General features: G+C 71.4%; 51 protein-coding genes and 2 tRNA genes (2 of these 53 only partly in view). 19 read left to right on the top strand and 34 right to left on the bottom strand.

The window, feature by feature from the left end:
* The 5 genes from BJY17_RS14860 to BJY17_RS14840 form a co-directional block, all read left to right on the top strand.
* A protein-coding gene (locus tag BJY17_RS14860; protein ID WP_179552046.1) for a sensor histidine kinase crosses the window boundary here: on the top strand, positions 1-1,066 show its 3' portion. Its footprint begins 134 nt before the window's first position; only the last 1,066 of its 1,200 coding nucleotides appear in the window; its start codon lies beyond the left edge, outside the window; the stop codon is at positions 1,064-1,066.
* A complete protein-coding gene (locus BJY17_RS14855) occupies positions 1,063-1,695 on the top strand; it encodes a response regulator (protein ID WP_179552045.1) in 633 nt (210 codons plus the stop codon). Before BJY17_RS14860 ends, BJY17_RS14855 begins: the two co-directional genes overlap by 4 nt.
* Positions 1,696-1,765: 70 nt before the next feature.
* Complete coding sequence (locus tag BJY17_RS14850) at positions 1,766-2,410, top strand: TetR/AcrR family transcriptional regulator (RefSeq protein ID WP_179552044.1); 645 nt, start codon at positions 1,766-1,768, stop codon at positions 2,408-2,410.
* The gene (locus BJY17_RS14845; RefSeq protein ID WP_179552043.1) at positions 2,407-4,065 is read left to right on the top strand and encodes an MDR family MFS transporter; all 1,659 of its coding nucleotides are present in this window, start codon (positions 2,407-2,409) and stop codon (positions 4,063-4,065) included. The genes BJY17_RS14850 and BJY17_RS14845 overlap by 4 nt, the downstream gene beginning before the upstream one ends.
* Positions 4,066-4,205: 140 nt before the next feature.
* Complete coding sequence (locus BJY17_RS14840; protein WP_179552042.1) at positions 4,206-5,900, top strand: long-chain-fatty-acid--CoA ligase; 1,695 nt, start codon at positions 4,206-4,208, stop codon at positions 5,898-5,900.
* 93 nt (positions 5,901-5,993) lie between these two features.
* Here the strand turns inward: BJY17_RS14840 and BJY17_RS14835 are convergent, their stop codons facing one another.
* Genes BJY17_RS14835 through BJY17_RS14820 form a run of 4 tightly spaced genes read right to left on the bottom strand, consistent with a single transcriptional unit; the run spans position 5,994 to position 8,300 of the window.
* Complete coding sequence (locus tag BJY17_RS14835; protein ID WP_179552041.1) at positions 5,994-6,758, bottom strand: ABC transporter permease; 765 nt, start codon at positions 6,756-6,758, stop codon at positions 5,994-5,996.
* The gene (locus tag BJY17_RS14830; RefSeq protein ID WP_179552040.1) at positions 6,755-7,576 is read right to left on the bottom strand and encodes an ABC transporter ATP-binding protein; all 822 of its coding nucleotides are present in this window, start codon (positions 7,574-7,576) and stop codon (positions 6,755-6,757) included. The genes BJY17_RS14835 and BJY17_RS14830 overlap by 4 nt, the downstream gene beginning before the upstream one ends.
* Complete coding sequence (locus tag BJY17_RS14825; protein ID WP_179552039.1) at positions 7,573-7,947, bottom strand: DUF1048 domain-containing protein; 375 nt, start codon at positions 7,945-7,947, stop codon at positions 7,573-7,575. Before BJY17_RS14825 ends, BJY17_RS14830 begins: the two co-directional genes overlap by 4 nt.
* A gap of 2 nt (positions 7,948-7,949) precedes the next feature.
* Positions 7,950-8,300 (bottom strand): PadR family transcriptional regulator, encoded by a 351-nt coding sequence (locus BJY17_RS14820; RefSeq protein WP_179552038.1) that lies wholly within the window; start codon positions 8,298-8,300, stop codon positions 7,950-7,952.
* A 166-nt stretch (positions 8,301-8,466) separates the two neighbouring features.
* On the opposite strand from BJY17_RS14820, the gene BJY17_RS14815 reads away from it, so the two are divergent.
* The gene (locus BJY17_RS14815; RefSeq protein ID WP_322789855.1) at positions 8,467-10,095 is read left to right on the top strand and encodes a phosphatase PAP2 family protein; all 1,629 of its coding nucleotides are present in this window, start codon (positions 8,467-8,469) and stop codon (positions 10,093-10,095) included.
* Here BJY17_RS14815 and BJY17_RS14810 read toward each other — a convergent pair.
* Positions 10,061-10,753 carry a LuxR C-terminal-related transcriptional regulator gene (locus tag BJY17_RS14810; protein ID WP_179552037.1) on the bottom strand — a complete coding sequence of 231 codons (693 nt, stop codon included), beginning with the start codon at positions 10,751-10,753 and terminating at the stop codon, positions 10,061-10,063. The two genes, BJY17_RS14815 and BJY17_RS14810, sit on opposite strands and share 35 nt — an antisense overlap.
* Positions 10,746-11,987 (bottom strand): ATP-binding protein, encoded by a 1,242-nt coding sequence (locus tag BJY17_RS14805; RefSeq protein WP_179552036.1) that lies wholly within the window; start codon positions 11,985-11,987, stop codon positions 10,746-10,748. Before BJY17_RS14805 ends, BJY17_RS14810 begins: the two co-directional genes overlap by 8 nt.
* A gap of 115 nt (positions 11,988-12,102) precedes the next feature.
* On the opposite strand from BJY17_RS14805, the gene BJY17_RS14800 reads away from it, so the two are divergent.
* Both BJY17_RS14800 and BJY17_RS14795 read left to right on the top strand, forming a co-directional pair.
* Positions 12,103-13,767: a PspC domain-containing protein gene (locus tag BJY17_RS14800; protein ID WP_179552035.1), complete on the top strand. Its 1,665-nt coding sequence runs from the start codon at positions 12,103-12,105 to the stop codon at positions 13,765-13,767.
* Between the two features lie 2 nt (positions 13,768-13,769).
* Entirely contained in the window at positions 13,770-14,138 is a 369-nt protein-coding gene (locus BJY17_RS14795; protein WP_179552034.1) for a hypothetical protein, read from the top strand.
* A 240-nt stretch (positions 14,139-14,378) separates the two neighbouring features.
* Here the strand turns inward: BJY17_RS14795 and BJY17_RS14790 are convergent, their stop codons facing one another.
* The 5 genes from BJY17_RS14790 to BJY17_RS18610 form a co-directional block, all read right to left on the bottom strand.
* Entirely contained in the window at positions 14,379-15,605 is a 1,227-nt protein-coding gene (locus BJY17_RS14790) for a UDP-N-acetylmuramate dehydrogenase (protein ID WP_179552033.1), read from the bottom strand.
* 1 nt (position 15,606) lies between these two features.
* Positions 15,607-16,032 carry a MaoC family dehydratase gene (locus tag BJY17_RS14785; protein WP_179552032.1) on the bottom strand — a complete coding sequence of 142 codons (426 nt, stop codon included), beginning with the start codon at positions 16,030-16,032 and terminating at the stop codon, positions 15,607-15,609.
* Positions 16,032-16,478, bottom strand: coding sequence for a MaoC family dehydratase N-terminal domain-containing protein (locus tag BJY17_RS14780; protein WP_084183995.1), 447 nt, complete (start codon positions 16,476-16,478; stop codon positions 16,032-16,034). The genes BJY17_RS14785 and BJY17_RS14780 overlap by 1 nt, the downstream gene beginning before the upstream one ends.
* A 203-nt stretch (positions 16,479-16,681) precedes the next feature.
* Positions 16,682-17,296, bottom strand: coding sequence for a DUF937 domain-containing protein (locus BJY17_RS14775; protein WP_179552031.1), 615 nt, complete (start codon positions 17,294-17,296; stop codon positions 16,682-16,684).
* Between the two features lie 86 nt (positions 17,297-17,382).
* Positions 17,383-17,997: a TetR/AcrR family transcriptional regulator gene (locus BJY17_RS18610; protein WP_179552030.1), complete on the bottom strand. Its 615-nt coding sequence runs from the start codon at positions 17,995-17,997 to the stop codon at positions 17,383-17,385.
* Positions 17,998-18,173: 176 nt separating this feature from the next.
* Between BJY17_RS18610 and BJY17_RS18605 the strand changes: the two genes are divergently transcribed.
* Together BJY17_RS18605 and BJY17_RS18600 are read left to right on the top strand one after the other, a co-directional pair.
* Entirely contained in the window at positions 18,174-19,460 is a 1,287-nt protein-coding gene (locus tag BJY17_RS18605) for an MFS transporter (RefSeq protein WP_246303741.1), read from the top strand.
* Positions 19,457-21,076, top strand: a complete 1,620-nt coding sequence (locus BJY17_RS18600; protein ID WP_322789854.1) for an amidohydrolase — start codon at positions 19,457-19,459, stop codon at positions 21,074-21,076. Before BJY17_RS18605 ends, BJY17_RS18600 begins: the two co-directional genes overlap by 4 nt.
* 246 nt (positions 21,077-21,322) lie before the next feature.
* On the opposite strand, the gene BJY17_RS14760 is transcribed toward BJY17_RS18600, so the two are convergent.
* The 7 genes from BJY17_RS14760 to gabT all read right to left on the bottom strand — a co-directional run bounded on the left by BJY17_RS14760 (position 21,323) and on the right by gabT (position 29,995).
* Entirely contained in the window at positions 21,323-21,700 is a 378-nt protein-coding gene (locus tag BJY17_RS14760; protein WP_179552029.1) for a hypothetical protein, read from the bottom strand.
* A 147-nt stretch (positions 21,701-21,847) separates the two neighbouring features.
* Positions 21,848-23,419 carry an APC family permease gene (locus BJY17_RS14755; protein WP_179552028.1) on the bottom strand — a complete coding sequence of 524 codons (1,572 nt, stop codon included), beginning with the start codon at positions 23,417-23,419 and terminating at the stop codon, positions 21,848-21,850.
* Between the two features lie 11 nt (positions 23,420-23,430).
* Positions 23,431-24,300: a universal stress protein gene (locus BJY17_RS14750; RefSeq protein ID WP_179552027.1), complete on the bottom strand. Its 870-nt coding sequence runs from the start codon at positions 24,298-24,300 to the stop codon at positions 23,431-23,433.
* Positions 24,300-25,664, bottom strand: coding sequence for a flavin monoamine oxidase family protein (locus BJY17_RS14745; RefSeq protein WP_179552026.1), 1,365 nt, complete (start codon positions 25,662-25,664; stop codon positions 24,300-24,302). Before BJY17_RS14745 ends, BJY17_RS14750 begins: the two co-directional genes overlap by 1 nt.
* A 113-nt stretch (positions 25,665-25,777) precedes the next feature.
* Positions 25,778-27,247, bottom strand: coding sequence for an NAD-dependent succinate-semialdehyde dehydrogenase (locus BJY17_RS14740; RefSeq protein ID WP_179552025.1), 1,470 nt, complete (start codon positions 27,245-27,247; stop codon positions 25,778-25,780).
* A gap of 61 nt (positions 27,248-27,308) precedes the next feature.
* The gene (locus BJY17_RS14735) at positions 27,309-28,640 is read right to left on the bottom strand and encodes a Glu/Leu/Phe/Val family dehydrogenase (protein ID WP_179552024.1); all 1,332 of its coding nucleotides are present in this window, start codon (positions 28,638-28,640) and stop codon (positions 27,309-27,311) included.
* Complete coding sequence (gene gabT / locus BJY17_RS14730; RefSeq protein WP_179552023.1) at positions 28,637-29,995, bottom strand: 4-aminobutyrate--2-oxoglutarate transaminase; 1,359 nt, start codon at positions 29,993-29,995, stop codon at positions 28,637-28,639. Before gabT ends, BJY17_RS14735 begins: the two co-directional genes overlap by 4 nt.
* A gap of 199 nt (positions 29,996-30,194) precedes the next feature.
* On the opposite strand from gabT, the gene BJY17_RS14725 reads away from it, so the two are divergent.
* The gene (locus BJY17_RS14725; protein WP_179552022.1) at positions 30,195-31,739 is read left to right on the top strand and encodes a PucR family transcriptional regulator; all 1,545 of its coding nucleotides are present in this window, start codon (positions 30,195-30,197) and stop codon (positions 31,737-31,739) included.
* Here BJY17_RS14725 and BJY17_RS14720 read toward each other — a convergent pair.
* Entirely contained in the window at positions 31,736-33,124 is a 1,389-nt protein-coding gene (locus BJY17_RS14720; RefSeq protein WP_179552021.1) for a GH1 family beta-glucosidase, read from the bottom strand. The two genes, BJY17_RS14725 and BJY17_RS14720, sit on opposite strands and share 4 nt — an antisense overlap.
* Positions 33,125-33,322: 198 nt before the next feature.
* On the opposite strand from BJY17_RS14720, the gene BJY17_RS14715 reads away from it, so the two are divergent.
* Both BJY17_RS14715 and BJY17_RS14710 read left to right on the top strand, forming a co-directional pair.
* Positions 33,323-33,517, top strand: a complete 195-nt coding sequence (locus BJY17_RS14715; protein WP_179552020.1) for a DUF1918 domain-containing protein — start codon at positions 33,323-33,325, stop codon at positions 33,515-33,517.
* A gap of 49 nt (positions 33,518-33,566) precedes the next feature.
* A complete protein-coding gene (locus tag BJY17_RS14710) occupies positions 33,567-34,334 on the top strand; it encodes an SGNH/GDSL hydrolase family protein (protein WP_179552019.1) in 768 nt (255 codons plus the stop codon).
* Between the two features lie 11 nt (positions 34,335-34,345).
* On the opposite strand, the gene BJY17_RS14705 is transcribed toward BJY17_RS14710, so the two are convergent.
* The 7 genes from BJY17_RS14705 to BJY17_RS14675 form a co-directional block, all read right to left on the bottom strand.
* Entirely contained in the window at positions 34,346-34,843 is a 498-nt protein-coding gene (locus BJY17_RS14705) for an FBP domain-containing protein (RefSeq protein WP_179552018.1), read from the bottom strand.
* A gap of 79 nt (positions 34,844-34,922) precedes the next feature.
* Positions 34,923-35,837, bottom strand: coding sequence for a bile acid:sodium symporter family protein (locus BJY17_RS14700; RefSeq protein WP_246303740.1), 915 nt, complete (start codon positions 35,835-35,837; stop codon positions 34,923-34,925).
* Between the two features lie 118 nt (positions 35,838-35,955).
* A complete protein-coding gene (locus BJY17_RS14695) occupies positions 35,956-37,329 on the bottom strand; it encodes an aminotransferase class V-fold PLP-dependent enzyme (protein ID WP_218889924.1) in 1,374 nt (457 codons plus the stop codon).
* Positions 37,330-37,452: 123 nt separating this feature from the next.
* Positions 37,453-38,898 carry an NtaA/DmoA family FMN-dependent monooxygenase gene (locus tag BJY17_RS14690; protein WP_179552015.1) on the bottom strand — a complete coding sequence of 482 codons (1,446 nt, stop codon included), beginning with the start codon at positions 38,896-38,898 and terminating at the stop codon, positions 37,453-37,455.
* A gap of 99 nt (positions 38,899-38,997) precedes the next feature.
* Complete coding sequence (locus BJY17_RS14685; protein WP_179552014.1) at positions 38,998-40,089, bottom strand: fatty acid desaturase family protein; 1,092 nt, start codon at positions 40,087-40,089, stop codon at positions 38,998-39,000.
* A 137-nt stretch (positions 40,090-40,226) separates the two neighbouring features.
* Positions 40,227-40,694, bottom strand: coding sequence for a MarR family winged helix-turn-helix transcriptional regulator (locus tag BJY17_RS14680; protein ID WP_179552013.1), 468 nt, complete (start codon positions 40,692-40,694; stop codon positions 40,227-40,229).
* Positions 40,691-41,311, bottom strand: coding sequence for a DJ-1/PfpI family protein (locus tag BJY17_RS14675; protein ID WP_179552012.1), 621 nt, complete (start codon positions 41,309-41,311; stop codon positions 40,691-40,693). Before BJY17_RS14675 ends, BJY17_RS14680 begins: the two co-directional genes overlap by 4 nt.
* Before the next feature lie 222 nt (positions 41,312-41,533).
* Here BJY17_RS14675 and BJY17_RS14670 point away from each other — a divergent pair, with 222 nt between their 5' ends.
* Positions 41,534-43,156 (top strand): stealth family protein, encoded by a 1,623-nt coding sequence (locus tag BJY17_RS14670; protein ID WP_179552899.1) that lies wholly within the window; start codon positions 41,534-41,536, stop codon positions 43,154-43,156.
* Between the two features lie 15 nt (positions 43,157-43,171).
* Here the strand turns inward: BJY17_RS14670 and cls are convergent, their stop codons facing one another.
* Entirely contained in the window at positions 43,172-44,644 is a 1,473-nt protein-coding gene (cls, locus tag BJY17_RS14665) for a cardiolipin synthase (RefSeq protein WP_179552011.1), read from the bottom strand.
* 161 nt (positions 44,645-44,805) lie between these two features.
* Entirely contained in the window at positions 44,806-45,762 is a 957-nt protein-coding gene (locus BJY17_RS14660; RefSeq protein ID WP_179552010.1) for a phosphodiesterase, read from the bottom strand.
* 200 nt (positions 45,763-45,962) lie between these two features.
* On the opposite strand from BJY17_RS14660, the gene BJY17_RS14655 reads away from it, so the two are divergent.
* The gene (locus BJY17_RS14655) at positions 45,963-47,522 is read left to right on the top strand and encodes a glycosyltransferase (RefSeq protein ID WP_179552009.1); all 1,560 of its coding nucleotides are present in this window, start codon (positions 45,963-45,965) and stop codon (positions 47,520-47,522) included.
* 235 nt (positions 47,523-47,757) lie between these two features.
* Positions 47,758-48,762: a magnesium and cobalt transport protein CorA gene (locus BJY17_RS14650; RefSeq protein WP_179552008.1), complete on the top strand. Its 1,005-nt coding sequence runs from the start codon at positions 47,758-47,760 to the stop codon at positions 48,760-48,762.
* A 21-nt stretch (positions 48,763-48,783) separates the two neighbouring features.
* Here the strand turns inward: BJY17_RS14650 and BJY17_RS14645 are convergent, their stop codons facing one another.
* From BJY17_RS14645 to BJY17_RS14635, 3 genes are all read right to left on the bottom strand, one after another.
* Complete coding sequence (locus BJY17_RS14645) at positions 48,784-49,278, bottom strand: hypothetical protein (protein WP_218889923.1); 495 nt, start codon at positions 49,276-49,278, stop codon at positions 48,784-48,786.
* Positions 49,279-49,353: 75 nt separating this feature from the next.
* Positions 49,354-49,776: a ribosomal maturation YjgA family protein gene (locus BJY17_RS14640; protein WP_179552006.1), complete on the bottom strand. Its 423-nt coding sequence runs from the start codon at positions 49,774-49,776 to the stop codon at positions 49,354-49,356.
* Positions 49,777-49,784: 8 nt separating this feature from the next.
* Complete coding sequence (locus BJY17_RS14635) at positions 49,785-51,617, bottom strand: DEAD/DEAH box helicase (RefSeq protein WP_179552005.1); 1,833 nt, start codon at positions 51,615-51,617, stop codon at positions 49,785-49,787.
* A 134-nt stretch (positions 51,618-51,751) separates the two neighbouring features.
* Here BJY17_RS14635 and BJY17_RS14630 point away from each other — a divergent pair, with 134 nt between their 5' ends.
* The 3 genes from BJY17_RS14630 to BJY17_RS14620 all read left to right on the top strand — a co-directional run bounded on the left by BJY17_RS14630 (position 51,752) and on the right by BJY17_RS14620 (position 54,406).
* The gene (locus tag BJY17_RS14630) at positions 51,752-53,416 is read left to right on the top strand and encodes a DHA2 family efflux MFS transporter permease subunit (RefSeq protein WP_179552004.1); all 1,665 of its coding nucleotides are present in this window, start codon (positions 51,752-51,754) and stop codon (positions 53,414-53,416) included.
* Between the two features lie 41 nt (positions 53,417-53,457).
* Entirely contained in the window at positions 53,458-53,637 is a 180-nt protein-coding gene (locus BJY17_RS14625; protein WP_179552003.1) for a hypothetical protein, read from the top strand.
* A 103-nt stretch (positions 53,638-53,740) separates the two neighbouring features.
* Positions 53,741-54,406, top strand: a complete 666-nt coding sequence (locus tag BJY17_RS14620; RefSeq protein ID WP_179552002.1) for a GAP family protein — start codon at positions 53,741-53,743, stop codon at positions 54,404-54,406.
* A 73-nt stretch (positions 54,407-54,479) separates the two neighbouring features.
* Here BJY17_RS14620 and BJY17_RS14615 read toward each other — a convergent pair.
* From BJY17_RS14615 to BJY17_RS14605, 3 genes are all read right to left on the bottom strand, one after another.
* A tRNA-Met gene (locus BJY17_RS14615) sits at positions 54,480-54,553 on the bottom strand.
* 47 nt (positions 54,554-54,600) lie between these two features.
* Positions 54,601-54,672, bottom strand: a tRNA-Thr gene (locus tag BJY17_RS14610).
* Positions 54,673-54,772: 100 nt separating this feature from the next.
* Positions 54,773-56,543, bottom strand: partial view of a glycoside hydrolase family 13 protein gene (locus tag BJY17_RS14605; RefSeq protein ID WP_179552001.1) — the 3' portion only. Its footprint extends 164 nt past the window's final position; the window shows 1,771 of its 1,935 coding nt (coding positions 165-1,935); the start codon falls outside the window, past its right edge; its stop codon occupies positions 54,773-54,775.

Raw genomic sequence — 56,543 nt, 5'->3', positions numbered from 1 at the left:
CTTCTACTTCGCCTACGCCAGGGCCCATCTCGGCGTCGACCGGCTCGCACCGCACCTCGTGATCTCGATCGCGTTCGCCGTGCTCGTCGGCGTCGGCGCCTCGTTCGAGCCTTCCTTCGCGATCATCCAGGTGTTCGTCTACCCGTTCATCTGGACGACCGCGCCGTCGATCCGCAGCGCCCTCGTGTCGAACGTGCTCATCGGCGTCGCACTCGCAGCGGGCTACATCGTGCACTTCGGCCCGAGCGGCATCGTCGCGGGGGTCATCAGCGCGATGGTCTCGGTCGGCTTCAGCATCGCACTCGGGCTCTGGATCACGAACATCGCCCTCTACGGCCAGGAGCGCGGCCGCCTGCTCGATGAGCTGCAGGCGGCGCAGGGCCAGCTCGCCGCGATGCACCGCGATGCCGGAGTCGTCGAGGAGCGCGCACGGCTCGCCCGTGAGATCCACGACACGATCGCGCAGAGCCTGACCGGCCTCGTCATGGTCGCGCAGCGCACGGGCACACGTCTCGGCGGGGTCGACGGCGAGACCGCGGCATCCGCTCGCACCGACGTCGAGCTCATGGAGCAGATGGCGCGCGAGGCGCTCACCGAGGCGCGCGGGCTCGTCGCCTCGCTCGCCCCGGTCGAACCGGGGGCCGGGCTCGGTGACGCGCTCGAGCGACTCGCGGCGAGCTTCGAGCGGGAGACGGGCGTCGTCGTGACGGTGACGGCGAGCGCGACCGGCCTCAGCCGCGAACACGAGGTCGTGCTGCTGCGCTCGGCGCAGGAGGGGCTCGCGAACGTGCGCAAGCACGCCAACGCCGGGCACGCGGCTGTGACCGTCGAGTCCATCGGCGGCGAGGTCGTGCTCACGGTCGCCGACGACGGGGTCGGGCCCGGAGCGGCGGCGCCCGGCACCTCGGGCTTCGGCCTCGCCGGCATCCGCGACCGCACCGCGCTCGTCGGCGGATCGTTCGCGATCGAGCCGGGCGACGGCGGTGGCACGGTGCTGCGCGTCGGCATCCCCCGTGCGGATGCCGCGACCGACCCGTCCGCGCTGCCACCGGAGGAAACCGCATGACCATCCGCATCGTCGTCGCCGACGACCACCCGATCGTGCGCGCCGGCATCATCGGCCTGCTCGAGGCCGAGCGGGGGCTCGAAGTCGTCGGCGAGGCCGCGGACGGCGCCGAGGCGGTGAGGGTCGCGGCATCCGAACGTCCCGACCTCGTGCTCATGGACCTGCGGATGCCGCACCTCGACGGCGCCGCGGCGACTGCCCGCATCGTCGCCGAAGTGCCGGGCACCCGAGTGCTCGTGCTCACGACGTACGAGACCGACGACCACATCCTCGCGGCGATCGAGGCGGGGGCGAGCGGCTACCTGCTGAAGGCGGCGCCGCAGGCCGAGATCGTCGCCGGCATCCGCGCCGTGGCGGCAGGTGAGACGGTGCTCGCCCCGTCGATTGCAGCCAAGCTCGTCTCGAGGGTGCGCGCGGACGCGGCATCCGTGACCCCGCCCTCGCTCTCGCCGCGAGAGCTCGAGGTGCTGCGCCTCGTCGCCGACGGCCGCTCGAACCCCGAGATCGCCCGCGCGCTCTTCATCGGCGAGGCGACGGTGAAGACGCACCTGCTGCACGTGTTCGAGAAGCTCGAGGTGAACGATCGCACCCGCGCCGTCACCCGGGCGATGGAGCTCGGCCTGATCTGATCGCGACACCGCAGAGAAGTTGACCGAGCTGATTTTGCACTCTTGATCGAATAGTGCAAACTTGCACTCCATGGACGAGAGTGCAACGAAAACCGGCGGGGTTCGCGAACAGCGCCGCGAGCGCACCCGACGTGATCTCACCAGGTACGCGCGACGCCTCACCGTCGAGCGCGGACTCTCGGGCTTCACCGTCGAGGAGCTCTGCGAACTCGTCGGCGTCTCCCGGCGCACCTTCTTCAACTACTTCCACTCGAAGGACGACGCCGTCGTCGGCCACCGTGACGACACCCTCGACGAGCAGGCGCTCACCGACTTCGTGAACGCCAGGCCGAGCGGCTGCAGCGGCATCTCCCCCACCCTCCTCGACGACCTCGTCGCCCTCGCGATCGCGAGCATCCCGTTCGACGACGACCCGGGCGACGACGAGCCGAACCCCGACCTGATCGTCGAGCGCGAGCCGCAGCTCCTGCCGAAGTTCATCCGCGAGGGCGCGGAGCTCGAACGCACACTCACCGGCGTCATCGCGGTGCGCGAGGGCATCGAGCCCGACGACCCGCGCGCGGCCATGGCCGTGCAGCTCATCGGCACCCTCGTGCGCCGTTCGGCCACCGTCTACTTCTCGCCCGGCAACACGACCCCGTTCTCCGCGCTGCTCGTCGAGTCGCTCGCAGCGGCTCGCGCCGTCTTCACCCCCGCCCCAGAAGGAACCGCATGACCACCGCACCACCCGCAGCGCAGGCGCCAGCCCCGCTGCTGCTCACCAAGCGCCGCATCTGGATCATCTTCTCGGCGCTCATCGCCGGCATGCTGCTCTCGAGCCTCGACCAGACGATCGTCTCGACCGCGATGCCGACCATCGTCGGCCAGCTCGGCGGCGTCGAGCACCAGGCGTGGATCACGACGGCCTACCTCCTCGCGACCACGATCGTGATGCCGATCTACGGCAAGTTCGGCGACGTGCTCGGCCGGCGCAGCCTCTTCCTCATCGCGATCGCGCTCTTCACGATCGCCTCGATCGGCTGCGCGTTCGCGGGCGACTTCTGGAGCTTCGTCGCGTTCCGCGCCATGCAGGGACTCGGCGGCGGCGGACTCATGATCCTCTCCCAGGCGATCATCGCCGACATCGTGCCGGCCTCGGAACGCGGCAAGTACATGGGCCCGCTCGGCGGCATCTTCGGGCTCGCCGCCGTCGCCGGCCCGCTGCTCGGCGGCTACTTCGTCGACCACCTCACGTGGCAGTGGGCGTTTTACATCAACATCCCGGTCGGCATCGCGGCCTTCGCGATCGCCTGGTTCACGCTCACCCTGCCGAGCAAGAAGGCCGAGAAGCGCATCGACATCCTCGGGGTGATGCTGCTGTCGATGGCGACCGTCTGCCTCATCTTCTTCACCGACTTCGGCGGCAGCGCCGACCACGGCTGGGACGCCCTCGAGACCTGGGCCTGGGGGCTCGGCCTGCTCGCCGCGGCATCCGCGTTCGTGTGGGCGGAGGCCAAGGCGGAGGACCCGATCATCCCCCTCTCGCTCTTCAAGAACCCGATCTTCATCAACGCGACCGCGATCGGCTTCACCCTCGGCCTCGGCATGTTCTCGGCGATCGCGTTCGTGCCGACCTTCCTGCAGATGTCGTCGGGCACCTCGGCCGCCGCCTCCGGCCTCCTGATGCTGCCGATGATGGTCGGCATGATGGGCACCTCCATCTGGTCGGGCATCGCGATCGCGAAGAGCGGTCGCTACCGGATGTACCCGATCGTCGGCACCCTCGTCACGGCGATCGCGATGCTCGCGATGACCACGCTGGCCGCGTCGACGCCGATCTGGCTCATCTGCATCTACCTGTTCGTCTTCGGCGCGGGGCTCGGCCTCATCATGCAGGTGGTCGTGCTCGTCGTGCAGAACGCGGTACCCGCCACGATGGTCGGCACGGCGACGAGCACGAACAACTACTTCCGCGAAGTGGGCGCCTCGCTCGGCGTCGCGATCTTCGGCGCGCTGTTCACCACGCGCCTCTCGGAGAACCTCACGAAGGTGTTCACCGATGCCGGAGCCTCGGCCGCCGACGCCGGCAACGCCACCGCGACGCTCGACCCGCAGACACTGGCCGAGCTGCCCGACCCGATCCGCGACGGCATCGTGACCGCATACGCCGACTCGCTCGCGCCCGTGTTCTGGTACCTCATCCCGTTCATCCTCATCGCGTTCCTCTTCGCGCTCTTCCTCAAGCAGATCCCCCTGTCGGAGCAGTCCGGCATGGTCGCCCGCGGCGAGGCGCTCGAGGGCGAGGAGGCGATCGCGGCCGAGCGCGCACTGCACGCCGCCCAGGACGAGGTCGTGTCAGCGACGACCGGGTCGACGCCCGCGCAACGGTAGGTCGCCGCAGGCCGGGCCGGGATGCACGGTTCGGGCACAGCGGATGCCGCCTACGCTGGAGGGTGGCATCCGCACGCGACCGTGGCGCAGACCATGCGCGCCCGCGATCGGCGCGCGCAGGGTGGCCGTGAGAGGCACGTATGAATCCGTACGAACACCGGCCGTGGCTCGCCCACTACGCAGACGGGGTGCCGTCGGCGATCGAGGAGCCGACCCAGACCCTCGTCGACATGATCGACGACGCCGTGCGCCGCTTCCGGCGCCGCACCGCACTCGAGTTCTTCGGCGCCGAGACGAGCTACAGGGAGCTCGGCGAGCAGATCGCCTCGGCCGCAGAGGGGCTGCGCCGCCTCGGCGTCGTCGCGGGCGACCGGGTCGCGCTCGTGCTGCCGAACTGCCCGCAGCACGTGGCCGCGTTCTATGCGGTGCTGCGCCTCGGCGCGATCGTCGTCGAGCACAACCCGCTCTACACGCCGCCCGAGCTGCGGCACCAGTTCGAAGACCACGGCGCCCGTGTCGCGATCGTCTGGAACAGCGTGGCCGACACGGTCGCCGAGTTCCCCAGCGACATCCGGCCCGACCACATCGTGTCGGTCGACCTGACCCGAGCACTGCCCTTCGGCAAGCGGATGGCGCTGCGCCTGCCGATCCCGAAGGCCCGGCGCTCCCGCGCCGCCCTCACGACGACGCCGCGGGCACGCGGACTCGTGGAGTGGAAGCGCCTCACCTCGCGGCGGGCGCTCGCCACGCGGCATCCGCGCCCCTCGCTCGACGACACCGCCGTGCTGCAGTACACGAGCGGCACCACCGGCACCCCGAAGGGCGCCGTGCTCAGCCACCGGAACCTGCGCGCCAACGCGATGCAGGGCCGCGCCTGGGTGCCCGGCCTCGCCGAGGGCGAAGAGGTCTTCTACGGGGTGCTGCCCCTCTTCCACGCGTACGGCATGACGCTCTGCCTGACCTTCGCGATGAGCATCGGCGCACGGCTCGTGCTGTTCCCGAAGTTCGACTCGGGCCTCGTGCTCGACGCCGCGCGCCACTCGCCGCCGACGTTCCTGCCCGCGGTGCCGCCGATCTACGACCAGCTCGTGCACGCCGCGGCACGCCACCCGCGCGCGCTCGAACGCATCCGCTTCGCCATCTCGGGTGCGATGAGCCTGCCGATCGCGACGGTCGACCGCTGGGAGAGCGCGACCGGCGGGCTCCTCGTCGAGGGCTACGGCATGACCGAGTCCTCGCCGATCTCCGTCGGCAACCCGATGGGACCGACCCGGCGGCCGGGCACCGTCGGGGTGCCGTTCCCGAGCACCGAGATCCGCGTCGTCGACCCCGACGAGCCCGACGCCGACCGGCCGGCGGGCGAGGCCGGGGAGCTGCTCGTGCGGGGGCCGCAGGTCTTCCAGGGCTACTGGCGCCGACCGACCGAGACCGCCGAGACGCTGCTGCCCGGCGGGTGGCTCCGCACGGGCGATATCGTGCACGTCTCGGATGACGGGTTCGTCACGATCGTCGACCGGGTGAAGGAGCTCATCATCACGGGCGGCTTCAACGTCTCGCCGTCGGAGGTCGAGGCGGCCCTGCTCGCCCACCCCGACGTGCGCGGCGCCGCGGTCGTCGGGCTGCCGCGGGCCTCAGGCGGCGAGGCGGTCGCCGCGGGCGTCGAGCTCCGCGAAGGCGCCGTCTTCGACGAGGCCGCCCTGCGCGACTTCTGCCGCACGAGCCTCACGCCCTACAAGGTGCCGCGTCGCATCGAGCTCTTCGACGAGCTGCCGCGCTCGCTGATCGGCAAGGTGCTGCGGCGCGCGGTGCGCGATGAGCTGATCGAGCAGGGCTGAGCCCGCGGGGATGACACGACGAAGCTCCCCTCCACCGCGTCGGAGACGGGTGGAGGGGAGCTTCGCGTGAGCGCTCGGGCCTCGGGCTACGGGCTACGAGATCTTGCGCCGGTAGATCGACATCGCCCACACGTAGGCGACGACGAGGATGCCGACGAGCCAGGCGAGCGCGACCCAGATCTCGCTGCCGACTGGCTCACCGGCGAACAGGGCCCGCGTGGAGTTCACGATCGAGGTCACGGGCTGGTTCTCGGCGAACCAGGCGACCGGGGCCGGCATCGAGTCGGTCGGCACGAACGCCGAGCTGATGAACGGCAGGAAGATCAGGGGGTAGCTGAACGCGCTCGCCCCGTCGACCGTCTTCGCCGAGAGACCGGCGACCACGGCGAGCCAGGTCAGCGCGAGGGTGAACATGGCCAGGATGCCGGCGACGGCGAGCCATGCGCCGACGGACGCCCCGGTGCGGAAGCCCATGATGAGGGCGACGCCGATGACGATCGCGACCGACACGAGGTTCGCCACCACCGAGGTGAGCACGTGCGCCCAGAGCACACTCGACCGCGCGATCGGCATCGACTGGAACCGCTCGAAGATGCCGCCCTGCAGATCGAGGAACAGGCGGTACGCGGTGTACGCGATGCCCGACGCGATCGTGATGAGCAGGATTCCGGGGAGCATGTAGTTGATGTACGACTCGTCGGATCCGGTGTTGATCGCCCCGCCGAGCACGTAGACGAAGAGCAGCATCAGCGCGATCGGCGTGACCGCGGTGGTGATGATCGTGTCGGGGCTGCGGAGGATGTGGGTCAGCGATCGGCCGGTGAGGACACGGGTGTCGCTGAGGACGTGGGTGGTCATCGTGATTCCTTTCCTGCCTTGGCCGCGCTGCCTGCGCGGTCGGCATCGTCCGTTTCGGTCTCGCCGGTGTCTCCGACGAGGGTGAGGAAGACCTCTTCGAGCGTGGGCTGCTTCTCGACGTACTCGACCGTGGCGGCCGGGAGGAGCTGCTTGAGTTCGGAGAGGGTGCCGTTCTGGATGATCGTGCCCTTGTGCAGGATCGCGATGCGGTCGGCGAGCTGTTCGGCCTCGTCGAGGTACTGCGTCGTGAGCAGCACGGTCGTGCCCGCTTCGGCGAGCTTCTTGACGGTCTGCCACACCTCGATGCGCGCCTGCGGGTCGAGGCCGGTGGTCGGCTCGTCGAGGAAGATGATCGGCGGGTTGCCGATCAGGCTCATCGCGATGTCGAGCCGGCGGCGCATGCCTCCGGAGTAGGTCGCCGTCTTTCGGCCACCCGCCTCGGTGAGCGAGAAGCGGGCGAGCAGCTCGTCGGCGATGGCGCCCGGGTTCTTCAGGTGCCGCAGCTTCGCGATGAGCACGAGGTTCTCGCGCCCCGTGAGCACCTCGTCGACGGCGGCGAACTGGCCGGTCAGGCTGATCGCCTCACGCACGTCGCCCGGGCTGGCGGCGACGTCGAGGCCGTTGACGGTCGCGGTGCCGGCGTCGGCCTTCGCAAGCGTCGAGAGGATGCGGACGAGGGTGGTCTTGCCCGCTCCGTTCGAGCCGAGCAGGGCGAAGATGCTGCCCCGCGCGACGTCGAAGTCGACGCCCCGCAGCACGTGCAGGTCTTTGAACGACTTCTCGATGCCCCGTACTCGGATGGCTGCTTCGGTGGTCATCGTTCTTCCTTCCCTTCGAGGTTCTGGATGGTTTCGGTGAGGCGGTTGCGCTCCTTGTCGATCCAGCGCTTGCCGGCGTACGCCGCGGCGAATGCCTCGGCGAACTCGACCGGGTCGTCGCCGACGATGTCCTCGACCGGCGTCTGGTCGACGGCGGCCCGCTCCCACAGATCGGCGAAGTCGTTCAGCATCGTGAGCATCACGGCGGAGTCGCCGTCGGTGATGCCGCCGTTGTACATGAAGTAGCGCTCGAAGGCCTTCGCGGCGGTGCCGTAGGGCTCGGGCAGGGCCGCGATGCGGGCCTTGTACCGGCGGTACGCCTTCTTGTCGTCGAGCGATCCGGTGATCAACTCGTACCACTTCGCAGCCATGGTCATTCTCCTTCTTCGTTCGTGCGTTCGATGCGGTGGTGCAGCTGTTCGATTCGTTCTGCGAGGAAGCTCCACGTCCTCCAGAACTCATCGAGGTATGCGCCGCCCTGTGCGTTGATCGTGTAGACCTTGCGCGGCGGGCCCTTCTCCGACGGAACCTTCTCGACGTCGACGAGGCCGCGCTGCTCGATCCTGACCAGCAGGGCGTAGACGGTGCCCTCGGCGATGTCGGAGAAGCCCTCGTCGCGAAGTCGGGCCGTGATCTCGTACCCGTAGGCCGGACTCACGGCCAGGATCGCAAGGACGATGCCCTCGAGCGTGCCCTTCAGCATCTCGGTGGTCTGCTTGCCCATGGAGCCCCTCCTTTCACTACTTGGTGTGACTGATTACTGGTACATAGTAAGCATGAGTACCGGTAGATAGCAACACTGAATAGCAGAATTCTTTTCAGAGCGTCCGGCTCCGCGGCCGGCGGCGCAACCCGTCGACGGCGCGGCGCACCGCGCCTACGATGGCGGCGTGATCTTCCGCAGCGTTCGCATCGCCGTCCAACGGACGAGGATCCTGCCAGCCTGGGTCCGGCGAGCGGATGCCGCGGCCGCACGTGCGGTGAACGCCCGCCGCACGCACCCCATGGCCGATCGCTTCTGGTCGCGCGTCTCGGGCTTCGCCGACCGCGGCGTGCTCTGGTGGACCATCGCGGGCGTGCTCGCCGTGCTCGGACACCGACGCACGGCAGCGCGCGCCCTCGGTTCGCTGCTCGTCGCGAGCGCGCTCACCAACGTGATCGCCAAGCAGCTCTTCGGGGGCGACCGGCCCCTGCTCGCCGATGTGCCGATCGGGCGGCACCTGCCGAGGCCGCCCGTCACCCCCTCGTTCCCGTCGGGGCACTCGGCGAGCGCCGCGGCCTTCGTGACCGGCATCGCGATCGAGCAGCCTCGCCTCGGCGCCGCATTGGCACCGGTCGCGCTCGGGGTCGCCTACTCGCGGCTGCACACCGGCGCGCACTGGCTGTCCGACGTCGTCGGCGGGCTCGCGCTCGGCGCCGGAGTCGCGGGCCTGAGCGCCGCCATCGCGCGCCCGGGCGCAGGAGACGTCGACGCCCCGGCGCCGAGCGGTGCCGACCGCCGCCTGCCCGAATCGCCCGACGGCGCCGGCGTCTTCATCGTCGTCAACCGGGCGTCGGGCACGAGCGTGCTTCGCACCGACCCGATGCAGGTGCTCGAGCGACGCCTGCCGCGAGCCGAGCTGCACGTGCTCGACGGCGACGACCCCGCCACCGCCGTGCGTGCAGCGCTGGCCCGCGACGAACCGCCGCGCATCGTGGGAGTGTGCGGCGGCGACGGCTCGGTCGCCGCCGTGGCACACGAGGCTCGCGCGGCCGGAGTCCCGCTCCTCGTCGTGCCCGGAGGCACGTTCAACCACTTCGCGCGCACGGCGGGCGCGGCATCCGTCGACCTCGCGGTCGATGCCCTGCAGCGCGGCGAGGGCGTGCGAGCGGATGTCGCCGAGCTCCGCTTCGCCGACGGGCCGCCGATCACGGTGCTGAACACCGCCTCGGTCGGGCTCTACCCCGATTTCGTCGCCGAGCGCGAGCGGCACGAGAAGCGGTGGGGCAAGTGGCTCGCCGCCGTCGCCGCGGCAGCGCGGGTGCTGCGCCGCTCGGCTCCGGTGACCGTGATCGTCGGCGGGCGGCGGGCGCGCGTCTGGACCCTGTACGTGGGCGTCGGGCCCAACGACCCCGGCATCGCCGCGCCCATGCAGCGTCGACGACTCGACGGGGGCGTGCTCGACGTGCGGATCCTCCACGCCGGCTCGCGGGTTCGGGCCGCCGGAGCGCTCGCCTTCGGTCGTCGCACGAGTGCCGTGCTCCGGCGCATCCGCCTGCTGCCGGAGCGCCTCGAGTCGTTCACGACCGCATCGATCGAGGTGCTCGTGCGGCCCCGGCACGGGCAGCCGCCCGGATTCGCCCACGACGGCGAGGTGGCGCTCGAGGCGCCGGCCGAGGCATCCGCCCGCACCGCATCGCCGGGCTACCGCACGAGCGTGCGGATCGTGCCGGCGGCGCTCGACGTGTATCGGCCGGCGAGCGACGGCACGGCGAGAGCAGGCGCTACAGCAGGCGCCGCGCGTTCGCCCAGGCCGTGAGCTCGTGTCGGCTCGAGAGCTGGAGCTTGCGCAGCACCGCCGACACGTGCGTCTCGACGGTCTTGGTCGAGATGAAGAGCTCGGCGGCCACCTCCTTGTAGGCGTAGCCGCGGGCGATCAGCCGCATGACCTCCTGCTCGCGCGCCGAGAGCCGGTCGAGTTCATCGTTCGCCGACGCGGTCTCCCCCACCGGGGCGCCGAACGCGTCGAGCACGAAGCCCGCGAGCTTCGGCGAGAACACGGCGTCGCCGCCGGCCACGGCGTGCACCGCTCGGCTGACATCGGCGCCCGATGAGCCCTTCGTGATGTAGCCGCGGGCGCCGGCGCGGATGACACCGACGACGTCTTCGGCCTTGTCCGAGACCGAGAGCGCGAGGAACCGCGTCGAGGTCTCGGCGCCGTCCTGAGCCTGTCGAAGGGATGCCGCGGCGCGCCGGATCACCTCTGCGCCGCCGCTCGTGCCCACCGGCACGGCCACCCCGGGCAGGTGCACGTCGAGGAGCACCACGTCGGGCGCGGCATCCGTCACCACTGCGACCGCGGACTCGACGTCATGGGCCTCGCCGACGACCTCGATGGTCTCGTCGAGGTCGGCCTTCAGACCCGACCGGAAGATCGAGTGGTCGTCGACGATCACGACCCGCACCCGCTCAGCCACGATTGCCCTCCACCCGTTCGGCGGCCGGGAACCGCAGTCGCACCTCGGTGCCCACGCCGCCCACGCCCGGGCGCACCTCGCCCGAACCGCCGGCGCGGCGCATGCGGCCGATGATCGACTCGCGCACCCCGAGCCGGTCGCCGGGCACGTCGGCGAGCGCGAAGCCGGGGCCGCGGTCGCGCACGAACACCTCGACGGACTCCGGCGTCGACTCGACGTACACCGACACCTCGCCGCCCGCGTGCCGCGCGGCGTTCAGCATCGCCTCGCGGGCGGCCGCCGCCATCTCGCCGCTCGCGCGCTCCCGCGACTCCCCCACGACGACGACGTCGACCGTCACCGCGTAGTCGATCTCGAGCGCGGCGCCGAAGTCGCGGAGGTCGGTGCCGAGGTCGCTGTCGGCGGGAGTGTCGCCCGCGAAGAGCCAGTCGCGCAACTCCCGCTCCTGCGCCCGGGCGATGCGGGCGACCTCGCTCGTGGCGCCAGCCCGGTTCTGGATGAGCGCGAGCGTCTGCAGCACCGAGTCGTGCAGGTGCGCGGCGATCTCGCTGCGCTGCTCCTCGCGGATGCGCTTCGTGCGCTCGGCGGTGAGGTCGCGCCACGAGGCGATGAGCGTGGGCACGTAGACGAGGGCGATGCCGATGACCGCGGCGAGCGCGGCGACGAATGCGGGCACCGGGAACCAATGGGCGGCCGGGCCGAGCACGACGAGCAGCGCGGTCATGGCGAGCAACGTCGTCGCGACGATGCGGATCGCCAATTCGTTGCGCGGTCCGCGCTCGGGATCCGGTCGGTCGATGAAGGTCGCCCACATGCCCGCGGAGACGGTCAGGACGACACCACCGAGCGTGACGAGCATCCAGGGGCCGAGTCCGTCGTACGTCGACGGCGTCACCGCTCCGGCTGTGGCCATGCTGATCACGAGCAGAACCGTGCCGCCCACGAGCAGGAGCCAGGCGACCGGAGCGCGCCGGGTCGGGCGCTCCTCGCCCGGCGCCCACGGCGTGAACACCCAGAGCCAGAGGTAGAGCAGCAGCCCGGCGCCGCTCGCGAGGCTCGTCACGACGAACGCGGTGCGCACGATCCAGACGGGCCAGCCGAGATGGGCCGCGAGCCCCGCCGAGACGCCGGTGGCCATGCAGGCACGCGGCCTCGTCAGCCGGGGAGCGGATGCCGCGGCGTCGGGGGGCACGGATGCCGCGGCATCCGTCACCTCTTCCGCACGCGACTCCATGCCTGCAATCCAAGCAGACGAGCGGGCGTGCGCCCCGGCCCCGGCTCCCCGATCAGGGTCGAATCAGGGATTCACCCCATGGCGGCCCATCCGTCGCCCCTGCCAGCATCGAAGCATGGAGACGAACCCGACCGCCCCCGAGGCGGACCCAGTGCAGGACGACGTGAAGGGGGACTCCACGGCGTCCGGCCCGAATGCCCACGGGGCGGCGGGAGCGACTCCATCCTCCGGTGACCCCGGCGCGGCGACACCCGCGCCGGGCACCGGCACCGGCCTCTACGACTGGCTCCGCCGACTCGGCGTGCCCCGTCGCGCCGGCTGGCTCGGCGGCGTCTGCGCCGGCGTCGCCGCCCGCCTCGGCATCGACCCGATCATCGTGCGCGGCATCGTCGTCGTCGTCGCGGTGCTCGGTGCCCCATTCGTGCTGCTCTACGCGATCGCGTGGCTGCTGCTGCCCGACACCGAGGGCGAGATCCACGTCGAGCGGCTGATCCGCGGCATCGTCGACCCGGCGATCGTCGGCATCGCCGTGATGGGCGTCATCGGCCTCATCCCCCTCGTCCAGGGCGGGTGGCTCGGCTGGCGCTGGTGGCCGGACTGGCCGACGTTCATCGACCCGATCTTCGGCTTGGACCTCGCCTGGCCGCTCCGGGTGCTGTGGGTGCTCATCGTCATCGTCGCGATCGTCGCGTTCGTCGTCTGGCTCGCGCAGCGGGCCTCCCAGAACTCCCCGAGCGGCGTCGGCGCGCGAATGGCTTCCGCGGCCGCCGGCGCCGCTCCGGGGCACCCCTCGACCGCCGCATTCGCAGCAGCGGCTGCACCGGCCACGGCGTCGGCACCGGCTCCCGCCGACTCCCCCGGCGCAGCGACGGACGCCTCGACGGCCGTGCCGACCACGGAACCACCGGTTCCCGCCGAAGGCGCTGACGCCGCGGCGATCGCCGAGTGGCGGGCCCAGCACGAGGCGTGGCGCGTCTCGCACGCCGAGTGGAAGTCGGGTCAGGAGCAGGCCGAACGAGCCGCCCGGGCACAGGCGGCAGCGGAGAACAAGGCGAAGGCGCGCGAGCTGACCGCTCAGGCGGATGCCGCACGCGCAGCGCGCCGCGCCAGTCGCCCCAGGGCGAGCGCCGCGTTCGTGTTCACCGTGCTCGGCCTGGCGCTGGTCGGCGGCTCGATCGCCGCGATCTGGGCGCTCAACACGCCCGACGTGGCCGGGTTCGCGATCCCGATCGCCCTGGCGGTCGCGACGCTGCTGCTCGCGGTCGGCATGGTCGTCGCGGCGCTCCGGCGACGACGCAGCGGCGCCCTCGCCTTCACGACGCTGCTCTCCGCCCTCGCGATGACGGTGGCCGTGATCGCCGCGTCGGTCCTGCCGGCCGGCGTGCTGGTGCCGCCGAACTACAGCGTCTCGCTCGACCGCTCCCAACGACTCGTGCAGCCATACGGCGACGCCTACGTCTACGCCACCCCGTGGTTCCGCGATGTGGCGCCCGTCGTCGAGCTCACACAGGGCACCGGCGACACCTGGATCACGATCGACCCCGACACCGAGGTCGTGCTCGACGCGAGCCGGGCCGGCGAGATCGAGATCACCGCGTACTCGCAGGACTTCTCCTCGACCACCACACCGCAGATCGGCGGCCTCGATCGCGGCGCGCTGATCCTCGGCGGCGAGGACATCGTGCGCGAGTTCCACGCGAGCGATGAACCCGTCGACGCGAAGATCGTGCTCGAGCAGGGCTCCGGCATGGTGCACATCGAGATCCGCGAAGGGGAATGACCATGACCACGAACAGCCAGGACTCCCGCGAGCCGGCCTCCGCAGCGGATGCCGCGACCACTGCGATCCTCCCCGACTGGAGCGACCCGGCCGATGGCTCGGTGACGAGTCCGACCGCCGGCACGGCCCCCGCCGCGGCCGGACCGACCGTGCGCTGGGGCGCGCTCGTCTGGGCGCTGCTCTTCGGCGGGGCGTCGGCGGCGACCCTCTGGGTGCTCGTCGACCCCATGCGACGCGACGCCGTCGGCGACTGGGTGCTCACGCTGAACCCGCTCACCGCGACCCTCACTGTGATCGTCGTCGTGGGTGTCGTCGTGGCGCTCTTCGGCATCGTCGGACTCATCCGCCGCGGCGAGCGCTCCCGCCGCTGACCGCGAGCCCTGCGCCCGGATCAGCGCGGTGCGCGCCGCCGAGATGACAGAAGTCGTCGCCGGTCCGGTCGGACGGGCGGCGATTTCTGTCATGTCGGCGAGCGTGAGGGCGTGAGGGCGCGAGGGCGTGAGGGCCGGCGCGAGGGCTTGGCGGGGGGCCGGGGGGCCGCGGATGGCGGCCGCAACGGGGCGCGGCCGCAACGGGGCGCGGCCGCAACGGGGTGCGGACGGCGGACGGCGCTACAGCTCGACGCCGACGAGCACGGGCTCGGGTCGCAGCACGATGCCGAACTCGGCCTGCACCCGCCCCTGCACGAACCGCGCGAGCGTCGCGACCTCTTCAGCCGAAGCGCCGCCGCGGTTCGTGAGCGACAGCGTGTGCTTCGACGAGATCGCCGCACGCGAACCGGGCAGTGCGAAGCCGCGACGGATGCCCGCATGCTCGATGAGCCACGCCGCCGAAAGCTTCACGAGCGGTTCGGCGTCGATGTGTTCAGCCACGGTGACGTCGTCGTCGAACTCCTCGAGCTCGGCCTGATGCGCGAGGAACACGTCGAGCGGCGACCCGGAGGCGAGCGAACCGAGCGGCGTCACCACGTCGGGCGCCTCGGGCTCGACGTACCAGCGAGGCGCCGCGCCCGGCAGCGTGCGGGCGACGTGCTCCCCCACGATCGGGTTCGTGAAGAACGAGCCCGCGCTCACCGAGTCGGCGTCGTCGGGGTCGAGCACCATGCCCTTCGAGGCGCGCAGGGCGAGCACGCTCGCGCGCACGTCGGCGATCGCGACGCGATCGCCCTGCTGCACGTGCAGTGCGTCGGCGAGCTGCCCGTAGGCGATCGGCTGGCCGAGCGCCTCGCCGAGCACCGCGCGCTCGGCGGCGGTGTCGTGCAGTTCGAGTTCGACGGTCACGACGATGCCCGCGAGCCCCTGCTTCAGCACCGAGGTGCGGTAGCCGAGCTCGAGTTCGGCGGCCGTCATGCGGCGGGGCGCCTCGGCACCCTCGTCGAGGAACTCGATCGCGACGAGCGTGGCGGCGAGCTCCTGCCCGTAGGCGCCGATGTTCTGCACGGGCGCGGCGCCGACCGAGCCGGGAATGCCCGAGAGCGCCTCGATGCCCGAGTAGCCGTGCTCGACGGTCCACGCGACGAGGTCGTCCCACGACTCGCCCGCCTGCACGCGCAGGCGAACGGCGCCGTCCTGAGTCGGTCGAGCGGATGCCTCGGCGCCCGTCGCCGGGGGCAGCACCTCGATGCCGCGGGTGGCGACCCGGATCACGGTGCCCGCGAAGCCCTCGTCGCCCACGAGGAGGTTCGAGCCGCCGCCGAGCACGAGCCACGCGTCATCCGTCGCCCAGGTCTCGGTCGCGAGGTCGACGAGGTCGCGCTGCGTCGTCGCCGTGACCAGCCGGCCGATCGGCCCGCCGACCTGCAGCGTCGTGAGGTCCGCGAAACGGATGTCGCCGCTCATGTCAGCCGAGCACGACGCGCACTTGCGCCTTGCCGAGCACCGTGTCGTCGCCGACCTTCACCGTGAGGTCGATGCGTGCGACCGTGGCGGCCTCGTCGAGCTGGCCGACCTTCGCCGAGACCGTGACGGTCGCGCCGGTCTTCGGGTCGACGATCACGGGGCGGGTGAAGCGCACCTGGTAGTCGGCGACGCGGCCGGGGTCTCCGGCCCAGTCGACGACCGGCTGCACCGCGAGGCCCATGGTGAGCATGCCGTGGGCGAGCACGCCCGGCAGGCCGACCTCGGCCGCGATGTCGTCGCGGTAGTGGATCGGGTTGAAGTCGCCCGAGGCGCCGGCGTACCGCACGAGCGAGTCGCGGGTCAGCGGGAACGACCGCTCGGCGACGACGTCGCCGACGGTGAGGGTTGCGAAGTCGGGGGCGGGCATCATTCGTCTCCTCGCACGACGAGGGTGGAGACGGCGGTGACGACGTGCGCGCCGTCGGCGTCGGTGATGGCGGACTCGGCCGTGACCATCGAGTGGCCGCCGAGGCTCTTCACGCTCGCCACCGTGAGCGTCGCGGTGAGCAGGTCGCCCGCGACGATCGGCCGGGTCGAGGTGAAGCGCTGGTCGCCGTGCACGACGCGCGAGAAGTCGATGCCCGACTCGGGGTCGGCCAGCAGCTGGGCGAGCGTCTGCTCCTGCACGACCACGGCGAAGGTGGGCGGCGCGACGACGTCGGCGTAGCCCGCTGCGCGTGCGGCCTCGGGGTCGAGGTTGATCGGGTTCGTCGCGAACACGGCGCGGGCGAACTCGCGCACCTTCTCACGACCGACGAGGTAGGGCTCGGTGGGCGGGAAGGTCCGCCCCTGGAGCTCGGGGTTCACTGGCACCCCGCCAGTCTATGCGCGGCGTGTCTCGTGAGCTGGGCTCGTGCGAGGTGTGCAGGTTGAGCCCGTCGAAACCTGCCCGCTCGGCAGGGGTTTCGACGAGCTCAACCCGCAGTTCGACGAGCTCAACCCGCAGTTTCGACGAGCTCAACCCGCGGTTTCGACGGGCTCAACCCGCAGTTCGACGAGCCCAACCCGCAGATAGGTCAGCGCTTGCCGCCGCCCAGCAGGCCGCCGAGCAGATCGCCGAGGCCGCCGCCCGAGCTCGAGCCGCCCGAGCCGCCGCCGAGGAGGCCGCCGAGCACGTCGCCGAGGCCGCCGCCGGCGCCGCCCGACGAGCCCGAGCCGCCGCCGAGGAGGCCGCCGAGCAGATCGCCGATGCCACCGCCCGACGACGCCGGCGCCGCAGCATCCGCTTCGGGCTTCTTCGCGAACTGCGCGGCGAGGAAGCTCAGCACGATCGGCGCGAGGATCGGCAGGAGCTTGCCGATGAGGTCACCCGCTCCGCCCTCCTTCTTGTCGAGCGCCGTGACGACCTGGTCGGTCTTGTCGCCGAAGACGTTCTTCACGATCTTCTTGCCGTCCTCCTCGTCGACGTCGGCGAGGTTCACGCCGCCCTCGATGAGCTTCGGGTCGTGCTTCGCGACGGCCTTCTCGAGCGATGCAGCACCCGCGGGGTCGGCGGCGTTCGCGCCCAGGCCGGCGAGCAGTGCGGGCAGCGCGTCGTTGACTGCCTGCTTCGCGGTCGCCTCGTCGACGCCGAGCTTCGCGGCGATGTCGCCGATCGGGAGGTTGGCGACGATGTCGTCGAGTGCAGCCATTCGGGTTCCCCATTCCGGCGCCCGCGGTCGGGGCGTCCACGGTTCACCGTAGCGACACGGATGCCTCGGGGGAAAGTGCCATCGGCTCAGTCGAGATCGAGGCGACCGAGGCGCAGCCGCAGGGCGTCGAGCAGGAGCTCGAGCCCGATCTCGAACACCTGGTCGGAGCGTTCGCGACCCTTTGCGGTGACCTCGAGCAGGCGCCCGAGCGAGGTCGTCGGCGTCTCGGGCCTCCAGATGTCGTCGGGCGACGCGAGGTCGAGGCCGAAGCCGAGCGCGAACGAGTCGAGGATCGCGATCACCGTGATCACCTCGTCGTCGGGGAACCCGGCGCCGACGAGCGCGGTGGCGAGGCGGTCGTAGCTCTCGATCACCGCGGGGTGCGTGATGGTCTTGCCCACGAGCAGCGGCACGATCGACGGGTGCTCGGCGTACATGCGGCGCGAGGCGCGCATGGTGTGCGTCACGACGTCGACCCAGTCGCCGCTCGGCGCATCCGCCAGGTACGACTCCCCCAGCCGGCCGCGCATGAGCTCGATGATGCCGTCGCGGCCGTCGACGTGGTTGTAGAGCGACGACGGGGTGACGCCCAGCTGCCGCGCGAGCGCGTTGACGCCGAACGCCTGGCCCGAATCGACGAGCTCGATGGCCGCGTCGGCGATGCGCTCGGTCGACAGCAGGGGCACTCTGGGCCGGGCCACGGTACCTCCTCGTTCGGTCGCCTGGTTCAGCCTAGGGGTGGCCGTTCGGAATCCACTCTTCCCATCGCGGGCACTCGTATGCATAATAAACGAACACCATTCACTTATCGCGACGACACCCCCTGCCGCGTCCGAACCCGGCACATCGACGTGCCCGAGCATCTCCGGAGATCTCCGTGTCCAACGACCTCACCGTGCGCGTGCCGCTCCGCCTGCCGAGCGCCACCGCGACCTTCACGATCGGCATCGCCGGCTACCTCGGCGTGAACCTCTCGCCCTACATGATCAGCGCGCTGCAGCAGGCGATCGGCGCCGACGTGCTCACCGCGAGCTGGATCATCACCGCGACCCTCCTCGCCACCGCGGTCACCGGCCTCGCCATCGCGCCGCTCTGCGCCGGCCCGCGTCGCCTCGCCGTCGCCCGCGCCGGGCTCGCCCTCTCGGTGCTCGGCTTCGCCACGGCGGCGCTCGTGCCGGCGCCCGGTGCCGTCATCGGCGGCCTCATCGTCGGCGGCATCGGCGCCGGCGGCGCCGTCGCGTCGGGCGGCGCCGCCATCGCCGCCTTCACCAACCCCGACCGCGTGGCGGGCTTCAACGGCCTCGCGAACCGCGCTGTCGTGACCGTGATCCTCGCGATCATCCCGCTCATCGGCCTCGCGCCGATCGACGTGTTCGGCGCACTCGCGATCTTCTCGGTCGTCGCCCTCCTCGTGAGCGGCTGGCTCCCCGCCGCACCCGTCATCGCCCCGAAGTCGCCGGTCGCCGTCGCCGAGGCCGTGCCCGTCGAGGTGCCGCCGACCGCGGCCGTGCCCGCCCTCGAAGCCGCCGCCGCGACGTCGCGCGCGCTCCCCTCGCCTCGTGCCGTGAGGATCGCGGGCTTCACCCTGCTCGTCACCTTCGCCCTCTGGGCCGTGAGCGAGGACTCGCTCTGGGCCATGGCCGGCGTCATGGGCGGCGCGCAGGCGTCGCTCACGCCCGAGGGCCTCGGCCTCGCGCTCAGCGGCGCGACCGCGGGCGGACTCATCGGCTCGGTGCTGCTCATGATCGTCGGCAACCGCCTCGGCCGGGCCGTGCCGCTCGCGGTGCTGCTCGTCGGCGGCGGCATCCTGAAGATCGTCGAGGGCTTCGTCACCGACCAGACCACCTTCATCGTCGTCTTCATCGCGTGGAACACGCTCTACGCGCTCGCCTTCATGTACTTCGTCTCGACCTCGTCGGCGCTCGACGCCGACGGTCGCTGGTCGGCGCCGCTGCTCGCCGTGTACCTCGTCGGCTCGAGCCTGACGCCGGTCATCGGCGCCGCCCTCGTCGAGGTCTTCGGCTTCCAGGGCTTCGCCGTGGTGCTCGGCGTCGCGAGCTTCGTGCTCGCCGTGCCGGTGGCCGCCGTGGCCGCATTCTCGACCCGGCGCGAGCGCGCCGAGGCGGCCGCTGCCGCCGCCGAACTCCAGGAGGTTCCCGCGTGACCCGCACGCTCGTCACCAATGCCCGCATCTTCACCGCCGACCCCGCCAACGAGTGGGCCGAGGCCCTCGTCGTCGACGGCGACACGCTCGCCTATGTCGGCGACGCACACGGCGCACGCACCGCAGCGGGCACGGATGCCGCGACGATCGACCTCGACGGCCGGCTCGTGCTGCCCGGCTTCACCGACGCGCACACGCACCTCGTCATGATGGGCGAGGCGCTCGGTCGCGTCGGACTCACCGATGCCCGATCGCTCGACGAGATCCAGGCGCGGCTCCGCGCCGCCCGCGAGACCGCACCGGATGCGCCTCGGCTCCTCGGCCGCGGCTGGCTGTTCGACTCCCTGCCGGGCGGCGCCCCGACGGCGGCGATGATCGACGCCGTCGTCGCCGACGTGCCCGTCTACCTCGACGCGAACGACTACCACTCGGTCTGGGTGAACTCCGCTGCGCTCGCCGAGCTCGGCATCACGCGCGACACCCCCGACCCGATCGGCGGCTCGATCGGACGCGACGCCGACGGCGAGCCCGACGGCATGCTCTTCGAGACCGCCGCGCAGCAGTTCGTGTGGAGCCACCTCGCCTCGATCGCGACCGACGCCGACCGCGACGCCGCCGTCGAGCGCACGATCGCGGCGTACCTCGCGACGGGCGTCACCGCCGTGGTCGACATGGCGTTCGACGAGCTCGGGCTCGCCGCGTTCCAGCGCGCGGCAGCACGCCGCGGCGGCTCCCTGCCGATCCGGGTCGTCGGCCACTGGTTCGTCGCCAACACGGGCGACGACGCCGAGAACCTCGAACAGGTGGGGCGGGCCGTGGAGCTGGCCGGCGAGATCGAGTCGCCGTGGCTGCGGGTCGCGGGCATCAAGCTCGTGCTCGACGGCGTCATCGACGCGTGTACGGCGGCCATGCGGCATCCGTACGCCGACGGCTCGAACGCCGACCCGATCTGGCCGCTCGACCGGCTGAAGCCCGTCGTCGCGGCCGCCGACGCCGCAGGCCTGCAGGTCGCGATGCACGCGATCGGCGACCTCGCGAGCGACCACGCGCTCGACGCGCTCGAGCACGCGCACGAGGTCAACGGCGAGCCGGCCCGCCGGCACCGCATCGAGCACCTCGAGTACGCTGCGCCGGGCACGGCAGAGCGGATGGCGCGACTCGGCGTCACCGCGTCGATGCAGCCCGTGCACGCCGACCCCGCCATCTGGGCGAACTGGGCCGCGATGCTGGGCGACGAGCGCGCCGACCGCGGTTTCGCCTGGCCCGAGTACGTCGACGCGGGCGCACTGCTCGCCTTCTCGACCGATGCGCCGACCGCTCCGCACGATGCCCTGCCGAACATGTACGTCGCCGCCACCCGGCGCTCGGCGCTCGACCCGTCGTTCGCGCCGATCCAGCCCGAGTTCGCGCTGCCGCTCGCCGAGTCGATCGTGCACGCGACGCGCGACGCAGCGGCGTCATGCGGTGATGAGAGTGCCCGCGGCAGCCTCGCCGCCGGCCTCGCGGCCGACTTCGCGGTGCTCGACACCGACGTCTTCGCGGCCGGCGAGGAGTCGCTGCTCACGGCGCGCGTCGTGCGCACCGTGGTTGCGGGGTCGACGGTGCACGAGGCCTGAGGCGGCGCACCGGAGCCGTGGCGCGGCATCCGCTCGCTGCGGTGCACCTGCCTGCACTCGCGCAACCGCCTCTACTGCCTCAGTCGTCTCAGTCGTCTCAGTCGTCTCAACCGTCGCAACCGTCGCAACCGTCGCAACCGTCGCAGTCAGATTCCGTGAGCCTCGTGTGAGAACCGCCTCATGTGAGGCGGAACTCACACGAGCATCTTGGAAGATCGGTGCGGCTGTTGCGGGCTGCGCCGCCCCCTACGCGGATGCCTCGTCGCGCGGGTCGGGCAGGTAGGCCGAGATGTCGAGCGGCTGCGTCGGCGGCAGCTCGAGGTCGGCGGGGTCGATGCGGTTGGCGTTCATGTCGAAGCTCCGCTGCGCGACGACATCGGGCGTCCACCCGAGCCAGTCGATCACCGCGGGCGCGGCGGCCGCCGCGGTCACACCGAGACCCAGGATGCCCAGGCTGAGCGCCGCACCGCCGAGGAACGCGCCGCGGCGCGACATCCGCCGCCCGTTGCGTTCTGCGGCGGCCACCGCGTGCGCGACGGCGACCGCCTCGCTCGCGGCGACGGGCTCCGCTCCCAGCGGCCGCGGCGCGCCCCGCCGCACCGCTTCGTCCAGCCAGTCATCCATCGCGCGCCCTTCCGTCAGATGCCCTCACAGTAGGTATGTCCGGCAGCGGCCCATTCGGCACAAACTTCTCGCGAATGCCTCCATGACGCAGAACGAGGCCGCCCCCTGGTGTCGCAGGGGGCGGCCTCGTCTGTGCTGAGCCTGGGCTCAGTCCTCTGCGACCGCGCGCGAGAGCGTCTCGCCGCGGAAGAACGCCGGGCGCTTGCGCCACTGCCAGAGCATCACCGCTGCACCGCCGAGCAGCACGACCATGCCGAGGATGAACACGAGGCCCACGCCGCCGATGTTGGAGCCGCTGCCGTAGGAGGGATCCATGCTGTCGATCAGCGTCGTGACGAAGAGCACGGCCAGGATGACTCCGCCGACGAGCGGGGCGAGCAGCGTGAAGAAGACGTTGCGCACCGAGCGGAACCACACCGAGCGGAAGAACCACACACATGCGAAGGCCGTGATGCCGTAGTAGAAGCAGATCATCATGCCGAGCGCGGTGATCGTGTCCCAGAGCACGTTCTCGCTCAGCAGGCGCATGACGGCGTAGAAGACGGATGCAACGACCGCCGACACGATCGTCGCATACCCCGGCGTGAAGAAGCGCGGGCTCACGCTCGCGAACTTCTCGGGGAGCGCGCCGTAGTGGCCCATCGCGAGCAGCGTACGGGCGGGACCCACGAACGTCGACTGCAGGCTCGACGCCGAGCTCGTGAGCACGGCGAGCGAGACGAGCACCGCGAACGGGCCGAGGATCGGACCGGCGAGGTGGAAGAACACGTTGTCCTGGATGTCGGGGTTGCCGAGTCCGAACTCGCCCTCGCCGACGCCCGCGTAGGAGATGAGCGACACGGCGATGAGCAGGTAGAGCACGAAGATCGTGACGACCGTGATCGTCGCGGCCCGGCCCGGCGTCTTCTCCGACCCCCTCGTCTCCTCGTTCATCGTGAGCGTGACATCCCAGCCCCAGAAGATGAAGATCGAGAGCGAGAGACCGGCGACGACCGCCGAGAACGATCCGACGGCGAACGGGTTGAACCACGACCATTCGATCGGCGTCGCGTCGAACGCATTGCCGTTCGCGACCTCGACGAGTGCGGCGACCGAGAACAGGATGAGCACCGCGACCTGGAACCCGACGAGCCAGTACTGCACCTTCTGGGTGGTCTGCATGTCGCGGTACGAGATCCACGTCGCGCCGAGCATGAACAGCAGGCAGACGGCGACGTTGATGAACGGGTTCGCGGCGAGGTCGGCGATCTCGGGATTGCCCGAGACCTGCGCGATCAGGAGGAACAGGAAGTCCACCGCGATGCCCGCGAGATTGGACAGCACGAGGATCGTCGCCGCGATGAGGCCCCAGCCGGCCATCCAGCCCACCCAGGGTCCGAAGGCGCGCGTCGCCCAGGTGAACGAGGTACCGGAGTCCGGCATCCGCTTGTTCAGCTCGCGGTAGCCGAGCGCGACGAGCAGCATCGGGATGAAGCCGACGAGGATGATCGCCGGTACCTGCACGCCGACCTCCGACACCGTCGGGCCGAGGGCGGCCGTCAGCGTGTAGGCGGGCGCGATGCACGAGATGCCGATGACGATCGCGCCGATGAGGCCGACCGAACCCGCCGACAGCCCTTTCTTCGAGATGCCGTGATCGGAGCCGTCGACCGCGGCGCTCGCCGTGGTCAACGGCGCGTGCGGTTCGGTGTGCTGCTGGTGGGGTTCTTGGTGCGTCATTGCGTGATCCTTCAGGAGGTGGAGCGCGGCACGACGATCATCGGCACCGGCAGCTCGCGCAGCATCTTCGATGCCGTCGAGCCCAGGAAGAGGCGGCTGGGGGTCGCGAGGCGGCTCGAGCCGACGAGCACGACCTCGCCGGCGTGCCACTCGAGCGCAGCGACCGCCTGCTCGATCGTGTCGCCGGAGGCGACGACCGCGGTGGCCGTCGTGCCGGCGGGCAGCGCCCGGCGGGCCTCCTCGAGCACGTCGTCGGCGTGGGCGGTGCTCGCGAGCGAGGCGAGCTCCTCGTCCATGCCGGCCGGCAGGTCGATCGAGACGAGCGACACGAGCCGCAGCGGCGCGTGGGTGAGCCGGGCGAGGCGCACCGAGATGTCGAGCACCGACCCCGCCCCCGAGCGCGTGCCGACCGCACCCGTGATGCGGGTGACGCCGAGCGTGACGGGCGTCTCGCGGGAGCCCGCCGGGGCGAGCGCCACGGGCACGTCGGACGCGTGCAGCAGGTCGTTGGCCACCGAACCGATGCGCGACCGGCCGAGCAACCCGCCGCGCGCGGCGCCGACGACGATGAGCGAGGCGCCGAACTCGTGCGCCGCGGCCACGAGGCCCTCGGCGAACGACTCGGCGTAGCGGATGTGCAGCGCCTGCTCGACGCCGTCGCCGAGGCGCGCCGACGCCTCGGCCAGCCAGCCCCGCGAGCGCTCCTTCAGGTGGCGCTCGTATCCGGTGTCGGGCGGCACGACGGCGCCGCGCGCCTCGATGGGGAGCACCATCACGACTTCGACGAGCGCCTCACTGGCCGCCGCGAGTCGCCCGCCGAGGGCGAGCGCGTCGGCGCCGGATTCGTTCGCCGTGTAGCCGACGACGATGCGGGTGGTCATCAGTTCGCGCCGAGGATCTCGTCGGCGACCTCGCGACCGACGCGGATCGCGCCGTCGACGTGCTGGTAGCCCTTGCCTGCCATGTCGGAGCACGAGAAGTGGATCGGCCCGACGGGGGTGCGGAGGTCCGCACCGTAGCGCGCGAGGCCGCCCATGTCGAAGCTCGCCGCGTAGGCGCCGCGGGTCCACTCCTCGGAACCCCAGTCGCTCTCGTAGTAGACGACCGGGTTCAGGGCCTCGGGGCCGTAGTAGTGCGAGATCGACTCGAGGATCCGGGCCTTGCGCTCCTCGGCCGAGAGCGTGAAGACGCCGTCGGCCTCCTCGTCGGAGACGAAGCCGACGAGCGTGCCGCGGGGGTCGCCGTGGTTCGTGTTGTCGTAGGCCTCGTGGCAGAGCTCGTAGGGGCTGAACGCGGTGCCCGAGAGCCCCTGCTCGCGCCAGAACGGCGTCTCGTAGACCGCGTGCACCTTGATGACGAAGCCCATCGAGAGGTGCTGGTGCATCTGGTGCTGGCGACGGGGCAGCGGCGGCTCGTACGAGATGCGGCTGATGAGGATGGGCGGCAGCGCGAGCACGACGTGCTTCGCGTGCACCTCGATGGAGTCGGTGACCGCGACGACGCCGGCGTCGGGGGCATCCGGCGTCCAGCGGATCGTGCGCACGGGCTGGCCGGTGCGCACGGCGTCGCCGAGGCGCTCCGCGAGGAGGAGCGGCACCTGCTGGAGGCCGCCGACGACGCGCTTGTCGAGGATGAAGTCGGCGTCGACGAGGTTCGAGAACGAACCGGCGGATGCCGCCATGAGCAGTGCCTGCAGCGCCGAGAACGCGTGCGCGGGCTTGGTGAGCATGGCACCGGCGATGAACATGCCGATGTTGAGCTTCGCCTCTTCGTCGTCGGTCTGGGTGCCCAGCCATTCGGCGAACGAGACCTCGTCGAGCTCCTTCGCGCGCGGGTGGGTCCACGGCGCGTCGGGGTCGATCTCGGCGACGAGCTCGTCGAGCTTCTCGATGAGGCCGACGATCTCGCCCTCGGTCTTGGCAGGAACCGGGAAGATGTCGCCCTCGAAGAGTCGTCGTTCGCCGTTCTCGGCGATGTAGACGTTCTCGCCCGCGCGGTAGCGCTCGTACGTCGCGAGGCCGAGCTCGTCGAGCGTCTCGACGAGCGCGTCCTGGTCGGGCGAGACCCACTGGCCGCCGATCTCGAGCATGGCGCCGTCGATGTCGTCGGTCCAGAGGCGGCCGCCGATGCGGTCGCGCGCCTCGAGCACGACGACGGACTTGCCGGCCGCCTTCAGCTTGGTGGCGGCGGTGAGGCCGGAGGCCCCGGCGCCGACGATGACGACGTCGCAGTCGATGCGTTCCATGGTTCTACGTACTTCCTTCGATTCTGGTGCTGGTCGAGTGGGCCCGTCGGGGCTGTATCGAGACCCGGGCGAGCGGATGCCGCGGCGCGAGCTGCGGCATCCGCTCAGGTGGTTCAGCTCACCGGGATGAGCGTGTACTTCGTGTCGAGGTACTCGTGGATGCCCTCGAGCCCGCCTTCGCGGCCGATGCCCGACTGCTTGATGCCGCCGAACGGCGCGGCGGCGTTCGAGACGAGGCCGGTGTTCAGGCCCATCATTCCCGTGGCGAGGCGGTCGATCATGCGGTGGCCGCGCGCCAGGTCCTGCGTGAAGACGTAGGAGACGAGACCGTACTCGGTGTCGTTGGCGAGGCGCACGGCCTCGTCTTCGGTCGAGAACGTCGTGATGCCGAGCACCGGGCCGAAGATCTCCTCGCGGAGGAGGCGGGCGTCGGCCGGCACGGAGCCGAGCACGGTCGGGGCGTAGAACGTGCCCTCGCCCTCGATCACGGTGCCGCCGGTGAGCACCGTGGCGCCCTTGGCGACGGCGTCGCCGACGAGCTCGTCGGTCGAGGCGACCGCCTTCGCGTCGATCAGCGGGCCGATGGCGATGCCGTCTTCGGTGCCGCGGCCGACGCGCATGGCCTGCACGCGTTCGGCGACGCGCTTGCCGAACTCGGCGGCCACCGACTCGTGCACGATGAAGCGGTTGGCGGCGGTGCAGGCCTGTCCGATGTTGCGGAACTTGGCGAGCATCGCGCCGTCGACGGCCTTGTCGAGGTCGGCGTCCTCGAAGATGACGAACGGCGCGTTGCCGCCGAGCTCCATCGAAGTGCGGAGGATGCCCTGTGCGGCCTCCTTCATCAGGCTGCGGCCGACCTCGGTCGAACCCGTGAAGCTGAGTTTGCGCAGCCGCGGGTCGGCGATGATCGGGCCCGAGACCTTCGACGAGGTCGACGTCGCGATGACGTTGACGACGCCGGCCGGCAGGCCGACCTCTTCGAGCAGCTGCACGAACGCGAGCGTCGTGAGCGGCGTCAGGGCCGGGGGCTTGATGACGACGGTGCAGCCTGCGGCGAGCGCGGGTGCGATCTTGCGGGTCGCCATCGCGAGCGGGAAGTTCCACGGCGTGATGAAGAACGACGGGCCGACCGGGCGCTGCGAGACGATCATGTTGCCGGTGCCCTCGGGGTTCAGCCCGTAGCGGCCCGAGATGCGCACGGCCTCCTCGCTGAACCAGCGCAGGAACTCGCCGCCGTAGGCGACCTCTCCGCGCGCCTCGGCGAGGGGCTTGCCCATCTCCATGGTCATGAGGAGCGCGAACTCCTCCTTGCGCTCCTGCAGCAGGTCGAACGCCCGGCGCAGCAGCTCGCCGCGCTCGCGCGGAGCCGTCGCGGCCCACGCGTCCTGCGCGGCGACCGCGGAGTCGAGCGCCTTGATGCCATCGGCGACGGATGCATCGGCGATCTCCTTGATCGTCGCACCGGTCGCGGGGTCGATGACGGCGAGGGTCTTGCCGCCCTCGGCGTCGACCCATTCGCCGCCGATGAAGAGCCCGCCGTTGATGCGGTCGAGCACGGTCGCTTCCTGTGTTGCAGTCGTCATGCGTGTGAGTTCCGTTCGGTGTGTCGGGGTGACGGTGTCGAGAGCGGTGCGGCGTTCGCGATCAGGGGTAGAGGCCGCGCAGCTTGTGCGCTTCGGCGACGCGTTCGACCGCGAGCGCCGTCGCGGCGGTGCGAAGCGAGAGCCCCCGCGCCTCGGCATAGCCCAGCACGTGCTGCCACGCGCTGAGCATCCGCTCCTCCAGTCTGGACTCCACTTCGTCGGCACGCCACCAGTAGGCCTGGTTGGCCTGCACCCACTCGAAGTACGAGACGATGACGCCGCCCGCGTTCGCGAGGATGTCGGGCACGACGAGCACGCCGTTCTCGCGGAGGATGCGGTCGGCACCCGGCGTCGTCGGGCCGTTCGCGCCCTCGACGATGACGGTGGCCTGCACCGACGCCGCGTTGCCCTCGTGCAGCACGCCCTCGACGGCGGCCGGCACGAGCAGGTCGACGTCGAGCGTGATGAGCTGCGCGCCGTCGATCGCCTCGGCGCCGGCGAAGCCGACGACCGAACCGGTGGCGCGCACGTGGTCGGAGAGCGCCTCGATGTCGAGGCCCGCCGCGTTGAACACGGCGCCGTACTGGTCGCTCACCCCGGCGACGCGCACGCCGGCCTCGGAGAGGAACCGCGCGGCATCCGCACCGACCTTGCCGAAGCCCTGCACCGCAGCGGTCGCCCGCGACGGCTCGATGCCGCGGTGGCGGAGCGCGGCGAGCGCGATGTGGGTCACCCCACGCGAGGTCGCGCTCGCCCGCCCCTGCGAACCGCCGAGCGCGATGGGCTTTCCGGTCACGATGCCGGGCACCGTGTAGCCGCTGGTCACGGAGTAGGTGTCCATGATCCAGGCCATCGTCTGCTCGTCGGTGCCGATGTCGGGCGCGGGGATGTCGCGCTCCGGGCCGATGATCGGCAGGATCTCGCTCGTGTAGCGACGGGTCACGCGCTCGAGCTCGGCCTTGGAGTGCTCGCGGGGGTCGATCGCGATTCCGCCCTTCGCGCCGCCGTACGGCACGTCGAGCAGGGCGCACTTCCAGGTCATCCACATCGCGAGGGCCCGCACCTCGTCGATGTTGACGTTCGGCGCGTAGCGCAGGCCGCCCTTGGCCGGGCCTCGCGAGAAGTTGTGCTGCACGCGGTGGCCGATGTAGAGCCGGCTCTCACCCGAGTCCATGCGCAGCGGCACGGCGACGGTGAGTTCGCGGCGCGGGGTCGCGAGCATCTGGTGCAGGCCGTCGGTGTAGCCGAGCAGGCCGACCGCCTCGGCGAGCTGGGCGCGCGCGTCGGTGAGGGGCGTCGCGATGTGCTGCGCGGCGGAGCCCGCTGCGATCAGCGGGCTCGCCGGGGCATCCGTTGCGGTCGACGTCGTCGTCGCCGCCAGGAGGTCGGTCATGCGTTCTTCAGTCCTTCCGCGACGACCGAGAGGCCGTCGATGAGCAGTTCGTCGGAGATGGTGAGCGGCGGCAGGAATCGGATGACGTTGCCGTAGGTGCCGCAGGTCAGCACGACGACGCCGTTGGCGTGGGCGTACTTGGCGACCGCGTTCGTGAGCGCAGCGTCGGGAGCGCCGGTGGCGGGGTCGACGAGCTCGATCGCGACCATGGCGCCGCGGCCGCGGACGTCGCCGATGCGGGGGTCGGCGGTGCGCAGTGCGTTCAGGCGGCCGATGAGCACGGCGCCGATCTCGCGGGCGCGCTCGATGAGGCCGTCCTCTTCGTACGTCTCGATGGTGGCGAGCGCCGCGGCGCAGGCGAGCGGGTTGCCGCCGTAGGTGCCGCCGAGGCCGCCGGCCATCGCGGAGTCCATGATGTCGGCACGGCCGGTGACCGCCGAGAGGGGCAGGCCGCCGGCGATGCCCTTGGCCGCCACGACGAGGTCGGGCACGATGCCCTCGTGCTCGCTCGCGAACCAGGCGCCGGTGCGGGCGAAGCCCGTCTGCACCTCGTCGGCGATGAAGACGACGTTGTTCGCGGCCGCCCACTCGACGAGCGCGGGGAGGAAGCCCTGCGCGGGGACGATGAAGCCGCCCTCGCCCTGGATGGGCTCGATGATGATCGCGGCGAGGTTCTCGGCGCCGATCTGCTTCTCGATGACGGAGATGGCGCGGGCCGCGGCCTCGGCGCCCGACAGGCCGCCGTCGCGGAAGGGGTAGCTGAGCGGTGCGCGGTACACCTCGGAGGCGAACGGGCCGAATCCGCTCTTGTACGGGATGTTCTTCGCGGTGAGGCCCATGGTCAGGTTCGTGCGGCCGTGGTAGGCGTGGTCGAACGCGACGACGGCCTGCTTCTTCGTGAAGTGGCGGGCGATCTTGACCGCGTTCTCGACGGCCTCCGCACCCGAGTTGAAGAGGGCCGAGCGCTTGACGTGGTCGCCGGGGGTGAGCTCGTTGAGCTTCTCGGCGACGGCGACGTAGCCCTCGTACGGCGAGACGGTGAAGCACGTGTGGGTGAAGGAGTTCAGCTGCGCGGTGACGGCGTCGACGACGCGGGGCGCCGAGTTGCCGACACCGGTGACGGCGATGCCCGAGCCGAGGTCGATGAGCGAGTTGCCGTCGGCGTCGACGATGACGCCTCCGCCCGCTGCGACGACCGAGATGGGCAGGGTGTGGCCGACGCCCGAGGCGACGGCTGCGGCCTTGCGGGCCATGAGCTCCTGCGAGCGCGGGCCGGGGATGGCGGTGACGAGACGGCGCTCCTGGGCGAGCGCGGGTCCTCCGGTCATGGTGGCCGGGGTGTCGACGAGAGTCATGAGTGCTCCGATGCGGGGTGACGACGGTGGCGGATGCCGCCAATGCTAGGTCGGGCCGAGCGGATGCCTCAGCGCCCGCCTGTACACCCAACGCCATCTGGTTGGACGTCGCGTACACTTGGGTTCGTCGTCGCCGACGGTCGCACCGATCGCCGCGACGCCACCCCACCGCTCGCCAGGAGCCTCGAAGGAGCCCGCCGTGCAGCCGACCGTGCAGACCCTGCTCGACCGCCCCGAGCTCGCACTCGGCCTGCTCACCGCTCCGTCCGGCCTGCCCGACGGCGCGCTCGCCGCACGCGTCGTGTGGGCGCACAGCTCCGACCTCGCCGACCCCACCCCGTTCCTCGACGCCGGGCACGTGCTGCTGACGACCGGCACGCAGTTCGGCGACGACGCCGAGGCCGGCTTCGCCGCCGCCTACGTCGAGCGGCTGCGCCAGACCGGCGTCGCCGCGCTCGGCTTCGGCACCGAGGTGATCCGCGAGGGCATGCCCGAGTCGCTCGTCGAGGCGTGCGCCGCGCAGGGGCTCCCCCTCTTCGAGGTGCCCTACCGGGTGCCGTTCATCGCGATCGCCCGCACGGTCGCCGACCTCATCGCCGAAGACGCCTACGCGCGACAGGCCTGGGCGCTGAACGCGCAGCGCGCGATCTCGCTCGCGGCACTGCGACCCGACGGGCTCTCGGCCACGCTCGCCGAACTCTCCCACCGCCTCGGCGCCTGGGTCGGGCTCATCGACGCGACCGGGTCGCTCGACCGCGAGGCGCCGGCCGACGGCCTCGGCCAGCCGCTGCTCGGCGAGGTCGTCGGCGAGGCTCGCTCGATGCTCCGCCGCGGGCAGCGCGCCAGCCGCACGCTGCTCGCCGGCGAGTCGACCGCATCACCGCAGCGCATGACCCTGCAGACGCTCGGCGGCGGCGGGGCGCTCCGCGGGGTGCTCGCGATCGGCGACTCCCCCGAGCTCGACCAGGCCGGCCGCGAGGTCGTCACCTCGGTGATCGCGCTCGCGGGGCTCGCCCTCGAGCAGAACCGCGACCTCGACCGGGCACGCGGCCACCTGCGGTCGGGGCTGCTCCGCGGCATCCTGGCCGGCGACCTGACGCTCGCCGAGCGGGTCGCGACCGAGATGTGGGGGCCGCTGCCGTCGGCGCCGATGCGCATCGCCGTGACGGATGCCCCGCTCACCGCCGTCGACCGACTGACCGAGCTGCTCGAGCTGCGCGTCGAGGAGCGCGGCGGCCGGCTCTTCTTCGGCCGCGACGACGAGCAGTTCGTGCTCGTGCTGGAGGAGGCCGACTCCGGTCTCGCCGACGAGCTCGCCGCCGAGTTCGACCTGCCCGTCGGCCTCTCCGACCCCGTCGGCACGGGCGGCATCGCACTCGCCCACGAGCAGGCGCTGCGCGCGGTCGAGCGGGCCCGCGAGTCGGGCTCGGGCGTCGTGCACTTCGACGAGATCAGTCGCCAAGGAGTGCTGGCGTTCCTCGCCCGCACCGATGCCCGCGCCGTCGCGCTCGCGACCCTCGCCCCGCTCACCGAGCACGACGCCGAGAGCGGCACCGCCCTGCTCACGACGACCCGCACCTGGCTCGAGCACGGCGGCCAGTTCGACGCCACCGCGCAGGCGCTCGGCGTGCACCGGCACACGGTGCGCAGCCGCATCGCCCTCGCGGAGCGGCTGCTCGGCCGCGACCTCTCGGGCTTCCACGCCCGGGCCGACCTGTGGGCGGCGCTGCTCGCCGTCGACTAGCGCGACGCCGCGATGCGGTCGCGGTACCAGGCGTACGAGTCCTTCGGGGTGCGCTCGCCGGTCTCGAAGTCGACGTGCACGAGTCCGAATCGCTGCGTGTACCCCTCGGCCCACTCGAAGTTGTCGGTGAGCGACCACAGGTAGTAGCCCCGCACGTCGACGCCTTGGTCGATCGCGTGCCGCACCGCCGTGATGTGCCGGTCGACGTAGTCGATGCGCCGCTCGTCGTGCACGGCGCCGGTCACCGCACCGCCCACGACCTCGTCGGGGAACGACGCGCCGTTCTCGGTGATCACGACGGGAGGCAGCCGGTCGCCGTAGTCGCGTGCGAACGAGACGAGCAGCTCGGTGAACGTCTCGGGCATGATCGGCCAGTCGAAGCCCGTGGTCGGAACGTTCTCGAACTCGACGGGCTCGAACGGCAGGCCGGCCGCCGCGAACTCAGAGCCCTCGCGCGGCGCCGCCACCAGGGTCGGGTTGTAGAAGTTGATGCCGTAGAAGTCGATCGGCGCGCCGATCAACTCGAGGTCGCCGTCTTCGAGGCCCGGCATCGCCTCGAGGCCGAAGCCCGAGAGGTCGGGGTACGCGCCCGTGAGCACGGGGTCGGCGAAGATGCGGTTGTAGATCAGGTCGAAGGCGCCGGCCGCGAACTGGTCGGCGGGGGCGTCCGATGCCGGCACCATCAGCGTGTGGTTGTTCGTGATGCCGACCTCGGCGTCGCCGCGCTCGCGGATCGCCGCGACGGCGAGACCGTGCGCCAGCAGCTGGTGGTGGGCGGTCGGCAGGGAACCCATCATGAGCGCGTGGCCCGGGGCCTGACTGCCGAGCGCGTAGCCCTGCAGGGTCGTCATCGCGGGCTCGTTGAGGGTGATCCAGCGCTGCACCCGGTCGCCGAGCCGGTCGACCACGAGCCCCGCGTAGTCGGCGAGGCGGTAGGCGGTGTCACGGTTCAGCCAGCCGCCGGCGGCCTCGAGCTCCTGCGGGAGATCCCAGTGGTAGAGGGTCGGCACCGGCGCGATGCCCGCGGTGAGCAGTTCGTCGACGAGACGGTCGTAGTACGCGAGCCCCGCCTCGTTCGCCGGGCCCGTGCCGCCGGGCTGCACGCGCGGCCACGAGATCGAGAAGCGGTAGTCGTCGGCGTCGAGGCCCGCGAGCAGCGCGACGTCGTCGCGGTAGCGCCGGTAGCTGTCGGCGGCGAGTTCGGCGTTCGAGCCGTCGATCACGAGGCCGGGCGTGCGGGTGAAGACGTCCCAGATCGACTCGCCGCGGCCGCCCGCGCTCGTCGATCCCTCGATCTGGAAGGCCGCCGTGGCGGCGCCCCAGCGGAATCCCTGCGGGAAGGCCAGCGTCTCGGCCGTGGTGTCGGGGGTGGCGGCATCGGCCATGGGGAACCTCGCTGTTCGTCGACTGGCGGCGGTGAGCGGATGCCGCGGCATCCGCTCTGCTCGAAAGTGGGACGTTTGACCCACTCGGCAACCCTAGCCGCCGAACGCGTCCGTGGGAAGGGTCGGAACGACGCCCGGCGCAGCCCTACCGTGGCAGTGGCCACCGGCGTACGCTGGAAGGACTCGGAGGAGGACGCGATGCACGCAACCGTCGGAGAACACCTCACCATCCAGGGCAAGCAGGTCGGCCAGGCGCCGCGGCGCGGCGAGATCCTCGAGGTGCGCGGCGAAGACGGCGGCCCGCCCTACCTCGTTCGGTTCGACGACGGGCACGAGACGCTGCTCTTCCCCGGCGCCGACTGCGTCTTCGAGCACGAGCAGCACGCGCGCTGAGCTGCGCGCTTCCCGCACCGCACCGCGCGGCCCGCGATAGCGTGGAGGCATGTTCCACTCCTACGCGGCGATCGGCGACAGCTTCACCGAGGGCGTCGGCGACGAGATGCCCGACGGGTCGGTGCGCGGCTGGGCGGACTTCGTGGCGATCGGCCTCGCCGCCGCGGCGCGCGAGCCCATCGGGTACGCGAACCTCGCGATCCGCGGCCGCAAGCTCGGCCCGATCATCGACGAGCAGCTCGACCCGGCGATCGCCCTGCGCCCCGAACTCCTGAGCTTCAACGGCGGCGGCAACGACATGCTGCGACCCCGCATGGACGAGCAGGTCACGGCCTCGCGCTTCCGCGACGCGATCGAGCGCATCCGCGCCGAGGGCATCCACGTGCTCATGCTGAGCGGCGCGAACCCGACCGACCACCTGCCCATGGGCAAGGTGTTCGACGCGCGCGGTGCCCGCCTCACCGCGGCCCTCGTCGACCTCGCCGACCGCCCCGGTGTCACGTTCGTCGACAACTTCAATGACGTGGGCCTCCGCGACATCCGCTACTGGTCGCCCGACAAGCTGCACCTGAACGCACTCGGCCACGCGCGCGTCGCGAGCAACGTGCTGACGGGGCTGGGCGTGGCAGTGCCCGTCGAGTGGGGCGTCGAAGAGGTCGCTGCGGCGCCCGCCGGCCCCAAGAGCCGCAACACCGCCGCGTACTACCGCGAGTTCGTGCTGCCGTGGATCGGGCGGCGACTCACGGGCCGCTCCTCGGGTGACGGACGCGCGGCGAAGCGGCCGACGCTCGCGCCGGTTCCGGATGCCGCTGCCTGACGCCTGATCGATCAGCCGACGCCGAGCACCTCGGCGACGAACGCCCGCGTGCGGCGCGCGAGCCCCTCGATGCGCTCGAGTTCGTGCGCGCTCGGCAGCACCTCCGACGGCGCAGGCGGTCGGCCGAGGCGCACGGTCTCCTGACAGGCGAGGTCGGCGCAGATGTAGGTGCCGATGCTGTCGCCGCGTTCGCCGGCCGCGCCCGCACGGCGGGCTGAGAACAGCTCGACCTGGTCGCCCGGCTGATGCGTGTGGCAGAGGTTGCAGATGGCGGCCCGATGGTGCGACCCGGTGCGGTCGGCGGCCCGGAGCACGATGCCCGCGGGCATCCCCTCGAGCTCGGTGACGAGGTAGCCGCGCGACGGGATGCGGGGGTCTCGCCACCCGAAGGCGTCGAGCGGCGCCCACTCGGTCACGAAGAAGCGCACGGGCAACGCGAGCTGCTCGAGCTCGGATGCGTTCGCGTTGCCGAAGAGCGAGCGGACATCCTTCTCGTCGAGCGGCTGCATGCCTCCCCCTCCGTGCGTGACCCGCCCAGTCTACGAATCCGCGCGGGTCGCCGGCACCTGCGCGCCGGCATGCCGGAGGTCAGCTCGCGGGCTCCCCCGCTTCGGCCCGGGCGGCGGGCATCGCGTCTGCCGCGGCATCCGCTCGCTCGGGTGCCGGGCCCCGCCGGCGGATCAGGAAGCCGAAGCCGAGCGCCACGAAGAACATCAGCACGCCGTAGACCGCGGCGGGCAGGCTCATCTCGACGCTGCCGATGACGGTCTGGGCGATCACGATCGCGAGCGTCGCGTTGTGGATGCCGATCTCGAACGAGCTCGCGATCGACTGGGCGGGCCCGACGCGCAGCAGGCGCGGCACGAGGTAGCCGATCGTCAGGCTCAGCACGCAGAAGAGCACGGTGATCGCTGCGAGGCTGCCGAAGTTCTCGAGCAGCAGCTCGAGGTTCGACACGATCGCGCCGGCGATGACGATCACGAGGATCACGACGGAGGCGATGCGCACGGGCTTGTCCATGCGATCGGCGAAGCCCGGGCGCCACCAGCGCACGAGCATGCCGAGCACCACGGGCAGCAGCACGATCGCGAACACCTCGACGACCTTGGCGAGCTGCAGCCCGAGTCCGTCGTCACCGGGCAGGAAGTACGCGATCGCGAGGTTCGTGATGAGCGGCAGCGTGAAGACGGCGAGCACCGAGTTGATGGCCGTGAGCGAGATGTTCAGGGCGACGTCGCCGCGGAACAGGTGGCTGTAGAGGTTCGCCGTCGTGCCGCCGGGCGACGCGGCGAGCAGCATCATGCCGACCGCGAGCACCGGCGGCAGCTGGAAGACCATCACGAGCCCGAGGCAGAGCGCCGGCAGCAGGAGCAGCTGGCAGACGAGGGCGATGATCACCGCCTTCGGATGCTTCGCCACCCGCGCGAAATCGCCCGGGGTGAGTGAGAGTCCGAGCCCGAACATGATGATGCCGAGGGCGACGGGGAGTCCGATGGTGGTCAACGCTGATCCCATGCGCCAAGTGTGGACCACGACGGGCGGCCGTTGCGTATCGATTCGGTGACGGATGCCCCGGAGTCCCGGCGCCCCGGCGACATGCGAGAGCCCCCGCGGAGTGGTCTCAAGCGAGGGCGAAGTCGGGGCGAGGGCGGTCGTCGACGCGCGGACACCAGCCCTCGGGCGAGCGGTCGTAGGCGTGGGCCGGGCCGTCGGCGATGAGCGTCGCCAGCGCGTCGAGGAACCGGTCGACGTCGTCGGCCGAGCTGCCGGCGCCGAGGCTCGCACGGAGGCCGTTCGCCCGGGTCGCCGTGCGCTCGAAGAAGGGGTGCGCGCAGAACCGTCCGGCGCGCACCGAGATGCCGTGCTCCGCACCGAGCGCCGCGGCGAGGAGGCCGACGGAGCCGCGTTCGAGTTCGATCGTCGCGATGCCGAGGCGGTCGCCGAACCCGTCGCCGAACCCGCTGAGCACGCGCACCCCCTGCTGTGCTGCGAGCCCCTCGTGCAGCCGCCGGGTGAGCGCCTGCTCGTGGTCGTGCCGCGCATCGTCGCCGAGCCGATCGAGCTCGGCGAGCGCGCGGGCGAGCGCGACGGCGCCGATGACGTTGGGGGTGCCGGCCTCGTGGCGTTCGACCCCGTGCTTCCAGTCGACCCCGTCGACCCGCACCGCGTCGACGGCCCCGCCGCCGGCGAGGTAGGCGGGGGCGGCGTCGAGCCAGTCGGACCGGCCGACGAGGGCGCCGGCGCCGAAGGGGGCATACGCCTTGTGACCCGAGAATGCGAGGTAGTCGATGCCCGATGCCGCGACGTCGACCCGGCGGTGCGGCAGCAGCTGCGCCGCGTCGACGGCGATGCGCGCGCCGCGGGCGTGCGCGATCTCGGCGAGCCGGTCGATGGGCAGCACCTCGCCGGTGACGTTCGACGCACCGGTCACCGACAGCAGCGCGGCCGGCGTGCGGGCGAGTTCGGCGTCGAGGGCGTCGAGGGTCGCGGCGATCGTCGCCCGCCCCTCGACGAGCCGGCGCGAGCGCCAGGGCAGCAGGTTGGCGTGGTGCTCGAGGTCGAGCACCACGGTGTCGCCGGGCACGGCGCCGGCGAGCAGGTTCAGGGCGTCGGTCGTGTTGCGGGTGAAGACCACGAGGTCGTCGTCGCGGGCGCCGACGTGACGGGCCACCGCGAGCCGCGCGTCTTCGACGAGCGAGGTCGACAGCTGCGACGGGTACCCCGAGCCGCGGTGCACGCTCGCGTAGTACGGCAGCACGCGCGTCACCTGCTGCGCCACGACCTCGAGCGCGGGCGCCGACGCGGCGACGTCGAGGTTCACGTGCCGCACGAACCGGCCGCCGAGCACGGGCACCTCGAGACCCTCGTCGGCGAGGACCGCGAGCGGGCCGGGGCCGGCGGGGCGGGGCCGAGCCGCGGCGTCCGTCGCCGTCGCCTGCGTCGCCGGCGCACGGCGCACGGCCTCGCGCGTCGCGAACTGCTCGGTGACCGTCACGGGTGCTCCTCGATTGCGGGTGTGTGCGATGAGGCTACGGATCGCGGGAATCGCGCTCAACCGTCCCTCGCCGCGCAGGGTCACACCGCGACACATTGCGACACACAAGGGCGGGCACGCGGGCTACGGATGTCTCCGCGCCGACGCGAGCCGTCCGCGCGACCCGTGCCGCTGCCCGGCGGCGGCCACCGGGTCGCCGGCCGCGTGCACGCTCTCGGGCCGGGCGAGTCCGAGGTGCTCGCGGAGCGTCGCGCCCTCGTACTCGGTCGGCAGGAGCCCCCGCCGCTGCAGCTCCGGAACGACCTGGAACGCGAACGCCTCGAACTGCTGCGGCTGCACGGCCGAGAGCACGTTGAACCCGTCGACGGCCCCCGCGTCGCCCCACGCCTCGAACTCGGCGGCGATGTCGTCGGCGGTGCCGACGATCATCGAGGCGTTGACGGATGCCGCGACGACGAGATGCCGCAGGGTCGGCGGTCGCTCGCTCGAGGGGCTCCGCCCAGTGCGCTCGGCGACGATCTCGACGAGCTCCTGCCCGGCGGCGCTGAACTCGGCGACGAGGGGCGGCGTGACCGAACGGTCGGGCGAGAGCCCGGCGAGGTCGACCCCCACGAGCAGCGAGAGCTGTGCGAGCGAACGGTTCGACGGGAACGCCGGCGGCGGGCCGCCCGGCCAGTCCTCGGCGATCTGCACGAGCTCGCTGAGCTCGTCGGCGATCGACTGGGCGTGCTCCCGCGTCTCCCCAACGATCGGCAGCACGGGCGCGATGACCTTCAGCGTGCGGTCGTCGCGGCCCGACTCGAAGGCGAGCGAGCGCAGCTCCTCGCGGATCGCGATCGCCTGCTCTCGATCGCCGACGGCGACCAGCGCGAGGTCGGCGCTCTGCGCGGCGAACAGCCGCGACCGCGGCGAGATGCCCGCGTGCACGATCGGCAGGTGGCCCTGCACCGGGCGCGGCACGTTGAGCGGACCGGTCACGCTGAGGTGCTCGCCGTGGAAGTCGGCGGCGTGCAGCTTCTGCGGGTCGAGGTACACGCCGCTCGAGGCATCCGCGACGATCGCGTCGTCGTCGAAGGAATCCCAGAGGCGCCGCAGCACGATCTCGAACTCGACCGCGCGGTCGTAGCGCGCCTCGTTGGCGGTGTGGAAGTCGACGCCGTGGTTCGCGGCGGCGCGCGGCTCGGCGCCCGTGACGAGGTTGAGGCCGGCCCTGCCGCCCGAGAGCAGGTCGACCGACGCCGTCGCGCGGGCGAGCGTGTACGGGTCGGAGTAGCTCGTGTTCGCGGTCGCGATGAGCCCGATGCGGGAGGTGACGCCCGCGAGGTAGGTGATCGCCGAGATCGGGTCGACCCGGGCGACGAGGTAGGGGTCGTGGTACTCGAGGTCGTGCCCCGTCGCGAGCCAGTCGCCGAAGAACAGGTAGTCGAGTCTCGCCGCCTCGGCCACCTCTGCGGCGCGACGCAGCACCGCCGCATCGCCGCGGGGGTCGCGGTGCGCGCCCGGGTACCGCCACCCCGAGGGGTACGCGCCGATGGCCCTGATCATCGCGCCGATGATGAGTCGTGTCATGTCGACCTCCTGACCCGACCGTAAAGAGGGCGAGCGGATGCCGCGAGGCCGCCCGTCACACGTGTCAACGCGAGGTCACGCGGCGTCACGCGCGACGGCTCAGATGCTCGCTCTCGCCGCCAGGAGGGGGCACTCGAACGGGTCGCGCTCGCCGAGGCCGACGCGGTTGATGTATCGGAACACGATCGCGTACGAATGCCACAGGGTGGTCTGCGTGTAGGGCACGTCGTGCTGGTGCAGGTAGTCGGCGATGAGCGGTGCGGCCCGTCGCAGGTGCGGCCGGGGCATCGACGGGAACAGGTGGTGCTCGATCTGGTAGTTCAACCCGCCCATCGCGAAGTCGAGCACGCGGTTGCCGCGGATGTTGCGGCTCATGAGCGCCTGGCGGCGCAGGAAGTCGAGCTTCATGCCCGCCGGAACGAGCGGCATCCCCTTGTGGTTCGGGGCGAACGACATGCCCATGTAGAACCCGAACACCCCGAGCTGGATCGCGAGGAACACGACGGCCTTGTCGGGCGAGAGCACGAGGAAGACGATCGCGAGGTACCCGATGAGGCGCACCGCGAGGAAGGTGATCTCGACCGGGCGCCGCGCGAGGTGTTCGCGAGCGAGCACCCGGTGCACGCTCGACGCGTGCAGTGAGAGGCCCTCGAGCAGCAGTATCGGGAAGAAGAACAGCCCCTGGTGCGCGATGATCCAGCGGAAGAAGGCCGCCCGATCCTGCGCCGCCTGCTCGGGAGTGAACGCGACGACCGGCAGGTCGATGTCGGGGTCGGCGCCGATCTGGTTGGGGTTCGCGTGGTGGCGCGTGTGCTTGTGCTGCCACCAGCCGTAGCTCATGCCGACGAAGCCGCCGAGGATGAGGCTCGCCCAGTCGTTCCACTTGCCCGAGCGGAAGATCTGGCGGTGGGCGGCGTCGTGACCGAGGAACGCCGTCTGCGTGAAGAGCACGGCGAAGCCGACCGCGGTGAACATCTGCCACCACGTGTCGCCGATCCACACGAAGAGCATGATCGCGCCGCCGGTGGCGACGGGCACCGCGATGAGCTTCGTCCAGTAGTAGCCGTAGCGCCGGCGCATGAGGCCGGCCAACTTCACGAGCCGGGCGAGCTCGGTGAAGTCGCTGTTGCCCGGCGAACCGCCTGCCGCGACGGGGGGTCTGGGCCGGGTCGGGATCGTCTGGCTGGTCATGATGACCTTCTTCCTGCCGTTCCCGGGTGTTCGGGGAACGATACGGAAGGCGGGACGACGCCGTCCGCACGATTTCACGCTACGCCTCGATGCGGACGGGTCGACAAATCCTCGTGAAACTCACAGGCCCCGAGACGTCAGCCGGCGAGGCCTCGCACCTGCCGCGAGGCGTCGACGACGCGAAGCAGTGTCGCGACGGCCGCCTGCAGCTCCGCCGCGCCCACCGCCGCGCCCACGGCGTCGGCCCATGCGCGCTGGGCCGCACCCAGGCGCTCGACGGCCGCCCGCCCGCCAGCCGTGGGCCGCAGCAGTTTCGCGCGACGGTGCCGCGGGTTCTCGTCGTACTCGGCCCACCCGCGCTCGACGAGGAGGTCGGCGGTGCGCTGCACGCTCTGCCTGGCGAGCCCGAGGCCGACCCGTCGCGCGATCTCGGCGACGGGAAGGCCCTCGTCGAGGGTCGCGCCGAGCACCTGCCACTCCGCCGGCGTGAGACCCTCGGGCCCCGCGATGTCGCGAGCGGCCTCGAGGAACTCGCCATTGAGCTCGAACACCGGCAGCACGAGTGCGGTGAGCGCATCGCCCGCCGCACTGCGCCGGGTGGTCACGCGGCACCCACGAGCGCATCGAAGTACCGGCGCTCACCGGTGGTGTAGAGGCCGTACCAGGCGTCGACCACTGGCTGCGGCATGGCGCCGAGCGCCTCGAAGATCGCCTTGGCGAACTCGAGCGGGGCCGTGGCGCCCGCCGTGATCACTCCGCCGTCGACGACCGCACGCTCGTCGGAGTAGTGCGCGGCCCCGGCGTACCCGTCGGCCATGGCGAGGAAGTCGGGGGCGTTGCTCGTGTGCCGCCGCTCGTCGAGCAGGCCGACCCGGGCGAGCCCGAGGGTGCCGCCGCAGATCGCCGCGATCGGGGTGCCCGAGTCGGCGAGACGGGAGGCGAGCGCGAGCACCTGCTCGTGCCCCTCTGCCCACGTGTCGGCGCCGGGGAGCACGAGCATGGCGATGTCATCGGGATCGAGGTCGGCGAGCGCGGCATCGGGACGCACGTGGAGCCCGCCCATCGTGTCGACCTCGGCCGCGGTCTCGCCCGCCGCCACGAGGCGGATCGCGCCACCGGCCATGCCGAGCCCGGCAGTGAGGTAGCCGTACTCCCAGTCGGCCATGGTGTTCGTGGCGTAGAGCACGACGAGCTTCTCGTTCGATTCGGTGTTTGTCAGCATGCTGTCATGCTTCCACAATGACAGCATGCTGTCAATAGTCGGCGATGGACACGGTCGCCGACGCCCGTGCGCTGCGTACAATCAGAGCACCGCGCAATCGCGCTTCACCCACCCCCTGGAGGCCACTGCTTCGTGACGAGACCCGACCGCGATCGAACCCCTGACCGGCAGCAGCACGACGGACACGCGTTCGCGAGGAGGGAAGCGACGCCCGCCCCGCCGATGCGGCTCTCCGACGCGTCCGAACTCGTGCTCGTGGCATCCGCCGGTCGTGCACTCCGCTTCGACCGCGACGATCTCGTGCTGCGCAAGGGCCAGTACGCCCTGCGGAACGGCCACATGACGCCGCAGGAGTCGATGGCCGAAGACCTGCTCGCACTCGGCGCGGCGCTCGACGAGGCCGAGATCCCGTTCCTCCTCGTGCGCGGCAACAACGACCGCCCGATCATCGCCGTCGACCGCGCCGAACGCAAGGCCGTCGCGCGCGCGTTCGCGGCGGCGTTCGCCGACGAGCCGTTCTACGCCACGACCCTCGCGCCGAAGCGCGCCGCGGAGACCCACCCCGTGCTCCTCGCCGACGGCCGGCTCTCCGCCGGCCGCAAGCCGACGATGCTCCGCGTCTACCGCCCCCGTGTCGAACCGATCGGGCGCCTGCGCTATGGCAGTGAGACCGGCGTGCAGCTCGAGTTCTGGCGCTTCGGCGACGAGACGATCGAGGCGCCCGCCGAGAACGTGCTGATGCGCCGCACCCTCCAGCGCTCCGAGACCACCGACGACGTCGTGCACCTGCACGGCCGCGACTGGCCGACTCTCGAGCACATGTGGGAGCCGCTCGCGAGCGACGTCGACTTCGAGATCGACATGGTCTTCTCCTGGGTCGACGGCTCGAGCGACGAGTTCATCCGCGAGCGGGCCAAGCGCATGCAGAGCTACGTCGTCGGCGAAGGCGACGACTCCGAGGCCCGCTACCGGCAGATCGACGAGCTGAAGTACGCCCTGCGCTCGGTGCACCTCTTCGCACCGTGGGTGCGCCGCATCTTCATCGCGACCGACTCGGGCGCACCGGCGTGGCTCGCGAAGCACCCCAAGGTCACGATCGTGCCGAGCGAGGCGATGTTCGCCGACACCTCGGTGCTGCCGACCCACAACTCGCACGCGGTCGAGAGCCAGCTGCACCACATCGAGGGCCTCGCCGAGCACTTCCTCTACTCGAACGACGACATGTTCTTCGGTCGCCCGCTGAGTCCGTCGCTCTTCTTCTCCCCCGGCGGCATCACGAAGTTCGTCGAGGCCGCGACCCGCATCGGCCTCGGTTCGACCCACCCCGGCCGCAGCGGGTTCGAGAATGCCGCGCGGGTGAACCGGGCGCTCCTGCGCGAACGGTTCGGCAAGGTCACGACCCGGCACCTCGAGCACTGCGCCGCCCCGCTCCGCAAGAGCGTCATGGCCGAGCTCGAGGCCACCTTCCCCGAGGAGTTCCGGCGCACGGCGGCGAGCCGCTTCCGCTCGGCGACCGACATCTCGGTGACGAACTCGCTGTACCACTACTACTCGCTGCTCGCCGGGCACGCCGTCGAGCAGCGCGATGCACGCGTCAAGTACGTCGAGACGACGCTGCGCCAGGCGCTGCCCGCGATGAAGGAGCTCCTGAAGCACCGCGACCACGACATGTTCTGCCTGAACGACGGCAGCTTCCCCGAGATCTCGGTCGAAGAGCGCACGGCGGCCGTCATCGACTTCCTCGAGCGCTACTTCCCGTTCCCGGCCCCATGGGAGAAGGCGGCGACGGATGCCTCGGAGCAGGCGGACGCCGCGGCATCCGCCGTGCCCGACCGCATCGCCTGAGGCGGGTCGCCGGGGCTACTGCAGCGCCGAGGTGAGCCGCGCGACCCCGTCGAGGAACGTCGCCGAACCGGGCTCGCGGTCCCACTCCTCGAGCGTGAGCTGGCGGCCCGCGTCGCGGTACCCCTGCTCGACGGCCCGCATCTGCTCGACGAACGACCGGCCGCGCACGAGCAGCGACACCTCGGAGTTCAGGCTGAACGAGCGGATGTCCATGTTGCTCGACCCGATCACGGCGACGTCGTCGTCGATCGAGAGGTGCTTCGAGTGCAGGATGTACGGGCCCGGGTAGAGCCAGATCTTCACCCCCGCCTGCAGCAGGTCGCGGTAGTACGAGCGCTGCGCGTGCCAGACCGAGCCCTGGTCGCCGATCTCGGAGACGAAGAGCTGCACGTCGAGTCCGCGGTAGCAGGCCGAGGTGATCGCGTAGAGCATCGCCTCGTCGGGCACGAAGTACGGGCTCGTGATGATGGCCTGCCGCTGCGCCGAGTTGATGAGCGTGAGGAAGAGCCGCAGTCCGTTCTCGGCGTCGTAGCCGGGGCCGCTCGGCACGACCTGGCAGACGAGCGCGTCGGGTGCGGTGCTCGCCGGCACGGCCGCGGCGGGCACGTTCTCTTCGTCGCCGAGGATCTCGTCGGTCTCGAGGTACCAGTCCGACATGAACACGGTGTTGATCGCGGTCACGACGGGGCCCGTGACGCGCGTCACGAGCTCCTGCCACATGAGCCCCCGCTTGATGTTCTTGGGCGAGTTGTAGCTGCGTGCGATGAGGTTCTGCGAGCCCATGAACCCGACGAGCCCGTCGACGACGACGAGCTTGCGGTGGTTGCGCAGGTCGGGTCGCTGGTACTGCCCCTTGCGCAGGCGCACCGGCAGCATCGAGCTCCACTTCGCCCCGATGCGGTCGAGCTCGGCGTACGTCGCGTCGTGATCGGCGGTGCGGTTCGTCGCCACCGCGTCGAGCAGCACCCGCACGGTGACGCCGCGCTGCACCGCGCGCTCCATCGCCGCGAAGAAGCCGCGCGTCGTGTCGTCGAACGAGACGATGTAGAACTCGACGTGCACGAACCTGGCAGCGGTGTCGATCTCGGCCGCCATGGCGTCGATCGAGGCCTGGTAGTCGCCGATGAGGTGGGCCGTGTTGCCGCCGACCGCCGGCAGTGCGCCGAGCGTGCGGTTCTGCTCGGTGAGCGTGGCGAACCACTCGGGCCACGTGGCGCGGTCGGGAGTGAGGTCGACGCCCTGGGTCTTCGCGGCGATCATGGCGTTGATCTCGCGCTGCTTCTCGCGCCGCCGCTTCGGCAGCTTCACGCTGCCGATCAGCAGGAAGAAGGCGATGCCGACGAACGGGATCAGGAAGATCGCGAGGAGCCACGCCATCGCGGCAGTGGGCTTGCGCCCCCGCGGCACGATGATGAGCGCGGCGATGCGGATCGCCCAGTCGGCGAGCACCAGCACCACTCCGATGATCGCGGCGAGCTCCGTGCTCATACGCCACCTCCCCAGGTCGTCTGCTCGCCTCGCGCGTCGTGCAGGGCCGGAGCGGTCGGGAGAAGTCGTCTGAGTATTGCAGTTCGCGCCGATCACGAGGAAGGACGCGCGGACGAACCGCGGAGGCCGGCCTGTCGCCGGCTCGCGCGTGGTCGCGGTGCTCAGCCCGCGAGCACCGGGATCGGCATGGTGAACGGCGGGTCCTTCGGCACCGGCGTGGTCGCGGCATCCGCGATGCCGATGCCGGAGGACGCGAGGCGCCGCGCGCTCTCCTCCGCGTCGATCCAGTCGAGCGGCGCGTACGACCCGAGCGGCACGACCGAGTGCAGCACCGTGGTCGGATACACGTGCACGAGGTTGAAGGCGCGCGCGCCGTCGCGCCCGCGGGTGCCGCCGACGGGCACGTTGAGGTCTTGCGTGTAGCAACTGGCCGAGGCCACCGAGACGGGAACGCCCGCGAACGTCGCGGTCGACGAGTAGTGCAGGTGACCGGCGATGATCGAGCGGATGTCGCTGCCCTCGACCACCTCGGCGAGCCCGCCCTGATCGCGCAGCTCGACGGCGACGGCGAGGTCGAGCACGCTCGGCACCGGCGGGTGGTGCATGGCGAGGATCGTGCCGTGCGGCGCGGGCATCGAGAGCTCTTCGGCGAGCCAGTCGAGCTGGTCGGAGGCGATCTCGCCGTGGTGCTGCCCGGGCACCGTGGAGTCGAGCGTGATGACGCGCAGTCCGTTCACGTCGTCGACCCGGTCGACCGGCCGCACCCCGCCATCGCCGCTCGTGCCGAGCTCGCCGAGCAGTCCGCGGCGGAACGCCGACCGCTCGTCGTGGTTGCCCATGACCCAGATCACCTTCGAATCGAGCCGCTCGGCGACGGGGTCGACGATGCGCCGGATGCGGTCGTACGCGTCGGGCTCGCCCTTGTCGGCGAGGTCGCCCGTGAAGACGATCGCCTCGGGCCTGCCGCCGGATGCCTCGAACTCCTCGAAGAGGGCCTGCAGGTGCCGCTCGCTGGCGACCCGGTCGTAGAGCATGCCGCCGCCGGCGAGCACGTGCGTGTCGCTGATGTGGAGGAGGAAGTGGTCCGGCCGGGGGTACTCGGCCGTACGGCTCGTCACGATTCATCCCATCGATCGGTGGTGGACGCGCGACCTCGGGCGTCTGGCATGGACACTAGCCGACCATGCCAGTCTGAACGGCGCATGAACGCGGCCTGTGCCGAAGCCCGGACACGACCCGCGACCGCCCTCAGTGCTCTCGGAGCCCCCGTGGATAGGCTCGAGAGCATGTCAGACCCGCGCAGGCCAGGGGGGAGCGGATGACTCGCATCGCGCTGCCCGACGGCCGCCACTTCGCCGTCACCTGGTCGATCCCCGATGCCTTCGGGGGCATGACCGATGCGATGCTGCGCCGATCCGCCGCGTTCCATCGCGTCGCCGGGGTCGACGTCGACGTGCTGACCTTCGACGCCCGGCCCGACACTCCGGACGTCGAACGGATGCTGCGGGAGCGCGGCGTGCTCGCGCCCGGAGTGCGCATCGTCAACCTCTACGACTGGCTCCGGAGCCATCCGCTGCCCGGTGGTTCGCTGCGCCACGACCCCGAGACGTTCACGCCGCTCGCACCCGACGAGGCGACGGAGGTGCGGCGGCGCGGCGATCACGTGATGAGCCGTTCGCGGCTCGACGTCGACGGCACCACCCTGCAGACCGACCACTATCGCGACGACGGCACGCTGCTGCTCAGCGACCGGCACGACACTCGCGAGCGCGGCGTGCTCGGCGGCCGATCGGTGGTGCTCTGCGACGGCGAGGGGCGGCCGGTGCGCTCGTGGCGGCGCCTCTGGACCCTCTACCGGGCGTGGCTCGACGCCCTGACCGCGGGCGAGCCGACCTTCGCGATCGTCGACAGCAAGACGATGGCGCCGTTCATGCTCGAGTACCGCCGGCCGCACGTGATCACCGCGCACGTCGTGCACGCGTCGCATCGCTCCGGACCTTCGGAGGAGCACCCCATCCGACAATCGCGGCGCGAGGTGCTCGAGCACCTCGACGACTTCGACCTCGTGGCGGTGCTCTCCGAGCGGCAACGCCACGACCTCGAGCAGATCATCGGCCGGCACGACCATCTCGTCGTGATCCCGAATCCGCGACCGCTCCCGCCCGAGGGCTCCGAGGCGCCCTCGCCGTCGCCCCGCGACCCCGCCCGGGGTGTGGTGCTCGCCGCACTCACCCGTCGCAAGCGCGTCTCGCACGCGATCGCCGCGGTGCAGGCGGCGAACACGCGCGCTGACGTCGACGTGCACCTCGACGTGTACGGCGAAGGCGAGAGCCGCCCGGCGCTCGAACGACGCATCACCGACCCGGCGGCGATCGAGCTGCACGGCTTCGACCCCGATGCGCGCCGGCACCTTCCCGACGCGTCGTTCCTGCTGCTCACCTCGCACTCCGAGGGATTCCCGCTCGTGCTCGTCGAGGCGATGGCCGCCGGCTGCCTGCCGATCGCCTACGACATCCCCTACGGGCCCGCCGACCTGATCCGCGACGGACGAAACGGCTTCCTCGTGCCGCCCGGCGACGTCGACGGGCTGGCCGACGCGATCGTTCGACTGCAGCGGATGCCGCCGCGACACGTCGCCCGCATGCGAGCCGCCGCCGTGCGCACCGCGAGGCGCTTCGACGAGGAGCGGGTGACCCGCATCTGGGCCCGGGAACTGCATCACGCCGAGGTGCGCAAGGAGGTGCGGCGCACGGCCCGATTCGGCCGCGCACGCGCCGCCGCCGCGCGCCTGCCCCTGCCCCGGCCGGTCCGGACGGCCGGGGTGGGCGTCGTCTCGGCGATCGACCGAGCCGTTCGACGCCTCAGGCGCGTGGGCTAGACTCTGCCGTCGGGCCTGCCACCGAGCGGCCCCTGATGCGAGAGGCGGTGAGGGCGATGGCCGATCATAGTACCGACGCCGCCACCCATGCTGCGTCGTCGCTGCGTTCCCGCCTGCGCTGAGCCCCTGCTCGCCCACGCACGAACGCGCTCCGATCCGCACCCGGCTGGCGGCGTCATCCGCTCACCTGCCGAACCCGGCGCGCTGCCGTGCGCCCTGCGAGAACGGATCGCTCATGTCACCTCTGGTCGACAACGGCGTCTACGTCGACGGACGTCGCGTCGAGACACCCACGAACCTCGACGACACCTACCGCCTCATGGACGACCATGACGGCCTCGCCTGGATCGGGCTCTACCGGCCGAGTCCGCGCGAGGTCGCCTCGGTCGCCCGCGAGTTCGACCTGCACCCGCTCGCCGTCGAAGACGCGCTGACCGGCCATCAGCGATCGAAGCTCGAACGCTACGGCGACACCCTCTTCGCTGTGCTGCGGCCGGCGCGGTACCGCGACGAGCTCGAGACGGTCGAGTTCGGCGAGCTGCACCTCTTCGTCGGCCCCGACTTCGTCGTCACGATCCGCCATGCCGAGTCGCCCGACCTCGCGGCCGTGCGCCGGCGCATGGAGTCGAGCCCCGAGCTGCTCGCGATGGGGCCGGAGGCGGTGCTCTACGCGATCCTCGACGAGGTCGTCGACGAGTACGAGCCGGTCGTCGCCGGTCTCGAGAACGACATCGACGAGATCGAGGACCAGCTCTTCGGCGACAGCGACGACGATGCGCTCTCGCGGCGCATCTACGAGCTCTCGCGCGAGGTGATCAACTTCCAGCGCGCCGTGCAGCCGCTCGCGGCGATGCTCGAGTGGCTGCGCCGCGGCTCCGAGAAGTACCGTGTCGACGTCGAGCTGCAGCGCTCGCTCCGCGACGTGCTCGACCACGCCATCCGCATCAACGAGCGGGTCGGCTCGTTCCGCGCCATCCTCGACAACGCCCTCACCGTGCACTCCGCGCTCGTCGCGCGCCGTCAGACGGATACGAGCCTGAAGCAGAACGACGAGATCAAGAAGATCTCGTCGTGGGCGGCGATCATCTTCGCGCCGACGCTCATCGGCACGGTCTACGGCATGAACTTCGACGACATGCCCGAGACGCACTGGGAGTTCGGCTACCCGGCGGCGCTCGCCGCGATGGTGCTGTTCGGCGTGGGGCTCTACGCGGTCTTCAAGTTCAAGAAGTGGCTCTGACGCGGCCGTGACACCCGGGGGTCACCGGGGCTTCTTCGGTCCTCTGCCCTGACCGGGGTGGTCGTCGGGCGTCTCAGGGGTCGCCGTCGGTTCGATCGGCTCCACCGGCTCGTCGTCGTCGACCGGCGGCTCGACGATCTCGTCGGGCGCCGGGGTCGGCGTCGGAACCGGTGTCGGAGGCACCGGCGTCGGCAGCACGGGCCCGTAGGGGCTCGGCGCTACCGGCGTCTTCGACGTCGGTCGAGGGTCGTCGATCGACGTCGACGCCTCGTTCCCGGGGCCGCTCCCGCCGGGCGCCTGCATGAGCGCGATGCCGGCCCCGCCCATGATGACGACGACCAGACCGGTGGCGGAGATCATCGCGCCCAACCGGTGACGCGTCAGCCATGCGACCGAGGCGGCCACGTAGGGCAGCACCGGTTCGAGCATCGTGCCGATGCGGGAGGCGGGTGCCGCACGTCGGCCGCGAGGGCGGCGCGAGGCGTCACCGAGCCCGTCGTGTTCGGACATGGTCACCCGCCTCTCCGTCGCGTTCGAGAACTCCGTCCGCCATCGAGGGTACCCAACCCGCACGGTTCGCATCGAGACGGTTCAGTCCTCGACGACGGATGACGCGGCGACGCGTGCGGTGCCGACGAGCACGAGCTGCACGACGAACGCGAGCACGGCGCCGGCCGCGTAGGCGACGAGGTCGATCGGGTCGAAGGCGCTGCCGAGCAGCAGCCGCGACGGCGGGAACGCGTCGACCACACGCTGCGGCAGCTCGGTCAGCTGCGACAGCTCGACGACCGTCGCGAACCCGAATGCCGTCGCCGCGCTGCCCGCGGCCCCGAACCCCGGCCAGATCGCGCGCAGCAGGCAGGCGATGAACACGATGTAGACGACGCTGCCGAGCACGTCGATGACGGGCGTGCGGTCGAGGAGCTGCAGGCCGAGCCCGAGTGCGAGACCGACGGCCGCGGCCAGCGCGCTCCGCACCCGGGTGCCGTGCGCGCCGGCCGTCGTCAGCGTCATGCGCCGGCTCAGCCCTTGTGGCGGGGCTTCCGGTACGACTTGTCGCCGTCGCCTCCGCCATCGCCGCCGCGGTCGTTCGACCGACGCGTGGGGCCGCCGCGGTCGGGGCGCAGCTCGATGAGCCGGCCCGAGATGCGGGTGCCGTCGAGCTTCTCGAGGGTCTCGCGGGGCAGGTTCGCGGGCAGCTCGACGAGCGAGAACTCCGGACGGATCTGGATCGAGCCGAAGTCTTCGCGGCTGAGTCCGCCCTCGTTCGCGAGCGCTCCGACGATCTGGCGCGGCTCGACCTTGTGGCGCTTGCCGACGGCGATACGGTACGTGGCCATGGGGCCGCTGCTCGGGCGCTGACGGCGCTCGGGGCGGTCGCCCCGGTCGCCACCGCGATCGAAGCGATCGCCGCGGTCGCGACGTTCACCGCGTTCGGGCTTGTCTCCGCGAGGCGGACGATCGCTCCACTCGCGCTCGGCGCGGCGTGCGGCCTCGGGCTCGAGCAGCAGGGGCGCCTCGCCCTGAGCCACGACGGCGAGCGCCGCCGCGACATCGGCTTCGGGCACGTCGTGGTTGCGCACGTAGTGGGCGATGATGTCGCGGAAGCCGTCGATGCGCTCGTTCTGACCGAGCGCCGCGGTGATGCGGTCGTCGAAGCGAGCGAGACGCGTGACGTTGACGTCGTCGACGCTCGGCAGCTGCATCTGCACGATCGGCTGGCGCGTGGCCTTCTCGATGCGGGCGAGGAGGCTGCGCTCGCGCGGCGTGACGAAGCTGATCGCGTCGCCCGTGCGGCCGGCGCGGCCCGTGCGGCCGATGCGGTGCACGTAGGGCTCACTGTCGGTGGGGATGTCGAAGTTCACCACGTGGCTGATGCGCTCGACGTCGAGGCCGCGCGCCGCGACATCCGTGGCCACCAGGATGTCGAGCTTGCCCGACTTCAACTGGTTGACCGTGCGCTCGCGCTGCACCTGGGCGATGTCGCCGTTGATGGCGGCGGCCGAGTACCCGCGGGCGCGCAGCTTCTCGGCGAGTTCCTCGGTGACGCTCTTCGTGCGCACGAAGACGATCATGCCCTCGAAGTTCTCGACCTCGAGGATGCGGGTGAGGGCGTCGACCTTCTGCTGGTACGAGACGATGAGGTAGCGCTGGCTGATGTTCGCCGAGGTCTGCGTCTTCGTCTTGACGGTGATCTCTTCGGGGTCGTGCAGGTACTGCTTCGACATGCGGCGGATCGCCGCGGGCATGGTCGCCGAGAAGAGGGCGACCTGCTTGGTGTCGGGGGTGTCGGCGAGGATCGTCTCGACGTCTTCGGCGAAGCCCATCTTGAGCATCTCGTCGGCCTCGTCGAGCACGAGGTACTTGAGCTCCGAGAGGTCGAGGGTGCCCTTGTCGAGGTGGTCCATGATGCGACCCGGGGTGCCGACGACGATGTGCACGCCGCGGCGCAGCGCCGAGAGCTGCACGCCGTAGCCCTGACCGCCGTAGACGGGGAGGATGTGCACGCCCTTGAGGTGCGAGGCGTACTTCTCGAACGCCTCGCAGACCTGCAGCGCGAGCTCGCGGGTCGGGGCGAGCACGAGGGCCTGGGGGGTCTTCTGGGAGAGGTCGAGGCGCGAGAGGATCGGCAGCGCGAATGCGGCCGTCTTGCCGGTGCCGGTCTGGGCCAGGCCCACCACGTCGCGCCCGGCGAGCAGCGACGGAATCGTCGCGGCCTGGATCGCGGAAGGGGTCTCGTAGCCGACATCGGCGAGGGCTTTCAGGACCGCGCCATCGAGTCCGAGGTCGGAGAATGTCGTCGCGGCGGGCTCTTCTGGAGCCTCCACCTCGACCGGAGCTTCGTCAGCAGTCACGCTTCAGGGTAGTCCGTGGAGCTGGGAGAACGCAGCCCAGCCGCTTCGGGCATCCATCGAATGACGCATTGGCATCGAGTTTCCCTGGGCATACGGTGGGAAATGACGGGCTGGCCCGACGGGGGGACGACGAGATGAACGGCACGGCAACCGCGCCCGAAACCACGGGCGCACGGCGATGGATCGGGCTCGGCGTGCTCGCCGCAGCGCTCTCGATGATCGTGCTCGACGGCACCATCGTGGGCATCGCGCTGCCGACGATCATCAACGACCTGAAGCTCGACTTCAGCGAGGCGCAGTGGGTGAACGGCATCTACTCGGTGATCTTCGCGGCGCTGCTGCTGACCGCCGGGCGGCTCGGCGATCGCCTCGGCCGGCGCCGCGCGATGGTGGCCGGCATCCTGGTCTTCCTGGCCGGCAGCCTGCTGGCGGCCCTCGCGACCGGCGGCACCTCGCTCATCCTCGCCCGGTTCGTACAGGGCATCGGCGGCGCGTTCATCCTCCCGACGACGCTGTCGACGGTCAACGCCACGTTCCGCGGCCGCGATCGCGCGGTCGCCTTCGGCATCTGGGGTGCCGTCATCTCGGGTGTCGCCGCGCTCGGCCCGCTGCTCGGCGGCTGGCTGACCCAGTCGTTCGGGTGGGAGTGGATCTTCCTCGTCAACCTGCCGTTCGGCGCGATCATCCTCGTCGCTGCCTTCCTCACGGTGCCCGAGACGCGTGCGGTCATCACCTCGAAGGGCCTCGACGTCGACGGCCTGCTGCTCTCGGCCATCGGCTTCGGCGCGCTCGTGTTCGGGCTCATCGAGGGCGGCTCGCTCGGCTGGTGGGCGCCGAAGCAGCAGTTCGAGCTCTTCGGCTGGACCTGGCCCACCTCGTGGCCGATCTCCCCCGTGCCGGTGGCGATCGCGATCGGCCTCGTCGCACTCGTGCTCTTCTTCTTCTGGGAACGGCATCGGGCGAGGAACGGACGCTCGGCGATCCTCGACGTGCACCTGTTCTCGGTGCCCACCTTCACGTGGGGCAACCTCGTCGCGATGTGCGTCGCGATCGGCGAGTTCGGCATCCTCTTCGTGCTCCCCCTCTTCACGGTCAACGCGCTCGGGCTGTCGACGCTCGCGGCCGGATTCGTGCTCGCGGCCATGGGACTCGGTGCATTCGTCTCCGGCGCCATGGCCCGCCACGTCGCCGAACGGTTCGGCGCACCGACGGTCGTCGTGATCGGCCTCGCCCTCGAGGTCGCCGGCGCGGTGATCGCCGCGGTGCTGCTGTCGTCGGAGATGAACGCCTGGCTGCTCGCCGCCGTGCTCGCCCTCTACGGCCTCGGCCTCGGCCTCGCCTCGGCGCAGCTCACGGGCACCGTGCTCGCCGACATCCCTCCCGAGGAGTCGGGCCAGGGCTCGGCGACCCAGAGCACCGGGCGCCAGGTCGGCTCCGCCCTCGGCACGGCGATCATCGGCGCCGTGCTCGCGGCGGGACTCGCGGTCGCGCTGCCGGCGCAGGTCGACACCGTCGAGGGCGTGCCCGCCGCGGCATCCGAGCAGATCGTCTCCGCGACGGAGGAATCGGCCGGCGGCACCATCCCCCAGGTACGGGCGGAAGGCGACGACGGCAAGCTCGGTTCGGCCGGGCCCGCCGTCGCCGACGCGCTCGCCGAGGGCATGGCGGATGCCTCGCGCTGGGCGCTGCTCGCGGCCGCCGGGTTCCTCGTGCTCGGCGGGGCGTTCGCCCTGCGGCTCCGCGCGGTGGCGAAGCGGTCGGTCGCGGCATCCGGAACCGGGGCCGAACCCGCGTCATGATCCACGTCTCCCTGCGTCTCTTCAGGTGAAGGGGGCCGAACATGTGGGGTAGGCGCAAGCAGCAGGGGCCGGTCGAGCACGTCGAGTTCGTGACGTCCGTCGACGGCGGCCGGATGTCGGTGCGGTGCGGCTGCCCGCGCGATCTCGACCACGACCGGCCCACCTCGGCGGCGCTGGCCGCATCCGGACGCGCCGTCGACGCGTACGCGTTCGCCGCCTGAGCTCGGGCAGCGGCCTCCGGGCTGCGACCGCCCGCCTCCGATATCGTGTGCTCAGCGGCGCTGCAAGTGCTGCGGCTTGCCACGGGTCAGGGGGTGCGGCTGAATGCTGCAGGCGATAGGGCACATCCTTCCGATCGCGCTGGCGGTCGCCCTCAGCTCGGTGCCGCTCATGGCGACGATCGTGATCCTGCTGTCGCCGAAGCGCGAGTCGGCCTTGCCGTACCTCATCGGGTGGGTGCTCGGCATGGCGGCGCTGGTCTTCATCTGCACGGTCTCGACGCAGGCGGTGCCGACGCCGCGTTCCGCACGGCAGCCCGATGTGGCCGTCGGCGTCGGCGAGATGATCGTCGGGGCCGGGCTGATCGTCATCGGCATCATCTCCTGGCGACGTGCGCGCAGGAACCCCACCGACGCGATGCCCGCGTGGCTCGGCAAGATGGAGTCGATCGGCCCCTGGAGCGCATTCGGGCTCGGGGTCGCGCTGAACATCCGCCCCAAGGAGATCCTGCTCGCGCTCGCCGCGGGCCTCGCGGTGCGCGGCGCCGGACTCTCGGGCTCCGAGGCGGCGATCGTGATCCTCGTCTACACGCTCATCGGCGCATCGACCGTGGCGGTGCCCGTCATCGCGACGCTCATCGACGCGAAGGGCATGCAGCCGAGGCTCCTGAAGATGAAGGAGTGGCTCACCCGCAACAACCGCGTGGTGACCTCGCTCATCCTGCTGATGGTCGGCGTGTTCATCATCGGAAGCGGCCTCGCGCGGTTGTGAGGCGCGGCGTCACGCGAACCACCCGCGGGGAACACGAAAGCCCCGGAACTTCCGTGGAAATCCGGGGCTGTTGTAGCGAGGGCGGGACTCGAACCCGCGACACCACGATTATGAGCCGTGTGCTCTAACCACCTGAGCTACCCCGCCGGGTAGGCTTCCCCGTCCGACCGAACGGTCGAACCGAAGAGAACCAGAGCCCCGAGTCAGGATTGAACTGACGACCCCTTCCTTACCATGGAAGTGCTCTACCACTGAGCTATCGGGGCGCGTTGCCGCACTTGGCAACCGTACGAGGATATCACCTCTCGGCGGTACCTCCGAACCAGTGCCGTAACCCGTCGACAGAGCCGACGACGCGGCTGCCGGTCACGCGATTCCAGCCTGCCACGACGGCGCCGCGACGCCCGGCAGACTCCACGCGGCGAAGCCGGCCTCGTCGGTTTCCAGCGTCACGAGACCAGCGGATGCCGCGACTCGCGCCTGCCCGGAGAGGGGCGCCGCGACATCCGCCGCACTGCGCCCGCCGAGCGCCGAATCGTCAAACGACAGCGTCGCCCCCGACCGCGCCGCGAACACGAGCACCGACTCCTCGGCCGACTCGCGCACGAAGGCCACGGCGTCGTCGCCGACGGCGAGCCAGCGGATGCCGCCGGTGGCGAGCACCGGGTGCTCGCGGCGCAGCCGGAGCAGTGACCGATACGTCTCGAGCACGGGCGCCACCTCGGGCGAGCTCTCGCTCCCCCACGGCATGGGCGTGCGCGAGGCCTCGCCGTCGTCGCCGGTCAAGCCGAACTCGTCGCCGGCCCAGACGACGGGGATGCCGGGCAGGGTCACCGCGAGTCCGAGCGCGGCGGGCAGGGCGCCGGTGCGCGCGTGCGTCCCGAAGCGCGGGGTGTCGTGGGTGTCGAGCGCGTTCATGGTCGCGAGGCGCGTACGCCACGGGAATCCCGCCGCGAACCGCGTGTGCGCAGCGTGGAAGTCGCCGCCGGTGAAGGTCGGCACCCGCTGCAGCGCGAAGCCGAGGCCGCCGCCGGCAGGGCTGCCCGGCTCGAGCAACCAGCTCCAGAGCGGACGGGTGAACGGCGTGTACGTCATCGCGCCGTGCCACGCGTCGCCTTGGAAGTCGCTCGCGGCGTCGTTCGTCGACTCCCCCAGCAGCAGCGTGTCGGGCTTCACCTCGAGCATCGTGCGCCGGATCGTCTGCCGCACCTCGGCGTTCAGGTCGGCGGAGCCGAGCCGGCCCGTCATGTTGGCGACGTCGATGCGCCACCCGTCGAGGTTGAACGGCGCACCGAGGAACCGCGCGACGACGGAGTCGGGGCCCTCGATGAAGCGGCGCCGCAGCTCGGCGGAGCTCCAGTCGAACTTCGGCAGGCTCGGCACCCCGAGCCACGACTCGTAGCCTGCTGTGCTCCCTGAGCCTGCCGAAGGGTGGAAGAAGTAGAACTCGCGCTCGGGCGCGGAGGCATCGGCCTGTGCAGCCCGGAACCACTCGTGCGCGTCGCCCGAGTGATTCGAGGTCAGGTCGCCGATGACGCGGATGCCTCGGGCGTGCGCGGCCTCGACGAGCCGCACGAGCGCTTCGTCGCCGCCGAGCAGCGGGTCGACGAGGTCGAAGGTCGTGGCGTCGTAGCGGTGGTTCGAGCGCGCCGGGAAGACCGGCGTCAGATAGAGCAGGTCGACGCCGAGCGACGTGAGGTGGTCGAGCTGCTCGCGCACGCCGTCGAGGTCGCCGCCGAAGAGCTGCTTCGACCGGCCCGGGTACACGGGGTCGACCGGGTCGCTCCAGTCGGCCGCGATCGCCCACTCGGGCAGCTCGCCGGCCGCTCTGAGTTCGTCGAACGGCGCCGCCCCCGACTTCGCGAAGCGATCGGGGAAGACCTGGTACATCACGCTCGACGCCGCCCATTCGGGCGCGGGCTCGTGCGCGACGAGCCGGAAGTCGTCGTGGTCGCGGGTCTCGACCGTCGACAGGCCGAGCTGGTTCAGCCAGTGCTGCCGGCCGTCGGCGCCGACGAGCAGCCAGCGGTAGCCGTGCACGGGGTTCTCGACCTCGACGGCCGCCTCCCACCACTGCCAGCCGTCGGCGGCCCCGACGACGGATGCCTCGTCGAACCGCGGCTCCCGGTTCGGGTTC

The organism is Agromyces hippuratus (genome assembly GCF_013410355.1).
GTDB classification, from domain to species: Bacteria; Actinomycetota; Actinomycetes; order Actinomycetales; family Microbacteriaceae; genus Agromyces; species Agromyces hippuratus.
Note: the sequence above shows the minus strand (reverse complement) of the source record. Positions and strands in the feature narration are given on the sequence as shown.

Coding starts and splice junctions, on each gene's coding strand:
- BJY17_RS14675 (WP_179552012.1), bottom strand. CDS start 41,311: ATGCTGACAAACACCGAATCGAACGAGAAGCTCGTCGTGCTCTACGCC.
- BJY17_RS14705 (WP_179552018.1), bottom strand. CDS start 34,843: ATGCAGCCGCTCGACGAGAAGGATGTCCGCTCGCTCTTCGGCAACGCG.
- gabT (WP_179552023.1), bottom strand. CDS start 29,995: ATGACTCTCGTCGACACCCCGGCCACCATGACCGGAGGACCCGCGCTC.
- BJY17_RS14790 (WP_179552033.1), bottom strand. CDS start 15,605: ATGAGCGGCGACATCCGTTTCGCGGACCTCACGACGCTGCAGGTCGGC.
- BJY17_RS14760 (WP_179552029.1), bottom strand. CDS start 21,700: ATGGATGACTGGCTGGACGAAGCGGTGCGGCGGGGCGCGCCGCGGCCG.
- BJY17_RS14710 (WP_179552019.1), top strand. CDS start 33,567: ATGTTCCACTCCTACGCGGCGATCGGCGACAGCTTCACCGAGGGCGTC.
- BJY17_RS14845 (WP_179552043.1), top strand. CDS start 2,407: ATGACCACCGCACCACCCGCAGCGCAGGCGCCAGCCCCGCTGCTGCTC.
- BJY17_RS14785 (WP_179552032.1), bottom strand. CDS start 16,032: ATGCCCGCCCCCGACTTCGCAACCCTCACCGTCGGCGACGTCGTCGCC.
- BJY17_RS14825 (WP_179552039.1), bottom strand. CDS start 7,947: ATGGCTGCGAAGTGGTACGAGTTGATCACCGGATCGCTCGACGACAAG.
- BJY17_RS14740 (WP_179552025.1), bottom strand. CDS start 27,247: ATGACGACTGCAACACAGGAAGCGACCGTGCTCGACCGCATCAACGGC.
- BJY17_RS14620 (WP_179552002.1), top strand. CDS start 53,741: ATGCTGCAGGCGATAGGGCACATCCTTCCGATCGCGCTGGCGGTCGCC.
- BJY17_RS14775 (WP_179552031.1), bottom strand. CDS start 17,296: ATGGCTGCACTCGACGACATCGTCGCCAACCTCCCGATCGGCGACATC.
- BJY17_RS14745 (WP_179552026.1), bottom strand. CDS start 25,664: ATGGAACGCATCGACTGCGACGTCGTCATCGTCGGCGCCGGGGCCTCC.
- BJY17_RS14820 (WP_179552038.1), bottom strand. CDS start 8,300: ATGGGCAAGCAGACCACCGAGATGCTGAAGGGCACGCTCGAGGGCATC.
- BJY17_RS14720 (WP_179552021.1), bottom strand. CDS start 33,124: ATGGCCGATGCCGCCACCCCCGACACCACGGCCGAGACGCTGGCCTTC.
- BJY17_RS14855 (WP_179552045.1), top strand. CDS start 1,063: ATGACCATCCGCATCGTCGTCGCCGACGACCACCCGATCGTGCGCGCC.
- BJY17_RS14690 (WP_179552015.1), bottom strand. CDS start 38,898: ATGACACGACTCATCATCGGCGCGATGATCAGGGCCATCGGCGCGTAC.
- BJY17_RS14735 (WP_179552024.1), bottom strand. CDS start 28,640: ATGACCGACCTCCTGGCGGCGACGACGACGTCGACCGCAACGGATGCC.
- BJY17_RS14640 (WP_179552006.1), bottom strand. CDS start 49,776: ATGACGCTGACGACGGCCGGCGCGCACGGCACCCGGGTGCGGAGCGCG.
- BJY17_RS14835 (WP_179552041.1), bottom strand. CDS start 6,758: ATGACCACCCACGTCCTCAGCGACACCCGTGTCCTCACCGGCCGATCG.
- BJY17_RS14850 (WP_179552044.1), top strand. CDS start 1,766: ATGGACGAGAGTGCAACGAAAACCGGCGGGGTTCGCGAACAGCGCCGC.
- BJY17_RS14795 (WP_179552034.1), top strand. CDS start 13,770: ATGACCACGAACAGCCAGGACTCCCGCGAGCCGGCCTCCGCAGCGGAT.
- BJY17_RS14800 (WP_179552035.1), top strand. CDS start 12,103: ATGGAGACGAACCCGACCGCCCCCGAGGCGGACCCAGTGCAGGACGAC.
- BJY17_RS14625 (WP_179552003.1), top strand. CDS start 53,458: ATGTGGGGTAGGCGCAAGCAGCAGGGGCCGGTCGAGCACGTCGAGTTC.
- BJY17_RS14685 (WP_179552014.1), bottom strand. CDS start 40,089: ATGACCAGCCAGACGATCCCGACCCGGCCCAGACCCCCCGTCGCGGCA.
- BJY17_RS14670 (WP_179552899.1), top strand. CDS start 41,534: ATGCGGCTCTCCGACGCGTCCGAACTCGTGCTCGTGGCATCCGCCGGT.
- BJY17_RS14830 (WP_179552040.1), bottom strand. CDS start 7,576: ATGACCACCGAAGCAGCCATCCGAGTACGGGGCATCGAGAAGTCGTTC.
- BJY17_RS14805 (WP_179552036.1), bottom strand. CDS start 11,987: ATGGAGTCGCGTGCGGAAGAGGTGACGGATGCCGCGGCATCCGTGCCC.
- BJY17_RS14650 (WP_179552008.1), top strand. CDS start 47,758: ATGTCACCTCTGGTCGACAACGGCGTCTACGTCGACGGACGTCGCGTC.
- BJY17_RS14655 (WP_179552009.1), top strand. CDS start 45,963: ATGACTCGCATCGCGCTGCCCGACGGCCGCCACTTCGCCGTCACCTGG.
- BJY17_RS14750 (WP_179552027.1), bottom strand. CDS start 24,300: ATGACCACCCGCATCGTCGTCGGCTACACGGCGAACGAATCCGGCGCC.
- BJY17_RS14715 (WP_179552020.1), top strand. CDS start 33,323: ATGCACGCAACCGTCGGAGAACACCTCACCATCCAGGGCAAGCAGGTC.
- cls (WP_179552011.1), bottom strand. CDS start 44,644: ATGAGCACGGAGCTCGCCGCGATCATCGGAGTGGTGCTGGTGCTCGCC.
- BJY17_RS14755 (WP_179552028.1), bottom strand. CDS start 23,419: ATGACGCACCAAGAACCCCACCAGCAGCACACCGAACCGCACGCGCCG.
- BJY17_RS14840 (WP_179552042.1), top strand. CDS start 4,206: ATGAATCCGTACGAACACCGGCCGTGGCTCGCCCACTACGCAGACGGG.
- BJY17_RS14630 (WP_179552004.1), top strand. CDS start 51,752: ATGAACGGCACGGCAACCGCGCCCGAAACCACGGGCGCACGGCGATGG.